The organism is Ideonella sp., from assembly GCF_041914305.1.
Classification (GTDB): Bacteria; Pseudomonadota; Gammaproteobacteria; order Burkholderiales; family Burkholderiaceae_C; genus Ideonella.
This window is the reverse complement of sequence record NZ_JAYSDQ010000013.1, coordinates 1-55,895: the sequence shown is the minus strand read 5'-3', so window position 1 is coordinate 55,895 and position 55,895 is coordinate 1. Positions and strand designations below refer to the sequence as shown.

Below are 55,895 nucleotides of genomic sequence, written 5' to 3'. Positions count from 1 at the left end.
CGGCGTCAGCCACCGCCGGCAGGCGTTCGTGTTGGTCGGCCAGGTGGTCGAAAAAAGTCGTCACGGCGCGCAGCTGGGCGGCTGCGTCGTCCAAGGTGTTCATCACGGCGCGAAAAGCTTCGCCGCCGGGCAGGGCCCGCACGGCCCAGCCGATGTGCTTGCGCGCGCTGCGCACGCCGGTGTCTTCGCCGTACAGCGTGTAGTGGTCGGCCAGGTGTTCGGTCAGCCAGCGCTGCACGTCGCGCGTGGCCGGCGCCTCGCGGTGCGTGCCATGTGCCAGGTAGTGGGCGATGTCGTCGAAGATCCAGGGCCTGCCTTGCGCGGCGCGGCCGATCATCACCGCGTCGGCGCCGGTGGCGCGCAGCACCTCGGCGGCGCGCTCGGGGCTGTCGATGTCGCCGTTGGCGACCACCGGGATCTGCAGCGCGGCCTTGATCGCGGCCACCGTCTCGTGCTCGGCCTGGCCGCCGTAGCCTTGCTCGCGGGTGCGGCCATGCACGGTGACCATCGCCACGCCAGCGCCTTCAGCCGCACGGGCCAGCGACAGCGCGTTGCGCACCTCGGCGCACCAGCCGGTGCGCATCTTCAACGTGACCGGCACGCCGTGCGGCGCGCAGGCGGCGACCACCGCCTCGATGATGGCCAGTGCGCCCGGCTCGTCACGCATCAGCGCCGAGCCGGCCCACTTGTTGCACACCTTCTTGGCCGGGCAGCCCATGTTGATGTCGATGATCTGCGCGCCGCGGTCGATGTTGTAGGCGGCGGCCTCGGCCATCATCGCTGCGTCGGTGCCGGCGATCTGCACGGCGATCGGGCCGGGCTCGCCGGCGTGGTTGGCGCGGCGCGAGGTCTTCAGCGACTGCCACAGGTCCTTGCGCGAGGTCACCATCTCGCTCACCGCGTAGCCCGCACCCAGCCGCTTGCACAGCTGGCGGAACGGCCGGTCCGTCACGCCGGCCATCGGCGCGACGAACAGATTGTTCGCCAGCGTGTAGCGGCCCAGGCGCAGGGGGTGCAGCAGGGGCCGCGACAGCGGTTGAAGAAGGGGTGACGCGGGCATGGCTGCTCAAAAAGGAGGCAGGATTCTACCTGCCCGGCCCACCAGCCCCGGGCCCGGGGGCGTTACTTGTTCGTCTGCTTGCGCCAGAGCTGGATGCCCTTGTCGACGAAGCCACCCATCGTCTTTTCGCGGCTCAGCTTGTACAGCGCGCGGGCGATGCGGCCGCGCATCTCGGGCGTGTTGCAGGCCGAGCGGTGCGACAGCGTCAGGTACAGGTTCTCGCGCGCCACCGGCTCGCCCAGCATCTTCACGTCGGCGATGTTGCGGCGGGCCAGAAAGGCCTGGCCGGGGCTGTCTTCGTAGACCAGGTAGTCGGCGCGGCCGGCCTGCACGATCTGGATCGCCTGCTCCAGGCTGGCCACCTGGTTGATGCGCAGCTTGTCTTTGGCGTAGCGGTCGAACTCTTCGCCGAAGCTGTTGTTGATCACCGTCACGCCTTGCAGGCCGACCAGGTCGGGCCAGCGGCGGAACTTCAGCTTCTCGTTGTCGCCGCGGGTCCAGATCACCGAGCGCGTCTCGTGGAACGCCGGGTGAAAGTAGTCCATGTACTCGGTGCGCGGCTGGGTGAAGAAGGCCCCGGCGATCAGGTCGACATGGCCGAGCCGCACTTCTTCTTGCACGCGGCCCCAGGGGCCGCTGTACTGCACCTCGATCGGTACGCCGATCTCTTTGGCCAGCCACTGCATCAGATCGGCATTGGCGCCGATCAGGCGGTTCTCGTTGTCCGGGTCGCGCCACAGGAAAGGCGGGTACTCCGGGTTGCCCGAGGCCGTCAGCTGGGTGCAGCTTGGTTCCGCGGCCTGCAGCGGGCTGGCGAGCAGCAGCCCGAACCAAAGCCCACACAGTCCGACCGCGGCGGCGATGCGCCGGGTGCCTGTTCTCGGGTGACGGACGAAAGCGGCGATCTGCGGCATGGTGCGTCGTGGCGAGTGGAGGGCGTGCCACAGCATGCGATCACCTGCTGACACCGGGCTGATGGCAGCAGGGCAAGGGCATGCCGAACGATGCACTGTTGCACGGCCGGGGCCTGCCGGTCCCCCGGGGCTTCCATAATGCGCCGGCATGGAAGCAGGCATTGCGTCATGGGTGAACAGCCTGTTGGCCGCGTTGGCGGTGCCGAAGCTGGGCCTGAGCGCGGTCTTCGTCATCGCGGTGGTCTCGGCCACCTTGCTGCCGCTGGGCTCGGAGTTTGCGGTCATCGGGCTGGTCAAGCTCGACGAGGGGTTGTTCTGGCCGGCTGTGCTGGTGGCCACGGCGGGCAACACGCTGGGCGGCGCGATCACCTGGTGGATGGGCCTGGGGGCCGAGAAAGCCTACGAGCACCTGGCCCACCGCCGCCCGCACGAGGCGAGGGCGCTGCAGTGGCTGCAGCGCTTTGGTGCCAAGGCCTGCCTGCTGAGCTGGCTGCCGGTGGTGGGCGACCCGCTGTGCGCTGTGGCCGGCTGGCTGAAGCTGCCGTTCTGGCCCTGCGTGCTCTACATGGCGATCGGCAAGTTCGGCCGCTACCTCACGATGACGGCCGCCTTGCTGTGGTGGTTTCCGGGCCAGATCACGCTGTAGCGCGCGGATGAACGAAGGGGCGCTCGGCGCAACCTGACCTCGGCGGCTGGCGGTGACCCGCCAGCCGGAGCCTGCCTCTAGAACTTGAAGTTGCCGTCGTTCTGGGTCTTGGCCTTGCCCTTGGCGCAAGTGGTGAGTTCGCGGTTGCCGCTGGCGGTGGGCTGGTTGCTTTCCCAGACCGCCGTGCTGCCGTTCCACTTCACGTACTTGTACTGGACCGCCGTCTTGGCCGGCAAGTCGACCGTGCCTTTCCAGGTGGCGTTGGCGCCGCTGCCGACGATCGTCAGCCCGAAGCCCTTGGCCGGCGTCCAGTTGCCGAGCTTGGCCTGGTTGCCCACGACATACAGGCTCTCGCCCCAGCTGGTGTTGGCGTTGGCGATCTTGAAGGTCATCGCGCAGGTGCCACCCCCGCCGCCGCCGACCTTCTGCCCGGTGTAGATGACCACCGCCGGCACGGTGCTGCCGCCGTCGTTGGCGGCCACGGTGATCGCTGCGTTGCCGCTCGCGTCCACCGTCACGGTGCCGCCGGTGCAGCTGGCGCCGTCGGCGGCCAGCGTGCCTTGCACCACGTTGCAGTAGGTGCCGGCCGGCAGCGTGGTGGCAAAGGTCTTGGTCCAGCTGCTCGTGCTGTTGTTCAACGCGACGAAGCCGACATTGCCGCGGTTGAACGAGACCTGGTTGCCGTTGTTGCCAACCGCCCAGTTCTGCTGCGCTTGGCCGCTCATCGCCGAGCGGAACTTGACGATGTTGGAGATGTCGGTCCAGCGGTGCACGAAGTCCCAGGCCACATTGATCTGCGGCACGCCGTTGACATACGGGCTGGCGGTCGGCCGGTCGGCGTCGGCGTTGGTGAAACGGAAGCCCGAATGCAGCTGCGCCTCGCCATACCCTTGCGCCAGCATGAAGATGTTGGCCAGGTCGAAGCGTTTGGTGCCGTCAGTGTCGTTGATGGCGCCGGTGTGGTTGGCGGTGTTCAGCGAGCTGCCGTTGCGCTCGGTGTCCCAGTTGTTGACGAAGACCGTCGCGAACTGCGGCTGCACGAAGCCCCACGAGCCGCCCCAGTTGCCCCAGCTGCCCATGATCGACGGGATGGCCGACAGCGTCAGCCCGTTGTTGCCACGGAAGACGTCGCGCATCGCGTAGGTGAACTGGAACTCGTTCACCGTGCCGACGCTGAAATAGTCCGAGCGGGTCACGCCGCCGTCGGGAATGATCTCTTGCGTGACCCAGATGGTTTCGCCGGCCTTGGTCAGCGGGTGGGTCGACTTGACGGTGTTGAGGATGTTCAGCAGTGCCGACGCCGGCATGTGCTTGGCCGCGTCGATGCGAAAGCCGTCGACGCCCATGCTCAGCAGCGCGCGCAGGTAGTTGACGATCTGGCCCTGCACGTAGCCGCTCTCGGTGGCCAGGTCGGGCAGGCCGCCCATGCGGCAGTTCATCACCCGGTCGCGGGTGTCGGGGCTGTTGTAGTCGCTTTGCTGGATGTCGCAGCGGCTGTGGAAATCAGCCGCGCTGAAGAACGGGTAGCTCAGCGTGTCGGCGTTCCAGCTCGATCCGTCGGTCGCGGTGCCGCTGCCGTCGGCCATCTGGTTGACCACGATGTCGGCGTAGACCCGCACGCCGGCGGCGTGGCAGGTGTCGATCATCGTCTGCAGCTGGGCGGCATTGCCCATGCGGCTGGTCAGCGCCACGTAGTTGACCGGCTGGTAGACACCCCACCAGCCGTTGGCGTTCTTCGACGCGCCCGGCGGTGAGATCTGCACCGCGCCGTAGCCTTGCGGGCCCAGCCACTGGGTGCATTCGGTCGCGATGTCGTTCCAGCTCCACTCGAACATCTGGACCGAGGTGTCGCGGGGGTTCAGGGCGGCGTGGCTGCTGGCGGGTGCCAGAGCGGTCAGCAGCGCGGCGGCCAAAGCGGCAGCAAAAGGGGCGGCCAAGGGGGCGGCCAGGGCCGGGGCGAGTCGTCTCCGTTTGTTGTTCATGCTTGTCTAACTCGATGGTTGAGGGCGGTGTCAGTGACCAAAGCCACTGCGGCGATGTGGGCGAGCAGCCTCCTTTCATGCGGGTGTCGGGCGGGGCCGGCGGCGGGTCTCTCCGCTGCCCGGCCCTGTAAGCGGGCGTTGCGCGGGGGGCATGCCGACGAGGGCAGGGTGCTACCGCCAAAGTCCCCGAATTCGTATGTAGTTTCAATACAGCCTGGTGGCGCCTCCAAGCTGGTTTGGCCCTAGATTCGGGACTAATCCGGATGAATCAAGGTAACTTCATGCAACTATTTTGCGTAGTATTCATGTAGTTTTGATACTTGCATTGGCCGGGTTTTCACGCGCCAGAGCATCGATGGCAACCCCGCGCCATCCCCCATGAGGGGGTGTCTGTTGCGCTTGCGTGACGTCGCGTTCGACCCACAATCGGGCCACGACCTTGTTGTATGAGAGACCGGGGCCGACGACCTCGGCCCTGGTGCACCCGAGATGCCACCAGCCACCCCGCAGTACGACGCGCTGACCGATCGCTTCACGCGCATCCACCGGTTCGCGCATTTGCAGAACATCGCCCACTGGGACCAGCAGGCCAACATGCCGACGCGCGGCAACGAAGCGCGCTCGGCCGCACTGGCCGAGATGGCCGGGCTGTTGCACCGCCTGCGCACCGACCACGCACTCGGCAGTGGTCTCGACGCCGCCACCGGCGAGTCGCTCGACGACGCGCAGAAGGCCAACCTGCGCGAGATGCGCCGCCAATGGGATGCTGCCACCTCGCTGCCCGAAGCCTTGGTCGAGAAACGCTCGCTGGCCATCTCGCGCTGTGAACACGCCTGGCGTAGCCAGCGGCCGGCGAACGACTGGGCCGGCTTTCTGCCCAATCTGAAAGAGGTGCTGGCCATCAGCCGCGAGGTTGCGCAGCGCCTGGCCGATCGCTCGGGGCTGATGCCCTACGAAGCGCTGATGGACCAGTACGAGCCGGGCATGACGACCGCCAAGGTGCGCGAGGTCTTCGGCGACGTGCGCACCTGGCTGCCCGACCTGATCCGCCGGGTGACCGAGAAGCAGGCCCGCGAGACGGTGCTGCTGCCGCACGGGCCGTTTGCGCTGGATGCGCAGCGTGCGTTGTGCGAGCGCGTGATGCAAATGCTGCAGTTCGACTTCAGCGCCGGCCGGCTGGACGTCAGCGCGCACCCGTTCTCGGGCGGCGTGCCCGAGGACGTGCGACTGACCACGCGCTTTCGCGAAGACGACTTCCTGCAAAGCCTGATGGGCACGGTCCACGAGACCGGCCATGGCCGCTACGAGCAAAACCTGCCGCGCGCGCTGCTGGGCCAGCCGGTGGCAGAGGCGCGTTCGATGGCGCTGCACGAGAGCCAGAGCCTGGCCTTCGAGATGCAGCTCGGCGGCCATCCGGGCGTCGCGCGGCTGCTGTCGCCGATGCTGGTCGAGGCCTTTGGTGACCAGGCCGCCTTCATGCCGGGCAACCTGCATCGGCTGCTGACGCGCGTGAAGCCCGGCTTCATCCGTGTCGATGCCGACGAGGTGACCTACCCCGCCCACGTGATGATGCGCTTCGACATCGAGCGCGCGCTGATCGAAGGCGAGGTCGAGGCCGAGGACATCCCTGCGCTGTGGGACGCCGCGATGATGGAGCTGCTGGGCATCGACACCCGCGGCAACTACACCGACGGCCCGATGCAGGACGTGCACTGGGCCGATGGCCTGTTCGGCTACTTCCCCTGCTACTCGCTGGGTGCGATGTACGCGGCCCAATGGTTCGCCACGATGCGCCGCACGATGCCGGACCTGGACGCGCGCATCAACGACGGTGAGCTGGGCGACGTCTTCGGCTGGCTCGACACCAACATCTGGAGCCAGGGCAGCCGCTGGACCACCGACGAGCTGGCGGTGCGCGCCAGCGGCGAAACGCTGAACCCGGCGCACTTCAAGGCGCACCTGGAATCGCGGTATCTGTAGCCCCCACGCCCCTTCCAGGGGCTGCCCCCCGAGGGGGCTCGCGCAGCGGACCGGCCAAGCCGGATCCGCGCACGCCACTTGAGAACGAGCAGCGCTTCGCGCGCTCGAAATGCGGTGTTGCCGCTATGCGGTCTCGGGCGCTAGGCGGCGCAATTCTGTCTCGAGGCGGTCGAGCACCTGGTGTGTGCGTTCGGCCAGGTGGTTGCCTGAGCGGCGCAGGGCCAGCTTGGGCAGCAGCCGGCGTTCGCGGAACAGCGAATCCAGGTCCAGCGGCACGCCGTGTTCGCCAAACACCTGTGCCAGCTCGGCGCAGCGGTTGCGCAGCCAGCGGCGCGTCTGCTGGTAGGCGTGCTCGGCCAGCTCGCGCCGCAGCGTGTAGCTGAAGGTGCCGGCGCGGAACATCTGCGGGTCGTGGCGATCGGGCTCGATCAGCACGATGTCGCACTCGGGGTGGCTGTGGGCATAGCCCTTCAACCCCAGCTCGAGCCGCGAGTGGATCAACGAGCGGAAGGTCTGGCTCAGCACCGCCGGCAGGCCGACCGAGGCCAGGTGCGGGATCTTGCCGTCGTGGGCCTGTGCAGGGTGGTGGGCGTGGCGCGGCGAGGCGTCGAACGGCACCAGCGGGTTCAGGCAGATCAGCAGGTCTTGGCCCTGGTCCAGCAGCACCGAGGCGTGGATCGTCTTCTTCAGCGCGCCGTCGACATAGTGCCGGCCGTGGATGGCCACCGGCGGGTACAGCCCGGGCAGCGCTGCGCTGGCGATCACCGCGCGGGAAATCGGTGTCGTGTCCCAGCCCGGCAGACCGAACGGGGCGGCCTCGCCGGTGTCCAGATCGGTGGCCACGACCACCAGTGGGCGGCGCAGCTGGCGGAAGTCGTTGCTGCGGCCCGGGGCCGAGAAGACACGCTCCAGCTGGGCCTGCATCGCGCGGTTGTCGAACAGGCCGTTGGGCAATGCACCGCCGAGCAGGCCCAACGCATTGACCCACGGCAGCTTGCCGGCGGCCACCTGCCAGGCGGCATCGGCGGCCAGCGACGGCAGGCGGCGCAAGCGGCGGCGGTATTCGCGCCACGCCGGCCGGGTGAACAGGCTGGGGTCGATCAGGTCGTCGGTGCCGCCGTCGCTTTCGATGAAGGCGGCGCACATCTGGCGCGGCGTCATGCCGTTGGCGAGGCCGGCGGCGATGAAGGCGCCGGCGGACACGCCGATGTAGGCGTTCAGGTCGGTGAAGTCGAGGCCCGGCAGGGCCTCTTCGAGCGCGCACAGCGCACCGACCTCATGGATCGCGCCGAGCGGGCCGCCGCCGGCCAGCGCCAGCGCGATCCTGGGGCGGTTCGGCTGGCGGTTGGGGGCCGGAGGGCGGCGGGGGCTCAAAGGCGGGTACTGCTCAGGTGCGGGGCGCGGCCGTCATGGCGATACCCCGCAGGCTCATCAGGCGGCTGCGGCCTCGGCGGGCTTGGCGGCCTTCTTGGCCGCGGCCTTGCGCGGGGCGGCGGCCTTCTTCGCCGGGGCGGCCTTCTTGGCGGCCGGCTTCTTGGCCGCGGCCTTCGGGGCGGCGGCGCCATTGGCCTTGACGGCGGCAGCCTTCTTTGCCGGGGCGACCTTGCCGCCCAGCTTGGCCACGGCGCTGGCCAGCGCGTCGACGCGCTCGGTCAGGGCGGCCACGTCCTTGGCGGTCGGCACGCCCAGCTTGCCCAGCGCCTTGGCGGTGCGGGCTTCGAAGATCGATTCGAGCTTGTCCCACGAGGCACCGGCCTTGTTGGTGACTTCGCCGGCCATCGCGCTCATCTTGCCGGTCACTTCGCCGATGCGCTCTTCAGCGACGGCCTGGGTCTTGCGCTGCAGGCTGACACCTTCCTTGACCAGGGCTTCGAAGACCTTGGTGCCTTCTTCCTGGGCCTTGGAGAACGCGCCCATGCCGGCCAGCCAGATCTGCTGGGCCGACGCCTTCACCGCACCGGCGAGCTGGCTGTCCAGCAGGCCCGCGGGGGAGGCAGACTTTTGCTCAGCCATCTTCTTCAGCTTCTTGACCATGGTGGGGATCCTCTTTCGGTGTGCAGGGTTGGCGACAAAACGTCGGAGTGGGCGAACCACTCACTGAAAGCCAGTGTAGGAGCCGGTTTTCGAGGCGGCATCCTAAAACGCTAGGTGCGTGTGCCTATCTCGGGTAAGCGCGAAAGCTGCCCGTGGCGACGCGGGCCAAAATCCGCGCGAACATACCCGTCCCGAATCCCAATTCACCCAGGAGGCCTCATGCAGTATTTCGTCACCGGCGCCACCGGCTTCATCGGCAAGCGTCTCGTCAAGAAACTGCTCGCGCGCCGTGGCTCGACGGTGTACTTCCTGGTCCGCCCGGGCAGCGAGGGCAAGGTGTCCGGCCTGCTGGAGCACTGGGGCGTGCCCAAGGCCCGCGCAATCCCCGTCAGCGGCGACCTGACCACCAAGAAGCTCGGCGTCGCGGCCGACGTGATCAAGCAGCTGAAAGGCCAGATCGACGCGGTCTACCACCTGGCCGCGGTCTATGACCTGTCGGCAGACGAAGAAGCGCAGGTCCAGGTCAACATCGAAGGCACGCGCAACGTCGTCGAGTTCGCCAAGGCGATCGACGCCGGCCACCTGCACCACGTCAGCTCGATCGCTGCCGCCGGTCTGTACGAAGGCGTGTTCCGCGAGGACATGTTCGAAGAGGCCGAGGGGCTGGACCACCCGTACTTCATGACCAAGCACGAGTCCGAAAAGATCGTGCGCAAGGAAAGCAAGGTGCCGTGGACGGTGTACCGGCCGGCGATGGTCGTCGGTGACTCGACCAACGGCGAGATGGACAAGATCGACGGGCCGTACTACTTCTTCAAGCTGATCCAGCGCATGCGCCAGCTGCTGCCGCCGTGGATGCCGGCGGTCGGGCTCGAAGGCGGGCGGATCAACATCGTGCCGGTCGACTTCGTCGTCGATGCGCTCGACTACATCAGCCACTCGAAGGCCGCGACCAAGGGCAAGTGCTTCCACCTGGTCGACCCGGTGGGCTACCGCGTCGGCGATGTGCTGGACATCTTCTCGAAGGCCGCCCACGCGCCGAAGATGAACCTGTTCATCAACGCCGCGCTGCTCGGCTTCATCCCGAAGAGCGTGAAGAAGGGGCTGATGGCGGTCGCGCCGGTGCGCCGCGTGCGCAACGCGATCATGAAGGACCTCGGGCTGCCCGAAGACATCCTGACCTTCATCAACTACCCGACGCGCTACGACTGCCGCGAGACGCTGGCGGCGCTGAAGGGCTCGGGCATCGAGTGTCCGAAGCTCGACGACTATGCCTGGCGCCTGTGGGATTACTGGGAGCGCCACCTCGACCCCGACCTGCTGATCGACCGCTCGCTGCGCGGCACGGTGGCCGGCAAGGTGGTGCTGGTGACGGGCGGCTCGTCGGGCATCGGCCTGGCCGCGGCGATCAAGTTCGCCGAAGCCGGCGCGATCACCGTGATTTGCGCGCGCGACGAGGTCAAGCTGAAGGAGGCCGAGGCCGAGATCCGCAGCAAGGCCGGCAAGGACGCGCAGGTCCACATCTACTCGGCCGACATCGCCAACGAGCAGAGCTGCAGCGAGATGATCCACTGGCTGACCGAGAACTTCGACGGCGTCGACTTCCTGATCAACAACGCCGGGCGCTCGATCCGCCGCGCGATCGAGAACAGCTACGACCGCTTCCACGACTTCGAGCGCACGATGCAGCTGAACTACTTCGGCTGCCTGCGGGTGACGATGGGTTTGCTGCCGGGCATGGTCAAGAAGCGCAAGGGCCATGTCGTCAACATCAGCTCGATCGGCGTGCTGACCAATGCCCCGCGCTTCTCGGCCTATGTGGCCAGCAAGGCGGCGCTGGATGCGTGGACACGCTGCGCGTCGAGCGAATACTCCGACCTGGGTGTCAGCTTCACGACCATCAACATGCCGCTGGTGCGCACGCCGATGATCGCGCCGACGAAGATCTACAACAACGTGCCGACGCTGAGCCCGGAAGAGGCGGCCGACATGATTGCGCAGGCCTGCGTCTACAAGCCGGTGCGCATCGCCACCCGCCTGGGCACGACCGGCCAGCTGCTGCATGCACTGCTGCCGCGCGTGGCCCAGATCGCGATGAACACCAGCTTCCGCATGTTCCCCGATTCGGACGCGGCCAAGGGCGAGAAGGGCGGCAAGCCGCAGCTGTCAGCCGAGGCGATCGCGCTGCAGCAGATGATGCGCGGCATCCACTTCTGATCGGCCCCGCCCAGGGCGCCGCTACGGCGCGCCCCGGCGGGCCAACTCGGCCGAGGGCAGCACCTGGCGGCCGGGCTGGCCCTCGTCCAGCGCGGCCAGCATCGCCCGGGCCACGGCCGAGGCGGCGATCGGGCGCACCGTCGCGGGCAACAAGCCCTGCACCGGGCGCAGCAGCCGCAGTGCCCAGCGCTCACCCGGTCGCGCGGGCTGCCCGAGCGCGGCCCGGTCGCCGGCCAGCAGCGATGGGCGGGCGATCACCAGGCTGTCGAAGCCGAGGGCCGACACCGCGTCTTCCATCTGGCCTTTGACGCGGTTGTAGAACACGTTCGCGTTGGCATCGGCCCCCAGCGCCGACACCACCGCCAAGCGCTTGGCGCCCGCGTCACGCGCGGCGCGGGCGACCGCCAGCACGGCGTCGAGGTCGACCGCGCGAAACGCGTCGTGCGAGCCAGCCACCGCGATGGTCGTGCCGAGCGCGATCAGCGCGTCGTCGATGCTGGGCAGCCGCAGCGGCGGGCCCAGGCCACTGGTCACCAGCACGTGGCCGTCGGCCCGCGCCAGCGCGCGTTCGAGCTGGTCGTCGGGCGGGCGGCGCAGCAGGGCCCAGACGGGGCCGCGGGGCTGGCCCGCGGCGGCGCGTTGGCCCAGGGCGTCGAGCACCGCGCGGCCGACCAGCCCGGTGGCGCCCGCCAGCAGCAGGCGGCGCGCGGCGGACACCCGGCCTAACCCGTGGACGCCACGGCCACCGCGTTGTCGGTGCCGCTGCGGGCGGTTTGCAATGCCTGGTTGGCGGCCTCGAGCAGCGGCAACAGCTGGTCGCCATGCTGCGGGTAGACGGCGACGCCGACACGGCAGCGCGGCTGCAGCACCTCGACGCCGGTGTTGACCGGGCCGGCCAGCGCCGCGGCGATCTTGCCGGCCACGCGCTGGGCCTCGTCGGCATGGTGCAGATCGACCAGCATCGCGACGAACTGGCCGTTGGGCATGCGCACCGCCGTGTCGGTCTTGCGCAACTCGAAATGCAGCCGGCCGGCGGTGGCGCGGAGCAGGTCGTCGCCGATGCTGGGGCCATGCTCGTTGCACAGCGCGTCGAAACCTTCGAGCTCGATCAGCAGCAAGCCGATCTGGGTGCCGGCGCGGGCCGCGCGCTGCATCGCCATCTCGGCGCGGTCTTGCAGCACGGCACGGGTGGGCAGGCCGGTGAGGCTGTCGTGGTGGCTCAGCGAGATCGGCGCGTCGACCGGGGCTTCGCCTTCGCATTCGACCGCGATCAGGCCGACCACGCCACCGCCGGCATCGCGCAAGGTGCCCAGCGACAGGGTCACCGAGCGGGGCTCGCCGTCCTTGGCGCGCAGCACCCAGGCGTGCTCGTCGGCCATGCCGCGCCGCAGGCGGGCGCTGAAGACGCTGGCATCGGCAGGCACGCGGGCGTCGAGTTCGCGGGCCAGCATCGCGGCGCGGGCTTCGATTTCTTCGCGCCGCAGCACGCTGCCGATCAGCGGCTTGTTGTCCAGCTCGCCGAGCTCGTAGCCCAGGGCCAGCGAGCAGGCGGGGTTGGCCCACAGCACACGACCATCGAGGTCGAGACCGAAGACCATGCGCGGAAACTGATGGATCAGCAGCCGCTGGGCCTCACCCAGCTCGAGCCAGGTGAGGGACTGGGGATCGATGGCGGTGGTGGTGCGGGTCATGGTTCAGTATTCCATTGCGCACCACGCTCGACAAGCCCGCGGCAGCATTGCGGCCACAACGAAAAACCGCCGCGAAGGGCGGCGGTTTCAGTCAGGGGCTGTCAGCTTGCTTCAGGGCTTGCCGCGCAGCAGGCGGGCGCCGGCTGGTTTCGCGGCACCGCCGCTGCCTTGGCTGCTGCCGGCCGGGCGGGCCTGGCCTTGGTGGCTGCCGCTCGGGCGCGGGGTGCCGTGGGCCGGCTTGTGGCCACCGTGCGGGGCGTGCTGGCCGGCTGGGCGCCCGGCGCTGGTCGCCGGCTTGCCGTGCGACGGGCGGCCATCGTGGCGGCCGCCGTCCTGGCGCGCCGGGGCGCCGCCGCGATCGCCATTGCGGCCGCCGCGGTGATTGCCACCACCACCGCCGCCACCACCGCGGCGGGTGCCGCCGATGCCGATCGTCATGCGGCCCAGCACGATCGGCTCGGCGCGCTCGCCGGCCGGTGCTTCGAAGCCGGGAATGGTCTCGCGCGGGATCTCGCGCTTGATCAGCTTCTCGATGTCGCGCAGGAAGATCTCTTCGTCCAGGCACACCAGCGAAACCGCCTCGCCCTGCGCGCCGGCACGGCCGGTGCGGCCGATGCGGTGCACGTAGTCTTCGGGCACGTTCGGCAGCTCGAAGTTGACGACGTGCGGCAACTGGTCGATGTCGATGCCGCGGGCGGCGATGTCGGTCGCCACCAGCACCTGCAGGTCACCGCTCTTGAAGTCGGCCAGCGCCTTGGTGCGTGCACCCTGGCTCTTGTTGCCGTGGATCGCCATCGCGCTGATCTCTTCCTTGTTCAGGAATTCGGCCAGGCGGTTGGCGCCGTGCTTCATGCGCGTGAACACCAGCACCTGGTGCCAGTTGCCTTCGCGGATCAGGTGCGCGAGCAGCTCTTTCTTGTGCTCGCGACCCACCGGGTGCACCTTTTGCGCGATGGTGTCGGCGGTGGCGTTGCGGCGCGCCACTTCGATCAGCGCCGGCTGGTTCAGCAGGCGGTCGGCCAGGGCCTTGATGTCGTCGCTGAAGGTGGCCGAGAACAGCAGGCTCTGCTTTTGCTGCGGCAGCACCGCGAGCACCTTCTTGATGTCGTGGATGAAGCCCATGTCGAGCATGCGGTCGGCTTCGTCGAGCACGAAGATCTGCACATGGCTCAGGTCCAGCGTGCCTTGCTGGTGGTGGTCCAGCAGGCGGCCGGGCGTGGCCACGAGGATGTCGACGCCTTTGCGCAGGCGGTCGATCTGCGGCTGCATGCCGACGCCGCCGAACATCACCATGCTGGTCAGCGGCAGGAATTTGCCGTACAGGCGCACGCTTTCTTCGACCTGGGCCGCGAGTTCGCGGGTCGGGGTCAGGATCAGCGCGCGGATCGCGACGCGGCCCTTGGCGTCACGCTTGGGGCCTTGGGCGGCCAGGCGGTGCAACAGCGGCAGCGTGAAGCCCGCGGTCTTGCCGGTGCCGGTCTGGGCGCCGGCCATCAGGTCGCCGCCGTTCAAGACGGCGGGAATGGCTTGCGCCTGAATGGGGGTGGGTTGGGTGTAGCCTTGTTCGCGCACGGCACGAACAATCGATTCGGCCAGGCCGAGAGATTCAAAGGTCATTGAGCTCTTGGGAGCAATGCCGGCCCGCCGCCCGCGAACCGCCAGGAATGGGGCTCGGGACACCAGCCAGGGGCCCGGCCGGGAAGAGGTGCGGTTGGCCTGCAAGAGGTGCACCGCTGTCAGAACTGACAAGCCACCGTCGAGGCTGGACCTCGAGGGGATGCGGCCATTGTAACCGGCGCGGCCAGGGTAATCCCCAAATCAGGCCGGCACTTGCCTGGCTAATGCACGAAGTCAGCCCTCGCTGCGGCCTGGCGACGCCACCATGAAAAAGGGCCGGGTTGCCCCGGCCCTTCGAACAGCGGTTGCCGAGCCGTGCTCGGCCGATGCTCAGTAGGTGCTCACGTTCAGGCGACCGCCGGTCACCGTCTTGCCGGCGCACGAGGCGGTGGCCGTCGTGGTGCCGAGAATGGCCGCCTTCATCTGCGCGGCCGTCAGCCCGGGGTGGCGCTTGGCATACAGCGCGATCGCACCGGTCACGTGCGGGGTGGCCATCGAGGTGCCGCTGTACGACGCATACGAGTTGGTCGGCACGGTCGAGGTGATCGACTGGCCCGGTGCGCACAGGTCGACCGAGGTGGCGCCGTAGTTCGAGAAGCTTGCCAGCGTGCCGGTGCTGGTGATCGCGGCCACGGCGATCAGCGCGTCGCTGGTGTAGCTGGCCGGGTAGAAGGGCGAGGAGTCGTTGTTCGACGCGTTGTTGCCTGCGGCCGCCACGAACAGGATGTTCTGAGCGCCAGCGCGGTCGATCGCGTCTTTCAGGCCTTGCGAGAAGCCGCCGCCGCCCCACGAGTTGTTGGTGGCGACCAGGTTCAGGTTGTGGCGGGTCTTCAGGTCGGTGATGTAGTCGACCGCCTTGATCGCGTTGGCGGTGGTGCCGCCGCCCGCGCCCAGGAACTTGGTGTGGACCATCTTGACCACCCAGCACATGCCCGCGACGCCCTGGCCATTGCCGCCCTTGCCGCCGATGGTGCCGGACACGTGGGTGCCGTGGTCGTCGCCGGTGCCGTCGTAGACCGTCTTGTTGTTGCCGTCGAAGTCCCAGCCGTGCGTGTCGTCGATGTAGCCGTTGCCGTCGTCATCGATGCCGTTGCCGTCGATCTCGGCCGGGTTCTTCCAGTGGTTGGCCTTCAGGTCCGGGTGGGTGTATTGCACGCCTTCGTCGATCACGCCGACCAGCACGCCCTTGCACTTGTTGTGGCCGGCGTTCCAGGCTTCACCGGCTTGGCTGCCGTACTGGTTGGTCTGTAGCGGCGAGGTGTCGCCGTACATGCCCCACAGCGTGCCATTGGTGTAGTAGGTGTCGTCCGAGACGGCGGTGGTGTGGTAGATCCAGTTCGGCTCAGCGAAGTCGACCGCGTCTTGTGCGTGCAGCGCGCGCACCGCAGCGGCGAGGTTGGCGCCTTGCGGCAGGCTGATGCGGTGCAGGTCGCCACGCACTTGTTCGAGGATCTTGCCGCCGATGCGGCTGACGGCGGCCTGGCGCAGCGCCTGTGCCACGCCTGGCTTGAACTGCACCAGCATTTCAGCCGGCACGAACTGGCGGTGCGACTGCTGCAACTCGGCCACGACCTTGTCCGGCTGGCCGCCAGCCAGCGCAACGCCCGACAGGGCGGCCAGCGCGCTGGCAATCAGAGTGCGGGTGAAATAAGGATGAGAACGGGGCATGGTGAAAGCTCCTCAAACCGATCAAAGGTGGGGGCCGGAACGAACGCTGGTGTGCGGCCGGTGGGCCATGTGTTGAGGGCCGGGGCGGCGGCGGGCCCAGAAGGGACCACCATGCTGGGTGACGCCGCGCGGGCTGTCGACCCTTCAGCCTAGGGAGGGGTTTACGCCCCTGGGGCGACCCACAGAAATGACGTTAGCAGCAGACGCAAAAAAGCCCGTCCTTGGACGGGCCTTGCTGCACAAAACGGTGCTTGACAGTGGGGTCAGAAACCGCTCACGTCGAGCCGGCCGCCGGTCACCGTCTTGCCCGCCAGCGATGCCGTCGGCACCGTGGCGGCCAGGATGGCCGCCTTGATCTGCGCCGCCGTCAGGCCGGGGTGCAGCGACGCGTACATCGCCACCGCGCCGGTCACGTGCGGCGTGGCCATCGAGGTGCCGTCATACGACGCGTAGCTGGGGGTCAGCACGCCGTTGACCATCTTCGGCACGGTCGACCAGATGCCCGAGCCCGGTGCACCCAGATCGACCGATTCCAGGCCATAGTTCGAGAAGCCCGACTTGGCGCCGGTCTTGGTGATCGAGGCCACCGCGATGATGTTGTCGCTGGTGTAGGCCGACGGGTAGTTGGGCTTCTTGTCGGTGTTCTGGCCGATGCCCAGCAGGTTGCCGTTGCCGGCCGCGGCGATGAACAGGATGTTGGCCGCGCCCGAGCGGTCGATCGCGTCTTTCAGGGCTTGCGAGAAGCCGCCGCCGCCCCACGAGTTGTTCGTGGCGACCAGGTTCAGGCCCTGGCGGGTCTTCAGGTCGGTGATGTAGTCGATGGCCAGGATGGCGTTGGCGGTCGTGCCGCCGTTGGCGCCCAGGAACTTGGCGTTGACCATCTTGACCTTGCCGCACATGCCGGCGGTGCCGATGCCGTTGTTGCGCACCGCGCCGATCGTGCCGGACACGTGGGTGCCGTGGTCGTCGCCGACGCCGTCGAAGGTGGAGGCGTCATTGTTCTCGAAGTCCCAGCCGGTCACGTCGTCGATGAAGCCGTTGCCGTCGTCGTCGATGCCGTTGCCGGCGATCTCGAGCGGGTTGTGCCAGATGTTGGCTTCGGTGTCCGGGTGGTTGGTCATCACCCCTTCGTCGATGATCGCGACCATCACGTTGGAGCACTTCTTGTTGGCGGCCCAGGCTTCGGCGGCTTGCGTGCCGTAGGGGTTCTGCTGGCCGGGCGAGGCGTCGCCGTAGACGCCCCAGAGGCTGCCGTCCTGGTAGTACGAGTCGTTCGGCCCGACCTGGTGGGTGTAGACCCAGTTCGGCTCGACGAAGCGGACGGCGCCCTGGGCGCGCAGGTGGCGGATGGCGTCGGGCACGGCCACGCCTTGCGGCAGCTGCACGCGGTGCAATTCGCCATCGGCAGCGGCGCGCAGGCGCTGCACCGAGTGGGCGCCCAGCGCCGCCAGCGCCGCCTCGCGGGCGGCCGGCGCATGGCCGGCGCGGAACTGCACCAGGACTTCGGAGGCCACGTAACGCAGCTCGCTGCGCTGCAGGTCGGCGTCGACCTTGGCCGGGTTGGCCAGGGCGCCACCCATGGCCGCGGTGGCGGCCAGAGCGATCAGCGTGCGGGCAGAAAAATTCTTCATGCTTCGGGTGTACTCCATCGTTGATCGGTGTCACGCGGTGCGGCCAACGGCACGCCCCGTGCGATTGATTTTGACCAAGGGGTTGTCCAGCCTGCAGTGGGCCGACACCGGGGCTCGGCGCAGAATTGAGCGTTGTTGAACAAGATCACCCTGTCAGGGGGCTTCAGCTGGCATCGTGTTGTCCGATAAATCGCTGATTGGCGGGCGAGTGTGCCGGCCGACCCGGCCTGTGCGGCCGGTCCCCTGACCCAGAAGACGAAAGGACGGCGTGGAGTTCGAATCGTCCATGCTCGGCCGGTTGCGGCTTTTGTGGCAGCACGAACAATGGCTTTACAGCTCGGCCGAAGCGGCCGCGGGCGAGGTGCGTGCGCGCCACATCGAGGCGGTGCTGCGCATCGCGCCGCTGGTGATGGTGGCCAACCTGTTGAACGCCGCGCTGGTGGTGGCCTTCCTGGCCGCCACCGTGCCGGTCATCCAGCTGGCCATCTGGGCTTGCTTGCTGGCCGGCGGCTGTGCCCATGCGATGCGCAGCTGGTGGCGCTGGCGCGGCCGCGTCGTGCGGCAGATGCCGCCCAGCGCGGTGGTGCGGGCGACAGCCCAGGCAGCCTTCATCAGCGGCCTGTGGGCCGTGGTGCCGCTGCTGTGGCTGCCGATGGCGCCGCCGGCGCACCAGCTGATGCTGGCGGTGCTGACCAGTGGCGTGCTGTGTGCCGGGGCATTCGTGCTGGCAACACTGCTGCCCGCGAGCCTGGTGCACGTGGCCGTGCTCAGCCTTGCCGCGATCGTGGCGCTGCTGCGCAGCGGCCAGTCGGTGCTGCTGGGCCTGGCGGCGATGGTGGTGCTCTACACCGTGGTCATCGTGGCCGGCGTGGTCACGGTCAGCCGGCTGTTCAGCGCCCGCCTGGCGTCGCAGCGCGAGGCCGAGCGGCAAAGCCAGGTCGTCGGCCTGTTGCTGCGTGATTTCGAGGAGCATTCGGTCGACGTGCTGTGGGAGGTCGACCGCCGCGGTCGCTTCACCCACGTGTCGGACCGCCTGGTGGGGCTGCTCGGCCGCAGCCGCGAAAAGCTGCAGAAGAGCACTTTGGTCGACGTGTTGCAGTCGCGCACCAAGATGCCCAAGCGGCGCGCCGGGGTATTGATCGACGAATCCAACGGCCTGCCGGCGCTGCGCCGCGCGCTGCTGCTGGACAAGCCGTTTCGCGACGTGGTGCTAAAGGTCAAGCAGCGCGAGGGGTCGGCCTGGTGGTCGATCACCGCCAAGCCGCTGCTGGACGAAGCCGGCCACAGCACCGGCTGGCGCGGCGTGATCAGCGACGTGACCAAGCAGCGCGTGACGCACCAGCGCCTGGCCTACCTGGCGCACTTCGATTCGCTCACCGGCCTGGCCAACCGGGTGCAGCTGCGCGAGCGGCTGGACGAGGCGCTGACGCAGGCGGGCGAGCCACGCCGCCGCAGCGCGCTGCTGTGCCTGGACCTGGACAACTTCAAGACCATCAACGATTCGTTCGGCCACTCGGCCGGCGACGCCGTACTGCGCCAGGTGGCGCGGCGGCTGCAGGGCATGGTGCGCAGCAGCGACCTGCTGGCCCGGCTCGGCGGTGACGAATTCGCGGTGGTGCTGGACGACGTGCGCAGCAACGGCGAGGTGCTGCAGCTGTCGCAGCGCCTGGTCGACGTGCTGAACCGGCCGGCGGTGATCCAGGGCCGGCTGGTGTCGATGGGCGCCAGTATCGGCGTCGCGCTGATCCCCGAGCACGGCCAGACGGTCGACGAGATCCTGGGCAATGCCGACCTGGCGCTGTACGCCGCCAAAGAGCGCGGCCGCGGCCGCTTCGAGCTGTTCGTGCCGTCGCTGGGCCTGCGCAACCGGCGTGCCAGCCAGGTCGAGGCGGCGCTGCGCGAGGCCATCGAGCGCGGCGAGATGAGCCTCGAATGGCAGCCGCAGGTGGCCGTGGGCGACTGGAAGGTGATGAGCGCCGAGGCCTTGCTGCGCTGGCAACACCCCGATCTGGGCCTCGTCGAGCCTTCGGAGTTCATCCCGGTGGCCGAGCGCTGCGGGCTGATCGGCGACATCGGGGCCTGGGTGCTGTCGCGCGCCTGCACCGAGGCGCAGGCGGCGCTGCCGGGCCTGGCGATCTCGGTCAACGTGTCGCCGGTGCAGCTGATGCAAGAGGGCTTCATCGAAGAGGTGCAGCGGGCGTTGCGCCAAAGCGGCCTGCCGCCGTCGCGGCTGGAGGTGGAGATCACCGAATCGGTCTTCATGGACGACCCGGCCGCCGCGCTGTCGCACCTGCATGCGTTGAAGACCATGGGCGTGCGCATCGCGCTGGACGATTTCGGCACCGGCTACTCGGCCTTCCAGTACCTGCGCCGGTTCCCGTTCGACACGCTGAAGATCGACCGCGCGTTCGTGCGCGAGCTGATGACCCACCACGACGCCCGGGCGATCGTGCGCACGATCGTGCAACTGGCCACCACGCTGGGCATGCAGACGATCGCCGAAGGGGTGGAAGAGCCGGTGCAGCTGGAGGTGTTGAACCAGGCCGGCTGCCGCCTGATCCAGGGCTACCTGGTGGCGCGGCCGATGCCGCTGCTGCGCCTGCTGCCGTTCCTGGAAGGCTGGGGCAGCACCAGCCGGCCCGAGCCGGGCGAGTTGCCTGAAACCATGCAGGTGCCATTGGACCGCCGGAGCGCCGAAGCGCTGGCCGGGCGATAATCCGCGTTTTCCCGGCGACGGCCCCGCATCCCCCTGCGGCGCGCTGCCCGGGCCGCACCGGCTGGTTTCGCACCGCGCCGGTGCCCTTGCTTTCCCCGACCACCCGCAGGACTTTCAGCAATGGCGCAATACGTCTTCACCATGAACCGCGTCGGCAAGATCGTGCCGCCGAAGCGGCAGATCCTGAAGGACATCTCGCTGTCCTTCTTCCCCGGCGCGAAGATCGGCATGCTGGGCCTGAACGGCTCGGGCAAGTCGACGCTGCTGAAGATCATGGCCGGCGTCGACAAGGAAATCGAAGGCGAAGCCACGGCCATGCCCGGCATCAAGATCGGCTACCTGCCGCAGGAGCCGCAGATGAAGCCCGAGCAGACCGTGCGCGAGTCGGTCGAAGAGGGCATCGGTGGCGTGCTGGCAGCCAAGAAGCGGCTCGACGAGGTGTATGCCGAATACGCCGAACCCGACGCCGATTTCGACAAACTGGCCGCCGAGCAGGCCGAGCTGGAGGCGATCATCGCCGCGGCCGGCAGCGAGAACACCGAGCACCAGCTCGACATCGCGGCCGATGCGCTGCGCCTGCCGCCGTGGGACGCGGTGATCGGCCAGCTTTCGGGCGGTGAAAAGCGCCGCGTCGCGCTGTGCCGCCTGCTGCTGAGCAAGCCCGACATGCTGCTGCTCGACGAGCCGACCAACCACCTGGACGCCGAATCGGTCGAGTGGCTGGAGCAGTTCCTCAAGCGTTTCCCGGGCACCGTGGTGGCCATCACCCACGATCGCTACTTCCTCGACAACGCGGCCGAGTGGATCCTCGAACTCGACCGCGGCTACGGTTATCCGTACAAGGGCAACTACTCCGACTGGCTGGACGCGAAGGAAAAGCGCCTGGAGCAGGAGCAGAAGACCGAAGACGCCCGCACCAAGGCGATGAAGCAGGAACTGGAGTGGGTGCGCAAGAACGCCAAGGGCCGCCAGGCCAAGAGCAAGGCGCGCCTGGCCCGCTTCGAGGAACTGAGCGACGTCGAATACCAGAAGCGCAACGAGACGAACGAAATCTTCATCCCGGTCGCCGAGCGCCTGGGCAACGAGGTGATCGAGTTCGTCAACGTCACCAAGAGCTTTGGCGACCGCGTGCTGATCGACAACCTGAGCTTCAAGGTGCCGGCCGGCGCGATCGTCGGCATCATCGGCCCCAACGGCGCCGGCAAGTCGACGCTGTTCCGCATGATCCAGGGCACCGAGAAGCCGGATTCGGGCGAGGTCAAGGTCGGCAAGACGGCCAAGCTGGCCTTCGTCGACCAGAGCCGCGAGAGCCTGTCCAATGACAAGACGGTGTGGCAGGACGTCTCCGGCGGCCTGGACAACATCATCGTCGGCAAGTTCGTGATGCCCAGCCGCGCCTACATCGGCCGCTTCAACTTCAAGGGCAACGACCAGCAGAAGCTCGTCGGCTCACTGTCCGGCGGTGAGCGCGGCCGCCTGCACCTGGCCAAGACCCTGGCCCAGGGCGGCAACGTGCTGATGCTTGACGAACCGTCGAACGACCTGGACGTCGAAACCCTGCGCGCGCTGGAAGATGCGCTGCTCGAGTTCGCCGGCTCGGCGATGGTGATCTCGCACGACCGCTGGTTCCTCGACCGCATCTGCACCCACATCCTGGCCGTCGAAGACGAGTCGCAGTGGTACTTCTACGAAGGCAACTACCAGGAGTACGAGGCCGACAAGAAGCGCCGCCTCGGTGAAGAAGGTGCCCGGCCTCACCGGATGCGCTTCAAGGCACTCAAGTAAGCCCCCACGGCCCCCTCGGGGCCTGCCCCCCGAGGGGGCTCGCGCAGCGGACCGGCGAAGCCGGATCCGCGCACGCCACTTGGATGAACGGCCGCCTTTCAGGGCGGCCGTTCGTTCTTGGGACGCTTCGTTTACATCGGCGGTAGAACGACGGTGTCGATCACGTGGATCACGCCGTTGTCGGCCACGATGTCGGTCTTCACAACCTTGGCGTTGTTGACCATCACGGCCGGGCCGGTGGCCACGGTGAGGTCCTTGCCTTGTACCGTCTTCACCGGGCCGGCCTTCACGTCGGCCGCCATCACCTTGCCGGCGACCACGTGGTAGGTCAGCACGGCGGTGAGCTTGGCCTTGTCGGCCAGCAGCGCGTCGAGTTGCGCCTTGGGGATCTTGGCGAAGGCCTCGTCGGTCGGGGCGAACACGGTGAACGGGCCGGGCCCCTTGAGCGTGTCGACCAGGCCGGCCGCCTGCAATGCCGTGGCCAGCGTCTTGAACTGGCCGGCCGACACAGCGGTGTCGACGATGTCTTTGGCCTGGGCGCCCACGGCAGCGGCGAGCAGGGCGGCGGTCACGAAGAGTTTTTTCATGGTGATTCCTTGGGAGAAGTGAGGCGTCAGAGCGCCGGGAGGAGAACCTTGTCGACGACGTGGATCACACCGTTGCTGGCGAGCACGTCGGTGGCGGTGATCTGCGAGGCGCGGGCTTGGGTGTCGGTGATTTGCAGCGAGCCGTCGACGGTGAAGGTGCCGCCCTGGACGGTGGTGATCGCCGCGCCCACCGGCACGTCGGCCTTGAGCACCAATGCCGGCACGACGTGGTAGGTCAGCACGCTGGACAGCAGCGCGGTGTCGGCGAACAGCTCGTCCTTGGTCAGCCCGAGCTCGGTCAGCAGATCGGCGAAGGCGGCGTCGGTGGGCGCGAAAACCGTGAAGGGGCCGGTGCCGTTCAACGTCGCGTCCAGGTCGGTGACCTGCAATGCCTCGACCAGCAAGGTGAACTCAGGCGGGTCGGCGGCGGCCAGCGCGGCAGCAGTGCCGACGACCGTCTTGTCCGGCGGCAGCAGCACCTTGTCGACCACATGGATCACGCCGTTGGAAGCGTCGATGTCGGTCTCGGTGATGCTGCTGACGCGATTGCGACCGTCGGTGATGGCCAGGGGCGTGCCGTCGATCTTGAAGTAGCCGCCTTGCAGCGTCGTGATGGGCTGCCCCACCGGGATGCCCGCGGCTTTCACCTGCGTGCCCAGCACGTGGTAGGTCAGCACCGAAGTCAGCAGCGCCTTGTCGGCGAACAGCGCGTCCTTGGTGACGCCCAACTCGGTGAACAAGGCGTTGAAGGCGTCGTTGGTCGGCGCGAAGACGGTCAGCGTGCCGTCGGCGCTCAGGGTGCTGGTCAGGTCGGCGGCCACCACCGCCTCGACCAGGATGCTCAGGTCGGGGTTGTCCTGCGCGATCTCGACGATGTTCTTCGGGTCGTCCGAATCGCCGCCCCAGCAACCCGCTAGAAGCGTGCTGGCGACGACGGCCGCGGTCAGTCCGGCGCGTTGAATCCATTGAAGCATGAGGTCGTCCTTCCAAAGGTTGGGCAGGTGAAGCTGCGGCCGCTGCCGCGAGATGAACTCATAGGTGCGAAATGTGAACTAATGAGTTCACGTAGTCAACCGAGTGGTTATTGTGTGAACTGGTTGGGTCAAAACAAGCACCGAGATGGTCAACCCGCGGACGCCTGGTTACACTCGACACCCATGGCACGGGTTTCATTCCGCGAGCAGGTGCTCCGCGCACGAGAGGACGCGATCGTTTCCTCGGTCAACCGCCTGCTGGCGCAGCGCGGGTACGACGGCATGACCATCGATGCGGTGGCGGCCGATGTCGGCATCGCCAAGGCCGTGCTCTACAAGCACTTCAGCTCGAAAGAGTCGTTGGCGGCCGCTGCCATGGTGAAGGTGCTCGAGCGCGCCCAGGCCCGGCTGGGCGAACTGGCCGCGCAGCCGGCCAGCGCGCTGGAGCGGCTGAAGGCCGTGGTGCGCTGGACGATGCAGGAGCAATTGGCCGGCGAGATGCCGGCGCTGCCCGCGCAGAACTCGACGCTGCGCTCGGCCCTGATGGCCGACCAGGGCTACCTGGGCAAGTTGATGGAAGTCAGCGACCGCCTGGGCGAGTGGATCACCCAGGCGCAGGCCGATGGCGACCTGGACGCCGCGCTGCCACCCGAGGTGGTGCTGTACACGCTGTACGCGCGGGCCTGCGACCCGGTGCTGGCCGTGCTCAAGGCATCCGGCGGCTACAGCGACGAGCGCATCATCGAGTTGCTGCTGGCCACCACCTTCGGCGGCCTGCAGGCGCGGGCGGCGGTGGCCGCCGCCCCGGCCATCAGCCGAAAAGGCCCAACACGATCGCCAGGATCTCCAGCGCGATCGACAAAGGCTGGGTCAGGTCGCTGACCTGGTCTTGCTCGACGTTGCGCATCGGCGGCTTGCGGTCGAGCCCGTTGTTGACGAAGGTCTCGGCGCTGGCGATGCCTTTTTCCTGGATGCCGGTGCCCGAGAAGTCGACGATCGTCAGGCAGTGCGACTCGTTGAAATCGCGGAAGAACGGCACGTGGTACGAGATGTTGGGCTCGGCGTCGAGTGAGGGCAGCCAGGCCGCGATGTCCTGTCGCCACAGCGCGTTGAGCATCTGCTTTTGCTTCTTCGGATCGGTCTCGTTGGCGATCTCGGGGAAGAAGTCCAGGTAGCTGAAGCCCGAGAAGATGCCGTCCTGCTGGAACACCAGGTAACCGAAGCGGTCCTTCGGGTAGTGGCGCGCCAGAGCGCCGTTCAGGCTGCCCATGTTGTTGACGTCCAGCCCCGGCAGCTTGGCCTGCAGTGTCGGGATCATGCCGCCGGGCAGGTCCAGCCCCCAGCTCGCGCGGATCAGCTCATGCAGCGGCTGCGAGGGCGACTGCTCCTTGGTGTTGCCGCGCGGGGCGTTCATCAGCGGGCCAGAGTCGGCCATCAGCGTGGCGCGGCCCTTGGGGGCCAGCCTGTCGCGCAGGACGGCGTAGTTCGAGGTCGAGCCGACACCGCCGGCCGAGAAGCCGGTCAGCAGCAGGTTGCCGGGGCGGCCCAGGTGTTCACGCATCCAGTCGGCGGCGGCCTTCACGTTGGCTTGGCCGCGGTGGTATTGCACCCGCGGCTGATCGGGCCGCTTGTCGTCGTAGACATGGACCAGGTTGCCGGTGTGCACGTCACCCGTGCAGTAGGGCATGTAGACCAGCGTCCAGTCCTGCGTGCGCACGCCTTCGAACGGGTCGACGCGGGCCGAGAACGGCGTCACCAGGCCGCCGGCAGCCGAGTTCGGCAGGCTCATGTAGTCGGCCGGGATGCCGTCGGGGTTGGTGGCGCTGTAGTCGCCGATGCCCTCGCAGGCATCTTGGTCCCAGCAGGCGCCGCCACCTTCGAAGGTGATCGCCAGGTGGTTGTTCAACGGCGTTCGGTTGACGAAGAAGCGGTAGGGCGTGCCGTTGCCGCAGGCGGCGCCGCTGGACAGCGGCAACTCGACGGTTTCCCAGACGAACCAGGCGGCTTGCGCCACCGGCGCCAGCAGCACCAGGGCCAGGGCCGCCAACATGCGGCGCAACAACGAAGACGCGGGTCTGTCGATCATGGCGTTTTTCCCTGTGAGGTGGTGGGAGGGGCGTATATGCGCTGGCGCAACGCTTCGAGCTGCGCCACCAGCACATCGGGGGCCGCGCCGGCCGGGGCGTCGCGGCGCCAGCGTGCCACCAAGGCCTGCTGGGCCTGCTGCAGCTGGGCGTCGCGCGGGTCGGTCTGCGGTGGGTGGGCGGCCCGCTGGGCATCGCGCCAGGCGGCCAGGGCCGCGGTGCGCTGCGCCGCGTCGGGCTCCAGCACCTCCAGCAGCGCGGCCTTCAGGCGCTGCGCCTCGGGGCCGCTGACCTCGCCGCGGGCGATGCGGGCGTCCAGGCCCTCGTCGATGCGGCGAGCCAGGGCTGTCAGTGCCGGTGTGGCCGCACCCGTGCCCGCATGCGCCTGGCGCTCGGCGCGAAACTGCTGCACCGAGCGCTGGTAGGCCAGCAGCTCGATGATGCGCGCCGCCTCGGCGTCGGCCTGCGGGTGGCCGGCCAGCGATTGCTGCAGCCGGGCCCACTGCTGCGCATCGAGCAAGGGGGCAGGCGCGTGGGCCGCGTCGGGTGCCACGGGCGGGGCCGGCTTGGTGGGCGGCGGCGCCGTGGGCGACGGGCCGGCCACGACGACCACGCCAGGCGCCGGCCGCACCGGCTTGAGCATCGCCAAACCGGCCCCGATGGCCGCCAGGCACAGCACGCCGCCGGCCAGCAGCGGCAGCAGTCGCCGGCGAAGGGCGGGGCGGGGCGTGAAGGGCATGACAGCCTGGTCAGGTGGTCTGCAGTCGCCTCAGGCGCCGACGGGTCGCCAGCGCAAGGTGCGGATTTCAGTACCATTCGCCCCTCTGCGGCAAGTGCCGCCTGACGACAACAGGGGAATTCGAGATGGCGATGGATGTGGTGGACTACGAGATCAAGGGCTCGGAGATGCAGTTCGTCGAGGTCGAGCTCGACCCGGGCGAAGCGGCCGTCGGCGAAGCCGGCAGCCTGTTCTTCATGGACGGCTCGATTGCGATGGACACCGTCTTCGGCGACGGCGGCAAACAAGGCGGCGGCCTGCTCGGCAAGCTGATGGGCGCCGGCAAGCGCCTGATCACCGGCGAATCGCTGTTCATCACCGTCTACACCAACCAGGGCTCGGGCAAGCAGCGCGTGGCGTTCGGCGCACCGTACCCGGGCAAGATCCTGCCGATGGACCTGCGCCAGCTCGGCGGCATGCTGATCTGCCAGAAAGACGCGTTCCTGTGCGCTGCGCGCGGCGTGTCGATCGGCCTGCACTTCCAGCAAAAGCTGTCGGTCGGCTTCTTCGGCGGCGAAGGCTTCATCATGCAGAAGCTCGAGGGCGACGGCCTGGCCTTCGTGCATGCCGGCGGCACGGTGGTCAAGCGCGAGCTGATGCCGGGCCAGACGCTGATGGTCGACACCGGTTGCGTCGTGGCCTACACGCCCAACGTGAACTTCGAGATCCAGTACGTCGGCAAGATCAAGACCGCGCTGTTCGGCGGCGAGGGCCTGTTCTTCGCCAAGCTGAGCGGCCCCGGCACGGTGTGGCTGCAAAGCCTGCCGTTCTCGCGCCTGGCCAGCCGCGTGTTCGCCGCGGCGCCGCAGCGGGGCGGCTCGCGTGAAGAAGGCTCGGTGCTGGGCGGCTTCGCCACCGGCGGGTTGCTCGGCGGCCTGCTCGGCGGCGACGACGACTGAGCGCCGCCCACCGAGCCCGTATGCGCTGGCGCTGGCTGATCGCCGGCCTGCTGTGCTGCGGCACCGCAGGCGCCGCGCCGGCGGACAACCTGGAGCTCGACGCGCTGACCTCGCCCGAGCTGCGCGATCGCCTCGCGGCCGGCACGACCACGGTGCTGCTGCCGATCGGCGGCACCGAGCAAAGCGGCCCGCACCTGGCGCTGGGCAAGCACAACCAGCGCGTGCGGGCGCTGTCGCTGCAGATCGCGCAGCGCCTGGGGCAGACCTTGGTGGCGCCGGTGTTGGCCTATGTGCCCGAAGGCTCGATCGAGCCGCCAGCGGCCCACATGCGCTACGCCGGCACCGTGTCGATCCCCGAGCCGGCGTTCGAGGCCGTGCTGGTCGCCGCGGCGCAAAGCCTGTGCCACCACGGCTTTCGCGACGTGGTGCTGCTGGGCGACCACGGCGGCTACCAGCGCAACCTCGAGCAGGTGGCCGCGCGCCTGGAGCGTGAACGGCCCCGCTCGGCCCGGCCGGCCTGCCGCACGCACGCGCTGGTCGAGTACTATCGAACGACCCAGACGGCCTATGTCGACGCCCTGCGCGCGCGGGGCTTCAGCAGCGACGAGATCGGCATTCACGCCGGGCTGGCCGACACGGCCTTGACGATGGCGCTCGACCCGGCGCTGGTGCGGCCCGAGCGGCTCGCCCGTGGCGCTGGCGCATCAAACGATGGCGTGCAAGGTGATCCACGTCGCGCCACGGCTGATTTGGGACAACTCGGCGTCAAGCTCATCGTGGACACTAGCGTGGCGGCGATCCAGAAGCGTCTGGCTTCTGCGGATCCGTCGCGCGCCCCCACCCACGTTCAACCGCCACCGCGCTAGCAACGTTTTCTCTCTCTCTCGATCCCCGTTTGGAATTTGTCATGACGAAGAAGCGCAGGTCCGGTCGCGCGCTCGGTGTTTGTTTGGCGTTGCTGGCGGGCATCGGTGCCCTGGTGGTGCACCAGGTGCACGGTGAACTGGTCATGACCCCCGAGGCCTCGATGGCCGAGGCCGCCAGTGCGCCGCGGGCCGCGGCCCAGATGGCGGCCGGGGTGCCGGGCCGCATCACCACCGTGCCGGGCATGCCGCCTGTCGTCGACCCGCGCAACCTCTACAGCGAAACGGCGGCCGGCAAGCTGAGCCCGGCGCTGGCCGGTGACCTCGAGCGCATCTACGTGCCGAACCTGCGCTCGAACGACGTCTACGTGGTCGACCCGCGCGAGATGAAGGTCGTCGATCGCTTCAAGGTCGGCCGCAGCCCGCAGCACATCGTGCCCTCGTGGGACCTGCGCACGCTGTGGGTGACCAACAATGCCGAGGGCCGCACCGACGGCAGCCTGACACCGATCGACCCGAAGACCGGCAAGCCCGGCGCGCCGGTGCCGGTCGACGACCCGTACAACATGTACGCCACGCCCGACGGCAAGTCGGCGATCGTCGTGGCCGAGGCCCGCAAGCGGCTCGACTTCCGCGATCCGCAGACGATGGCGATGCAGTACTCGATCGACGTGCCGGGCTGCCCTGGCATCAACCACGCCGATTTCTCGATCGACGGCCGCTACGCCTACTTCACCTGCGAGTTCAGCGGCTCGCTGGCCAAGATCGACCTGGTCGATCGCCAGGTGCTGGGTTACCTGAAGCTGCAGATGCCGGCCACCCGCTTCAAAGAGGCGAAGAAGCCGCGCACCGAGCCGGGCAAGATCTGGGAGCCGGGCGAGAGCGAGATCTGCACGGTGACCAAGGGCATGCCGCAGGACATCCGCAGCTCACCCGACGGCTCGAAGCTCTACATCGCCGACATGCATGCCGACGGCGTGCACGTGGTCGACGGCGCGTCGTTCAAGCAGATCGGCTTCATCCCGACCAGCATCGGCGCGCACGGCCTGTACCCCAGCCGCGACGGCAAGCGCCTGTATGTGGCCAACCGCGGCTCGCACAAGATCCACGGCCCGCGCCTGGGCGACGGCGGCGTGACGGTGATCGACTTCGCGACCGACCAGGTGGTGGCGCGCTGGGCGGTGCCCGGTGGCGGCAGCCCCGACATGGGCAACGTCAGCGCCGACGGCAAATGGCTGTGGCTGGCGGCCCGCTACGACGACGTGATCTACCGCTTCGACACCACCACCGGCGATGTCGCGCAGGTCAAGGTCGGCGCCGAGCCGCACGGCCTGACCGTCTGGCCGCAACCCGGCCGCTACTCACTCGGCCATACCGGCAACCTGCGCTGACGGGCGAAGCCGCCAGCCGGCGGCGCTGAAGCAGCAGGTATGCTCGTCGCATGAGTCTGCTGCTTGATTCTTTCTGGCGGGCCCTGGCCTACCTGCTGATGCCGCGGGTCATCGGCCTGTCGCTGTTGCCGCTGCTGATCGCCGGCGGCGCGTCGTTTGCGCTCGGCTGGTTCTTCTGGGAGTCGACGCTGGCCAGCGTGCGCGCCACGCTGGAAAGCTGGTCGCTGGTCGAGCCGCTGCTGAAGTGGATCGACGCCGGCCTCGGCCCGAACTTCCGCGTGGCGCTGGCGGCGTTGATCGTCGTCGCGCTGGCGGTGCCGGTGGTGGTGGTGGCCTCGCTGATGCTGGTCGCGCTGCTGATGACGCCGGCGATCGTCAGCCTGGTGGCCGAGCGGCGCTTCGCGCAGCTGGAGCGCAAGCGCGGCGCCGCCTTCTGGCAGGGCGCGCTGTGGGGCCTGGGGTGCACGGCACTGGCCCTGGTGGCCAGCTTCGTCACGATGCCGTTGTGGCTGATCCCCGGTGTCGTGCTGATCGTGCCGCCGCTGATCTGGGGCTGGCTGACGACCCGGGTGATGGCCTTTGACGTGCTGGCCGAGCATGCCAGCCGTGAAGAGCGGCGCAGCCTGATGGGCCTGCATGGCTGGCAGCTGCTGCTGATCGGCATCGTCACCGGTTTCCTGGGCGCCGCGCCGTCGATGATCTGGGCCATCAGCGCGATGACGCTGGTCTTCGCGCCCTTGCTGATGGCGGCGTCGGTCTGGCTGTACACACTGGTCTTCGCCTTCTCGGCGCTGTGGTTCACCCACTACCTGCTGGCCGCGCTGCAGATGCAACGCGCCAGCGCCGCCGCGGCGATGGTGGTCGAGGTGGAGCCGCCCACCGCCTCGCCCGACATGCGCAACGCACCCCACCTGCCCGACGCTGCCCCATGACATTCGGCCTGATCATCATCGGAGACGAGATCCTCTCTGGCCGCCGCCATGACAAGCACATGGCCAAGGTCATCGAGCTGCTGGCCGCCCGCGGCCATGCGCTGGCCTGGGCCCGCTACATCGGCGACGAGCGGCCGCAGATCACCGCGGCGCTGAAAGACGCGCTGGCCAGCGGCGACATCGTCTTCAGCTGCGGCGGCATCGGCGCCACGCCCGACGACCACACGCGCCAATGCGCCGCCGCCGCCAGCGGGCGGCCGCTGGCGTTGCACCCCGAGGCCAAGCGCCTGATCGAAGAGCGCATGCGCGACGTGGCGATCGAGCAGGGCGTGCCGTTCGAGCCCGACCGCGCCGACAACGTGCACCGCCTGAACATGGGCGTGTTCCCCGAGGGCGCCGAACTGATCCCGAACCCGTACAACAAGATCCCCGGTTTCAGCCTGGGCGACGTGCATTTCGTGCCCGGCTTCCCGGTGATGGCGCACCCGATGATCGAGTGGCTGCTGGACCACCGCTACGGCCACCTGAAGCCGGTGGCCCATGCCGAGCGCGCGCTGTACGTCAAGGGCAGCATGGAGGCCACGCTGACGCCGCTGATGGAGCACATCGAGGCCACGTTCGCCGGCGTGCGTGTCTTCAGCCTGCCCAGCGTCGACCACCCGCAACGCGGCCGCCACATCGAGCTGGGGGTCAAGGGGGAGCCGGCGTCGGTCGACGCCGCCTTCGTCGCCTTGCAGGCTGGGCTGAGGGCGTTGCCCAGCGTCGAATTCGGCACCGAATAGGTGCGATGGCATCGACCCATGTTGGTGCAGGTGGTGGCTCCATGATGGTGCATCACGAGGTCTTGCGCACACCTCGCCTGCGTCTGCGCTGGTTCGAGCCGGCGTCCGAGACCGATCAGCGCTTCATCATCGAACTGGTCAACGATCCCGACTGGGTGGCCAACATCGGCCAGCGTGACGTGAGCACTTGCGAGCAGGCCGAGGCCTTTCTGCGCCATGGCCCGGTGGGCATGTGCGAGAAGCTGGGCTTCGGCTTGTGCATGGTCGAGCGGCTTTCCGACGGCGCGCCGGTGGGCATGTGCGGGCTGATCAAGCGCGACAGCCTGGCCGACATCGACCTCGGCTACGCCTTTCTGCCCCAGGCCCGCGGCCACGGCTTTGCGCGCGAGGCGGCCGGGGCCGTGCTGGATTGGGGGCGGCGCACGCTGGGGTTGAAGCGAGTGGTCGCTATCGTCACGCCGACCAACGGGCCTTCGCTCAAGCTCCTGGCTTCATTGGGCTTTGCCGACGAAGGCACGGTGCAGCTGCCGCCAGGCAACGAGACGCTGCGTTTGCTGGGCTGGTCAGCTGCGGCTGGCTGACGCCCGCTCGGCCCGCACCCGCCTGCCCACGGCGGGGCGTGGGCGATCCCCATTTGTGGGCATGGATTCTGCTACATTGCCCGCGCCGTGGTCGCCACGGGGCGCTCACCGGCTGGTCTGGCGGGTGGCCCGCGGGCGGCATCGACCGCTCAATTCCCCGTTGACACAATTCATCCGCCAGGAGCCTTTTTGATGGCCAAGACCGTCGCCGATGTGATGCAAATGGTGAAGGACAACGAAGTCAAGTTCGTTGACTTCCGCTTCACCGATACCCGTGGCAAGGAACAGCACGTCAGCGTGCCCGTGTCGCACTTTGACGAAGACAAGTTTTCCTCGGGCCACGCGTTCGACGGTTCCTCGATCGCCGGCTGGAAGGGCATCGAGGCTTCCGACATGCTGCTGATGCCGGACCCGAACACCGCCAACATCGACCCGTTCTTCGAAGAACCCACGCTGCTGCTGACCTGCGACGTGATCGAGCCGGGCGACGGCAAGCCCTACGAGCGCGACCCGCGTTCGCTGGCCAAGCGCGCCGAGGCCTACATGAAGAGCGCCGGCCTGGGCGATGCCGCCTTCTTCGGCCCGGAACCCGAATTCTTCGTGTTCGACAGCGTGCGCTGGGGCAACGACATGGCCGGCAGCTTCTTCAAGATCGAATCCGAAGAAGGCGCCTGGAACTCCAGCAAGGAGTACGAGCACGGCAACACCGGCTACCGCCCCACCGTGAAGGGTGGCTACTTCCCGGTGCCGCCGGTCGATTCGGGCCAGGACATGCGCTCCGAGATGTGCCTGCTGCTCGAGCAGATGGGCATCCCGGTCGAGGTGCACCACCACGAAGTGGCCAATGCCGGCCAGATGGAAATCGGCACCAAGTTCTCGACCCTGGTCCAGCGCGCCGACTGGCTGCAACTGCAGAAGTACATCATCGTCAACGTCGCCCACGCCTACGGCAAGACGGCGACCTTCATGCCCAAGCCCCTGGTCGGCGACAACGGCTCGGGCATGCACGTGCACCAGTCGGTCTGGAAGGACGGCAAGAACCTGTTCGCCGGTGACGGCTACGCCGGCCTGAGCGACTTCGCGCTGTACTACATCGGCGGCATCATCAAGCACGCCCGTGCGCTGAACGCGATCACCAACCCCGGCACCAACTCGTACAAGCGCCTGGTGCCTGGCTTCGAAGCCCCGGTGAAGCTGGCCTACTCGGCCAAGAACCGGTCGGCCTCGATCCGCATTCCGTACGTCGCCAACCCGAAGGGCCGCCGCATCGAAGCGCGCTTCCCCGATCCTTCGGCCAACCCGTACCTGGCCTTCTCGGCGCTGCTGATGGCCGGCCTGGACGGCGTGGAAAACAAGATCCACCCGGGCGAAGCCGCCACCAAGGACCTGTACCACCTGCCGCCGGAAGAAGACGCGAAGATCCCGACCGTCTGCCACAGCCTGGACCAGGCACTGGAATACCTGGACAAGGACCGCGCGTTCCTGACCAAGGGCGGTGTCTTCACCGACGCCTACCTGGACGCCTACATCGACCTGAAGATGCAAGAGGTGCAGCGCTTCCGCATGGCCACGCACCCGGTCGAATTCGACATGTACTACGCGCTGTGATCGGCGCGCGCTGACCGGCGTCACGCCGATTCGGCAAAAGGGCGGCTTCGGCCGCCCTTTGTCTTTCCTGCAACGGTCGGCGGCGAGCGGGTCTGGGGCGTTTCAAGGGTTTAGCGTCACAATCACCCGATGATGACCCAGGCCATCTTTCGCCGTCTGTTCGTGCTGCCCGCCTTGGCGTGGGCCGCCGCTGGCGCCTTGGCGCAGTCGCCCTCCGTTTATTACATCTGCCCCGGCAACGTGTTCACCAACACGCTGAGCGCGAAAGAGGCCGAGGCCAAAGGCTGCAAGGCCCGCGAGGCGCAGCAGCCCACCACCATCGCCGGCCCGAAGCCGCGGCCGGTGGCCGGCAACGCGTCGGGGCCGAAGAACGACCGTGTCGAATCGGCCGAACAGCGCTCGCGCGACAGCGACGCCCGCCGCATCCTCGAAGCCGAGCTGAGGCGCGCCGAAGAGCAGCTCGAAGCCCTGAAGCGCGACTACAACAACGGCGAGCCGGAGCGCCGCGGCGACGAGTCGCGCAACGCGCAGCGCTACATCGACCGCGTGGCGGAGATGAAAGCCGCCATCACGCGCCAAGAGGCGGACATCGCCGCCATCAAGCGCGAACTGGCCAAGTTGCCGGCGTGAAGCTCCTCGGCGCAGCCGCGGCCGCGCGGCGGGCCGATGCCAAACAACCCAAGGGCCTGGACGCCTTCGACCTGCTGGCCACGATGGTGGCGGTGGTCGAGCCCGCGGGCGACTGCCTGTTTGCCAATGCGCAGCTGGAGTCGGTGATCGGCGTCTCGCGCCGCACGCTGACCCAGCGCCCGCTGCACGAATGGCTGCGCGAGCCTGCCGCGCTGCTCGAAGCGATCGACGCGGTGGCGCGCAACGAGTTCAGCACCCGGCGCTTCGAGGGTGCGCTGCGCCGCGCCGGTGTCGGCCATGCCGAGCCGCTGCCGGTGCACATCATCGTCAGCCAGACCGAGCGCATCGGCGGCCGCATCCTGGTCGAGATGATCGAGATCGAGCAGCAGACGCGGCAAGACCGCGAAGAGCGCGTGATGGGCCAGGCCGAGGTCACCAAAGAGCTGGTGCGCAACCTCGCCCACGAGATCAAGAACCCGCTCGGCGGCATTCGCGGCGCGGCGCAGCTGCTGGCGCTGGACCTGCCGACGCCCGAGCTGATCGAGTACACCCAGGTCATCATCCACGAGGCCGACCGGCTGCAGACGCTGGTCGACCGGCTGCTGGCGCCGCACCGCAAGCCCCATGTGGTGGGCGACGTGAACATCCACGAGGTCTGCGAACGGGTGCGCTCGCTGGTGCTGGTCGAGCATCCGCGTGGCCTGAGGGTCGTGCGTGACTACGACGCGTCGATCCCCGAGTTCCGCGGCGACCGCGAGCAGCTGATCCAGGCCGTGCTCAACATCGTGCAGAACGCAGCGCAGGCCCTGGCCGAGCGGATCGAGCAGGGCGACGCCGCGATCACCTTGCGCACCCGCATCGCGCGGCAGGTGACGATTGGCAAGCAGCGCTATCGACTGGCATTGGAATTGCATATCCAGGACAACGGGCCGGGCGTCCCCGAGCACCTGAGAGAGCGCATCTTCTATCCGCTGGTGACGGGGCGGGACGGCGGCTCGGGGCTTGGGCTCACCCTGGCGCAAACGTTTGTGCAGCAACACCAGGGCACGATCGAATGCGACAGCGAGCCGGGGCGCACGGTCTTCAAGATCGTGATTCCGTTACCTTGATATCGACCCCCAGGTCGCCGTGAGCGGCGCCCGCCCCCAGCAGGGGACGAGTCAGCTTGGGGCGGCCCATTGCTGACCACTGCTAAGAACTCGATGAAACCCATCTGGATTGTTGACGACGACCAATCCATCCGCTTCGTGCTGGAAAAGGCGTTGGCCCGTGAGCAGTTGCCGGTCCGCAGCTTTGCCAACCCGCGCGATGTGCTGACCGCGCTGGCCGACGACGAGCCGCAGGTGCTGGTCAGCGACATCCGCATGCCCGGCGGCTCGGGGCTGGACCTGCTGGCCAAGGTGAAAGAGCGTCTGCCCGGCCTGCCGGTGATCATCATGACGGCCTACTCGGACCTGGACAGTGCCGTCTCGGCTTTCCAGGGCGGTGCCTTCGAATACCTGCCCAAGCCCTTCGACCTGACCAAGGCGGTCGAGCTGATCCGCCGCGCGGTCGACGAGAGCCTGCGCGAAGAGATCAATGACGAGCGGCACCAGGAGGTGCCCGAGATCCTGGGCCAGGCGCCGGCGATGCAGGACGTGTTCCGCGCCATCGGCCGCCTGTCGCAGAGCAACGTCACCGTGCTGATCACCGGCGAATCGGGCACCGGCAAAGAGCTGGTCGCCCACGCGCTGCACCGCCACAGCCCGCGCGGCGACGCCGGCACCAAAGGCCCGTTCATCGCGATCAACACGGCCGCGATCCCAAAAGACCTGCTCGAGAGCGAACTCTTCGGCCACGAGCGCGGTGCCTTCACCGGCGCGCAGACCATGCGCCGCGGCCGCTTCGAGCAGGCCGACGGCGGCACGCTGTTTCTCGACGAAATCGGCGACATGCCGTTCGACCTGCAGACGCGGCTGCTGCGCGTGCTGAGCGACGGCCAGTTCTACCGCGTCGGCGGCCACCAGCCGCTGAAGGCCAATGTGCGCGTGATCGCCGCGACGCACCAGAACCTCGAAGAGCGGGTGCGCCAGGGCGTGTTCCGCGAAGACCTGTTCCACCGCCTGAACGTGATCCGGCTGCGTTTGCCGCCGCTGCGCGAGCGGTCCGACGACGTGCCCGCGCTGGCCCGGTTCTTCCTGCAGAAGAGCGCGAAGGAGCTGGGCGTCGAGCCCAAGCGCATCAGCGACGATGCCCTCACGATGCTGAAGAGCTTCGAGTTTCCCGGCAACGTGCGCCAGCTGGAGAACCTGTGCCATTGGCTCACGGTGATGGCGCCGGCGCAGCTGATCGAAGCCAAGGATTTGCCGGCCGAGTTGATTGCCCGCGGACCGGGCGGCGAGGCTGCCGCAGAGCGCGTGGTGCCACCCGCGCCGGCTGCGCAGGTGCCCGAGGCGGCGCGCGCCGCCGAGCCGGTGGACCCGGCCAGCCAGCCGGTGGTGAACGCCGGCACACCGACCGAAGCGCGTTGGCTCGGCGACCTGGAGGTCGAGGCCCGCCGCCGCCTCGAAGCCGGCCAGCACGATGTGTGGGACAGCCTGACGCGTGAGTTCGAGGCCCGCATGATCCGCACTGCGCTGGGCATCACCCGCGGCCGCCGCATCGAGGCGGCGCAGAAGCTGGGCATCGGCCGCAACACCATCACCCGCAAGATCCAGGAACTCGGCCTCGACGATTGACGCCAAGCCCGTGCCGCGCACGGGTTGAATGGCGGTGATGAGCCGGCGACGTCGCCGGCCATGACACACTGCGAACGATGTCGACGACATCGCTCTACGCCATCTGCGTGCTCATCTGGGGCACGACCTGGTTCGCCATCACCGCCCAGATCGATGCGGTGGCCCCCGAGGTCGGCGTGGCGCTGCGCTTCGGCCTCGCCGCGGCCTTGCTGCTGGGCTACAGCCGCTGGCGCCGGCTCGAGTTGCGTTTCACGCCGCGCCTGCATGCGATGTTCGCGCTGCAAGGCTTGACGGGCCTGTGCGCCAGCTACATCTGCATCTACCACGCCGAGCGCTTCGTCGTCAGCGGTGTCGTGGCGGTGGGTTATGCCACGTCGCCGCTGATCGGCATGCTGTCGGCGCGGGTCTTTCTCGGCACGCCGATGTCGCGCCGCGTGGCCGCCGGCGGCTCGCTCGGGCTGGCCGGCGTGGCCCTGATCTTCGGCCACGAGTTCGGCCGCCTTGGCGCGTCGGCCGAGGTGGTGCTGGGCGCGGTGTTGACCGGGGCGGCGGTGCTGCTGTCGTCGGTGTCGACGATCGCGTCGGCGCGCTACCAGCGCGAGGGCATCAGCGGCTGGGCGCCGCTGGGCTGGGCGATGGCCTACGGCGCGCTCGGCTCAGTGGTGGCTGCCGTGGCCACCGGGCGCTCGTGGCAGATCGCGTGGAGCGGGCCGTTCGTCGCGTCGCTGGCCTACCTGACGCTGGCCGGCTCGGTGGTCACCTTCGGCGCGTTCTACACGCTGGTGCACCGCATCGGCCCGGCGCGGGCCGGCTACATCGGCGTGCTGACGCCGGTGGTGGCGCTGGTGGTGTCGTCGTGGCTCGAAGGCTTCAGCTGGACCGGCCAGACGCTGGCCGGCGTGGCGCTGGCGATCGCCGGCAACGTGCTGGCGATGTGGACGCCGCGACCGGCGTCGGCCACGGCCAGGCTTCAGGCCAGCGAGAGCTCCACCACCACCGGCGCGTGATCGCTGGGCCGCTCGTTCTTGCGCGGCAGCTTGTCGATCGTGCAGGCGGCCACGCGGGGCTTGAGCGCCTCGCTGACCAGGATGTGGTCGATGCGCAGACCCTGGTTCTTGCGGAAGCGCAGCTCGCGGTAGTCCCACCAGCTCCAGCTCTTGGGCGGTTGCTCGAAGAGGCGGAACGCATCGTGCAGCCCCAGGCCAAGAAGGCCTTTGAAGTGGGCGCGTTCTTCGTCGGTGCAGTGGATCTGGCCGGCCCAGGCGACCGGGTCGTAGACGTCGGCGTCTTCGGGGGCGATGTTGAAGTCGCCCATCAGCACCAGCTGCGGGTGCTCGATCAGCTCGGCGCGCAGCCACTCGCGCAGCGCATCCAGCCAGGCCATCTTGTAGGCGAACTTCTCGCTGCCGGGCGCCTGGCCGTTGGGAAAGTAGCCGCCGACCACGCGCACGCCGGCCAAGGTGCCGGCGATCACACGGGCCTGGTCGTCACCATGGTTCGGGATGTTCTTGACCACCTTGTCGGCCAGCGTGCCGCGCGTCAGCAGCGCGACGCCGTTGTAGGTCTTCTGGCCGTGGAAGACCACGTGGTAACCGGCGGCCTCGATCTCGGCTTTCGGAAACTTGTCGTCGGTGAGCTTGGTCTCCTGCAACACCAGTGCGTCGACCGGGTTGGCCGTCAGCCAGTCCAGCAGTTGGGGCAGGCGCACGGCCAGCGAGTTGACGTTCCAGGTGGCAAGTTTCAAGACGACCTCACGGTGGTAGGTCGCCGATGCTACAAGACCGGCCGACCGACCGACCGACGCGCTCGCTCAGTTCAGCACCAGCTCGGCGATGTCATCCCAGGTCCCCGCCGGCCAACTGCCGCGCACTTCCTTGACCAGGGCGCCATCACGGTTCAGTAGCAACGTGGTGGGTTGGCGGACAGGGGTGTCGCCGAGGTTGTCGCGGTGGGCGGGGTCGCGCCGCCAGACCAGCTTCATCTGCGGCTGCGGCGGCAACACCGCATCGAGCGCTTGCTCGTAGGCCTTGAAGTCGGCCAGGCGAGCGTCTTGATTGACGGCGACGATCACAAACGGTTGACCGCTCCAGCCTGCCAGGTTGCGGCGCAACTCGGGAAGCCGGTCCAGGCAAACCGGGCAGTCGGTGGACCACAGGTAGACCAGCACGACCTGGCCGCGCCATTGCGCAAGGTCCAGCGCTTCACCTCGTGAGGTGTGTCCGCTGAGCGCGGGCCGCGCCGCAGGCGGGTCGGACTGGGTCGGGGCGGCGCCAGCGGACGAGCCGATCAGCAGCGCGCAGAGAAGATAAAGTGAGAGTGTCTTGATGGGCATGAGCGTTTCCAGGAGCCGGGCTGTGCAGCCGCCTGACTTCGTCGCTTGCCCCAATAGGCCCTTACAGCCCGGACCGATCGGGCCGCCGATGCAAACTGGTGAAGTTCGATCGGCGGCAGGATGTCACGTTTTCAGACGTGGAACCACGCGGCCACGCCGACCGCGACGCCCAGCCCGCCCAGGCCGAGCGTGGCCCATTCGAGCCAGCGGCGCTTGGTCAGCAGCGCGATCGCGGCCATCGCGATCGAGATCTGCAGCGCGGTGGTGGCCTGGGCCCAGCGGTGGTGCTGGTGCATCTGCGCTTCGCTGGCCTCGTCGCGCTCGTGCGATTCGGCGTCGAGCGCTTCGGCCTTCTTCTTGATCTCGTTCTTCTCGGTTTCGTAGCGGTCGATCTTGGCCTGGTAGGCGGCGCGCTTGTCCTCGGGCGCCAGGTCGCGGGCGAACTCGGCCAGCGACTGCTTGGTGCTCTTGGATTGGAAGTAGCTCCACTGGTTGGCCGCTTCGGTCTTCTTGATCGCGGCTTCGTTCTTCAGCAGCCCGGCGTTGGCTTGCGTGGCACCGCCCTGGTACGAGAACAGCGCGCCGACGGTGGCCAGGATCGCGGTGATCACCGCCAGCTGGCCGGCCATGCCCTCGGGGTCGTGCTGGGCCGCATGCTCCAGCTCGTGGTCGTGCGGGCCGTGGACGTGAAAGCCGTGTCCGGACATGTGGGGTTCAGCTCCTGGGCGCCAGGCGCCGGTAGGTGACGAAGGAAAAGTGGAAGTCGTTGGGCGGTGCGGCCAGGTGGCGCTCACGCTCGACCTCGCCGAACGCATCGCGGCCGAAATCGGGGAAGTGCGCGTCGCCATCGAAGTCGCGCTCGATCTCGGTCAGCATCAGCTCGTCGGCCAGCGGCAGCGCCTCGCGGTAGATCTGCTCGCCGCCGATCACGAACACGCGCGCGGGCTTGTCGCGCTGAGCCGCGGCCAGCGCAGCGGCGAGGTCGCCCACCACGGTGGCCCCGGCCGCGTCGAAGCCGCGTTGCCGTGTCAAGACGATGTTATGCCGGCCGGGCAGCGGGCGAAAGCGCGCGGGCAGAGAGTCCCAGGTCTTGCGGCCCATGATCACCGGCGCGCCCATCGTGGCGGCGCGAAAGTGCTTCATGTCCTCGGGCAGGTGCCACAGCAGCGCGTTGTCGCGCCCGATCACGCCGTTGCGGGCCACGCCCGCGATCAGGGCAATCATCATCAGACGGCGACCGGCGCCTTGATCGGCGCGTGGTGTTGGTAGTCCAGCACCTCGAAGTCGTCGTACTCGTAGTCGAAGATCGACGCCGGGCGGCGGCGGATCTTCAGCACCGGATACGGGAACGGCGCACGCGCCAGTTGCGTCTGCACCTGCTCGGTGTGGTTGTCGTAGATGTGGCAGTCGCCGCCGGTCCAGATGAAATCGCCGACGTCGAGATCACACTGCTGCGCCAGCATGTGCGTCAGCAGCGCATAGCTGGCGATGTTGAACGGCACGCCGAGAAAGATGTCGGCACTGCGCTGGTAGAGCTGGCAGCTCAGCTTGCCTCGCGCCGAGGGCGAGTCACCCGGGGCGACATAGAACTGGAAGAAGGCGTGACACGGCATCAGCGCCATCTTCGGCAGGTCGGCCACGTTCCACGCGCTGACGATGATGCGGCGCGAATCGGGGTTGGTCTGGAGGGTCTTCACGACCTCGGTGATCTGGTCGATGTGGCCGCCATCGGGTGTCGGCCAGTTGCGCCACTGCACGCCGTAGACCGGGCCCAGGTCACCGTCGTCTTCGGCCCATTCGTCCCAGATCGTGCAGCCGCGTTCCTGCAGCCACTTGACGTTCGAGTCGCCGCGCAAGAACCACAGCAGCTCGAGGATGATCGACTTCAAGTGCACCTTCTTGGTCGTGACCAGCGGGAAGCCTTCGCTCAGGTCGAAGCGCATCTGGTGGCCGAACACGCTGCGCGTGCCGGTGCCGGTGCGGTCGCCCTTGGCCACGCCCGTCTCGAAGACGTGGCGCATGAAGTCTTCATACTGGGAACGAACGGGGCGCGGTGTCATGGCTCGATTTTACGAGCCGGGTGCGGCCCCGTTCGCGCCGCGGGTCAAGACGCTTTTTGCGGCTCGCGCAGGAAGATCTCGACCCGGCGGTTGCGTGCGCGACCTTCGTTGGTGCTGTTGTCGGCAATCGGTTGGCGTGCGCCTTCGCCCGAGATCTCGATCCGCTGGCCGGCCACGCCGCGCGCCTGCAGGTACTCGCGCACGCTGCGCGCGCGGTCGACCGACAACGGGTCGTTGACCGCATCGCTGCCGGTCGAGTCGGTGTGGCCGACCACGCGCACGTTCATCGTCTGATCCAGGCCCTGCGCGAACTGGTCGAGCACCGGTCGCAGCTCGGGCTTGATGTCGGCGCTGCCAGAGTCGAACGAGATGTCGCTCGGCACGTTGACCTTCAGCTGGTTGTCGGCCGTGCGGGCCACCGTCACGCCGGTGCCTTGGGTCGCTTTCTCCATCGCCTTGCGCTTGTCTTCCATGCGCTTGGACCACAGGTTGCCGGCGACCGCGCCCAGCGCGCCGCCGACGACCGCGCCGGTGCCGGCCTTGCCGCCGGTGCCCGCGCTGATCAGCGCGCCGGCCGCGGCGCCGATGCCCGCACCGGCGGCGGTGCCTTTCTCGCGCTCACCCATGTTGCTGCAGCCACTGGCCAGCAAGGCGGTGGCGACGATCCAGGACAGGTGAGGGGTGAATTTGTTCATGGCTTTTCTCCAATCAAGACCAACGAGGGGCAAAGCCTATGCCGTGCACGGCGGCCCGTCGATTCAAGATGCAACGGTCGATGCCGTCAACCCGTTGTCTCGTTGTCTTCTTCGAGGCCGAACTGCATCGCGGCCAGGCGGGCGTACAGGCCGTCGCGCTCGATCAGCTCGGCGTGGGTGCCCTGGTCGACGATGCGGCCGGCCTCCATCACGACGATGCGGTCGGCCTTCTGCACCGTGGCCAGCCGGTGTGCGATGACCAGCGTGGTGCGGTGCGCCATCGCTGCTTCGAGCGCGGCCTGCACCATGCGTTCGCTCTCGGCGTCGAGCGCGCTGGTGGCCTCGTCCAACAGCAGCAGCGGCGGGTTCTTCAGGATCGCGCGGGCGATGCTGATGCGCTGGCGCTGGCCGCCGGACAAGCGCACGCCGCGCTCGCCGAGAAAGCTCTGGTAGCCGCCGGGCAGGGCGCTGATGAACTCGTGTGCGAAGGCGGCTTTCGCGGCGGCGATCACCTCGTCGTCGCTGGCCTCGGGCCGGCCGTAGCGGATGTTTTCCATCGCGCTGGCCGAGAAGATCACGCTGTCCTGCGGCACGATGCCGATGCGGTGGCGCAGGTCGCCGAGCGCGGCCTCGCGCACGTCGACACCATCGACCATCACCCGGCCCGCCTCGGCGTCGTAGAAGCGCAGCAGCAACTGGAAGACGGTGGTCTTGCCGGCGCCGCTGGGGCCGACCAGCGCCACCGTTTCGCCCGGCCGCACGTCCAGATCGAGGTCGATCAGCGCGGCCTGGTTGGGCCGCGAGGGGTAGTGGAAGCGCAGGCCCTGCAACTGCACGCGCGAACCGCGCTCGGTAGGGGGCAGCGCGCGCGGCCGGGGCGGCTCGGCCACCGGCGAATGGGCGGCCAGCAGCTCCATCAGCCGTTCGCTGGCGCCGGCGGCTCGCAGCAGGTCGCCGTAGACCTCGGACAGCACCGCCACCGAGCTGACCAGCACGATCACGTACAGCACCGTCTGGCCCAGATGGCCGGCGCTGATGTCGCCGCGGATGACGGCCTGGGTGCCTTGGTACAGGCCCCACAGCAGCGCACCGAAGGTGGCGGTGATGATGAACGCGACCAGGATCGAGCGCACCAGCGTGCGCTTCTTGGCCGTGTCGAACGCGGCTTCGGTGGACTGGGTGAAGCGGTCGGCTTCGCGCCGTTCCTGGGTGTAGCTCTGCACCACCGGCACGGCGTTCAGCACCTCGGCAGCGATCGCGCTCGAGTCGGCCACCCGGTCCTGGCTGGCACGGCTGAGCTTGCGCACGCGGCGGCCGAAGAACAGCGCCGGCAGCACCACCAGCACCAGGATGCCCAGCACCTGGCCCATCACCAGCGGGTTGGTGGCGACCAGCATGATCATCGCGCCGATGCCCATCACCGTGTTGCGCAGGCCCATGCTCAGGCTGGAGCCGACGACCGTCTGCACCAGCGTCGTGTCGGTGGTCAGCCGGCTCAGCACCTCGCCGGTGGCGGTGGTCTCGAAGAACTCGGGGCTTTGCCGCACCACGTGGGCGTAGACCGCGTTGCGCAGGTCGGCCGTGACGCGCTCGCCGAGCCAGGTGACCATGTAGAAGCGCGCCGCCGAAAACAGGCCGAGGGCCGCGCCCACGGCGAACAGCGCGCCGAAGTGCTCGCGCAGCGCCATCAGGCGCTGGCCGGGCTCGGCGGCCACCAGGCCCTCGTCGATCAAGGTCTTCAGCGCCACCGGCAACACCAGCGTGGCCACGGCGGCCAGCACCATGAAGGTCAGGGCCAGCACGATGCGGCCGCGGTAGGGGCGCAGGAAAGGCCCCAGCCCCGACAACGAGCGGGGTGACGAGGCCTTGGGGCGTTCGATGGGTGCGGTCGACATGGCGCGCAGTGTAGGCAATGGACGTGACGGGGCCGGCGACGTGGCCGGCATGGACGCGGCGCCATGGAAAACCCTCACTAATACAAGGCTATTCAATGACTGCCGCCACAATCATTGCACAGGCAATTAAAGTGACGGCATGAATCAAGACGACACACCTTCTACCGGCTTCTACGTGCCGGGCCAGTACCGGCCGGACCAGAGCGTGGGCTACCTGATGAAGCGTGTGCTGTCGTCGGTGCTGGCACAGGCCGATGATCGCCTGGCCTCGCTGGACCTCACGCACGCCCAGTGGCTGCCGCTGTTCAAGCTGGCCGCCAAGGAATGCCACACGGTGGCCGGCCTGGCGCGCGAGCTGGAGCTGGACCCGGGCGCGATGACGCGCTCGCTCGACCGGCTCGAAGCCAAGGGCTTGGTGCGCCGTGAGCGATCGACCGAAGACCGCCGCGTCGTCAACCTGGTGATGACCGACGAAGGCCGCCAGGTGGCCCGCCAGGTGCCGCCGGTGATGGCCGAGGTGCTGAACAACCATCTGCAGGGCTTCAGCGAAGCCGAATGGAAGCAGCTGATCGCGCTGCTGACCCGCATGGTGGCCAACGGCGACGCGATGCGCCAACCCCCAGCGGAATGAAGGAGCCGCGATGAAAAGAATCACTCTGCCCCATCTGTCGATGCCGCGCCTGGCGTGGCCCCATGCCAGCCCGATCGGCCGCACCGGCCTGACGGCCCTGGTCGCGCTGGCCTCGGTGGTCGTGCTGCTGGCCGGCTGCGCCACGCCCGGCGAGCCGACCCCGCGCCTGGCCGAGACCGCACCGGCCGCGCTCGGCCTGAACGACAGTGCCAGCACCGCTGCCCCGGCACGCTGGTGGACGACGCTCGGCGACCCGCAACTCAGCGGCCTGGTCGACCAGGCGCTGCGTGACCAACCGAGCCTGGCCGTGGCGCAAGCCCGCGTGGCCCGTGCCCGCGCCGCGGCCCGCATCACCGAGGCGGCGGACGGCCCGCAGGCCAACCTGAGCGTCGAGGCCTCGCGCCAGCGCTACACCGAGAACGGCCTGGTGCCGCCGCCGATCGCCGGCTCGATGCAGAACACCGGCACCGTGCAAGCCGGCCTGAGCTGGGGCCCCGACTGGTACGGCCAGCAGGCCGCGGCGCTGGCTTCGTCGCTGGGCCAGGCCCGTGCGGCGCAGGCCGATGCGGCGGTGGCCGCCAATGCGCTGGCCACCCAGGTGGCGCGGGCCTATGTCGGCCTGGCCCGGCTGCTGGCGCAGCGCGAAGTCGCGCAGCGCACGCTGGCCCAGCGCGACGAGTTGCGCTCGCTGACCCAGCAGCGCGTCGGCGCCGGCCTGGACACCCAGGTCGAGCTGGTGCAGGCCGACGCCGCGCTGCCCGACACGCGGGCCCAGATCGAATCGCTCGACGAGCAGATCACGCTGGCCCGCCATCAGCTGGCCGCCCTGAGCGGCCAGGCACCTAATGCGCTGGATGGCCTGACGCCGACGATCGACCGCCTGACCGCGCAGGCCTTGCCGCCCACGCTGGGCGCCGACCTGCTGGGCCGCCGGCCCGACGTGGTGGCCGCGCGCTGGCGCGTCGAAGCCGCCGGGCAGGACGTGAAGGTCGCCCGCACCCAGTTCTACCCGAACGTCAACCTCACGGCCTTCATCGGCTTCAACGCGATCGGCCTGGACCAGGTGCTGGAGTTCGGCAGCCGCCAGTTCGGTGTCACGCCGGCGCTGCACCTGCCGCTGTTCGACGGTGGCCGGTTGCGCGCGCAGCTGAGCGGCCGCGAAGCCGATTTGAACGCCGCGGTGGCGCAATACAACGCCACCGTGCTCGACGCGGTGCGCGAAGCGAGCGACGCGATCAGCTCGCTGCAATCGCTGGCGCGCCAGCGCAAGGAGCAGGCCGACGCACTGGCCGGCGCGCAAAAGGCCCACGACCTGGCGCTGCAGCGTTACCGCGCCGGCCTGGGCAGCTACCTGATCGTGCTGAACACCGAGAGCCAATGGCTGGCGCAGCGCCGCCAGGCGGTCGACCTGCAGGCCCGCGAGATCGACACCGGCGTAGCGCTGCTGAAGGCGCTGGGCGGCGGGTGGGCCGACCCCACATAGCCCCCACGCTCCCTGCCGGGCGCCGCCCCCCTGAGGGGGCTCTTGCAGCGGACCGGTCGAGCCGGATCCGCGCCAGGGCCTTGAAAAAGACATTCCGAATCGAGAAAGAACACCATGAGTGACGCAGCTTCCGCCCCCGCCGCCAACCCCGCCGGTCGCCGCCGCGGCCTGACCCTCATCGCCGCCGCCGTTGCAGTGGCCGCCGCCGGTTGGGGCGGCTGGCACTGGGTGCATGGCCGCCACCACCAGACCACCGACAACGCCTACGTGGCCGGCAACGTGGTCCAGATCACGCCGCAGGTCAGCGGCACCGTGGTCGCGATCCTGGCCGACGACAACGACGCGGTGAAGGCCGGCCAGCCGCTGGTCAAGCTCGACACCGCCGATGCCAAGGTCGCCCTCGACCAGGCCGAAGCGCAGCTGGCGCAGACCGTGCGCGAAGTGCGCGCGCTGTATGCCGGCAACGCCACGCTGAAGGCGCAGGTGGCCCTGCGCGAGGCCGACCTTGCCCGTGTGCAGGCCGACCTGGCCCGCGCCCAGGACGACGTGAACCGCCGCGCCCCGCTGGTGGCCAGCGGCGCCGTCGGCAAGGAAGAGTTCCAGCACGCGACCGCACAGCTGGCCGCGGCCAAGAGCGCCCTGGCCGCCGCGCAATCGGCCGCGCTGGCCGCGAAAGAACAGCTGACCACCGGCCAGGTGATGACCGACGGCACGAGCGTCGAACAGCACCCGAACGTGCAGCGCGCCGCGGCCCGTGTGCGCGAGGCCGCGCTGGCCCTCAAGCGCGACGAGTTGCCGGCGCCGATCGAGGGCCATGTCGCCAAGCGGGCGGTGCAACTGGGCCAGCGCGTGCAGGCCGGTGCGCCGCTGATGACGGTGGTCGCGCTCGACAAGCTGTGGGTCGATGCGAACTTCAAGGAAGGCCAGTTGGCAGACCTGCGCATCGGCCAGCCGGCCGAGCTGACGGCCGATGTCTACGGCACCAAGGTCACCTACCACGGCAAGGTGGCGGGCCTGGGCGCCGGCACCGGCGCGGCCTTCTCGCTGCTGCCGGCGCAAAACGCCACCGGCAACTGGATCAAGATCGTGCAGCGTGTGCCGGTGCGCATCCAGCTCGACCCGCAAGAGCTGGTCGAACACCCGCTGCGCGTGGGCCTGTCGATGGAAGTCAATGTCGACACCGGTGACCGTGGTGGCAAGACGCTGGCCGATGCGCCGCGTGCGCAGGCCGTGGCTGCCACCGCCGTCTACGAGGCGGTTGACCGCGAGATCGACGAGCGCATCCGCAGCATCGTGCGCGGTGGTTTGTCGGCGGCCCGTACAGCGCACCTCCCATCATGAGCACAGCCGCCGCTTCCAACACGGCGGCGTCGGGCAGCGAAGCGGCGGCCAAACCGGCGACCGCGGTGCCGCCCAGCCCCCCGCCGCCGCTGACCGGCACCGCACTGGTGCTGGGCACGGTGTCGCTGTCGCTGGCGACCTTCATGAACGTGCTCGATTCGTCGATCGCCAACGTGTCGTTGCCGGCGATCGCCGGTGACCTGGGCGTCAGCCCGGGCCAGGGCACCTGGGTCATCACCAGCTTCGGTGTCGCCAACGCGATCTCGGTGCCGTTGACCGGCTGGTTGACACAGCGCTTCGGCGCGGTGCGGCTGTTCACGTTGAGCGTGCTGCTGTTCGTGCTGGCGTCGTGGCTGTGCGGCTTCGCGTCGTCGCTCGAGATGCTGGTCGCGTTCCGCGTCTTCCAGGGCCTGGTGGCCGGGCCGATGATCCCGCTGTCGCAGACCTTGCTGTTGGCCAGCTACCCGCGCGCCAAGGCCGGCACCGCGCTCGCGCTGTGGGGTGTCACGACGCTGGTCGCGCCGGTGGTCGGGCCGCTGCTGGGCGGCTGGATCACCGACAACGTCTCGTGGCCGTGGATCTTCTACATCAACGTGCCGATCGGCCTGGCCGCCGCGGCCGTCACCTGGGGCATCTACCGGCACCGAGAGACGCAGCGTCGCAAGCTGCCGATCGACATCGTGGGCCTGGGCCTGCTGGTGGTGTGGGTCGCGTCGCTGCAGCTGATGCTCGACAAGGGCAAGGAGCTGGACTGGTTCGCGTCGCCGCAGATCGTGCTGCTGGCCATCGTCGCGGTGGTGGCCTTCGCGGTGTTCGTGGTCTGGGAGCTGACCGATGCGCACCCGGTGGTCGACCTGCGCCTGTTCAAGCGCCGCAACTTCGCCTTCGGCGCATTGGCACTGTCGGTGGCCTACGGCCTGTTCTTCGGCAACGTGGTGCTGATGCCGCTGTGGCTGCAGCAGTGGATGGGCTACACGGCCACCAATGCCGGCATGGCGCTGGCACCGGTGGGCGTGTTCGCAATCCTGTTCTCGCCGCTGGTGGGGCGCAAGGTCAGCGTGTGGGACCCGCGCCGCATGGCCACCGGGGCGTTCATCGTCTTTGCGCTGGTGTTGTGGATGCGCTCGCAGTTCACCGTGCAGACCGACCTGATGCACGTGCTGGTGCCCACGCTGATCCAAGGCGCGGCGATGGCGTTCTTCTTCATCCCGCTGACGACGCTGACGCTGGCCGGGCTGACGCCCGATCGCATGCCGGCGGCCGCGGGCCTGAGCAACTTCGTGCGCATCACCGCCGGCGCGATGGGCACCTCGATCGCCACCACCTTGTGGGACGACCGCGCCGCGCTGCACCACGCGCACCTGACCGAGCCGTTGACGAACGGGCAAGGCGCTTTCGCCAACGTGCTGGCGTCGTTGCAGGCGGCGGGCATGAGCGCCCAGCAGGCCTTGGCGCAGGTCAACCGCTTGATCGACCAGCAGGCCTACACACGCGCTGCCGACGACATCTTCTTCGGCTCGTCGATGCTGTTCCTGGCGCTGATCGGCTTGATCTGGTTCACCAAGCGGCCGCCGAAGATCGGCGGTGGGGCGGCTGACGCCGGCGGTGCGCATTGATTGAGGCCCCCACGCCCGCTCCGGCGGGCTGCCCCCCGAGGGGGCTCGCGCAGCGGACCGGCCAAGCCGGATCCGCGCACGCCACTTGAGGGCGGCGGCGCGTTGCGCGCCTGGTGGAGTGGGCGCTGGCCTAACGATGCCGGTGATGCTCGCGCCAGCTGTCCGAGCCGGCCTCAGGTCGGCTCATCTTTTTCTGGCGTGGGAGATTCAATGGCCGGCAACCGCCCGCGCCGCGCCAGCGCCTCGCGCAGCAAGAACTCGACCTGCGCGTTGGCGCTGCGCAGCTCTTGCGCCGCGAGCCGCTCGATTTCGGCCCACAGCGCCGGGTCGATGCGCAGCGGGTAGCTTTTCTTGCCGGGGCTGGCCATGCGGCGACGGAGGCTCGGGTCAGTTGTAGAGCGTGCCGGCGTTCAGGATCGGCTGGGCGTCCTTGTCCGAGCACAGCACGACCAGCAGGTTGCTGACCATCGCCGCCTTGCGCTCGTCGTCCAGGTCGACGATCTCGCGCTCCGACAAGCCCTTCAGCGCCGCCTCGACCATGCTGACCGCGCCTTCGACGATCTTCTTGCGTGCGCTGATGATGGCCTCGGCTTGCTGCCGGCGCAGCATCACCTGGGCGATCTCGGGCGCGTAGGCCAGGTGGGTCAGCTTGGCGTCGAGCACTTCGACGCCGGCGTCGGTGAAGCGCAGTTGCAGCTCGGCCTTCAGGGCGGCGGCCACCTCGTCGATGCTGCCGCGCAGCGTGATCTCGGCCGCCTCGGCGTCTTCGCCGTGGTCGTAGGCGTATTGCGAGGCCACGTGCCGCAGGGCGGCCTCGGACTGCACCTTGACGAACAGTTCGTAGTCGTCGACCTCGAACACCGCCTGGGCCGTGTCGCGCACCCGCCAGACCACCGCGGCGGCGATCTCGACCGGGTTGCCGCGCTTGTCGTTGACCTTCTGCATCGGCATGTTCAGGTTGCGCGCCCGCAGCGAGATCTTGCGGCCCACATACAGCGGGTTGGCCCAGCGCAGGCCCTCGCTGCGGTCGGTGCCCTTGTACTGGCCGAACAGCAGCAGGATCGCGGCGGTGTTGGGCTGCAGCATGTACAGCCCGGCGAGCACCAGCACACCGGCGACCAGCAGCGCCAGCGTCACCAACAACCCCGGCAGGCCCGCCACCCCGCGCACCAGCGACGCGACACCCGCTGCGATCAGCAGCACGCCGACGATCACCATCAGGTAACCGTTGGCCGACGAATAGGGTCGCTCAGCCCGGACCACAGAACTCATGACGGTCTCCGATGAAATCAAAGTGATATCACTTTACGAAGCCGGTGGCCCCTCGTCAAGCGCCGCCGGTGGGGCAGCTCTTGGCGCGCTGTCTGAACGAATGGGGGTGTCGGGCCGGGCGGCGAAACGGCACGATGGCGGTCCGGCCGAACGGGGCGCGCCGCGGGTGTCGCGCGATGGCGCGCCGGCTCCGATTCCGTCACGCCGGGCCTTGTAAACAAGGCTCAACTCGGCCCCAAAAAGGCCGATTTGTGTTCGAATTCTTCCACTGAATCACAGGAACCCGATGGTGGCTTCTAGCGAGGCGCGCGAGACCCGCGACGCCCATCCGACATGGATGCAGAACCTGACCCAGTTGGCCAGCCGCGCCAGCCTGGGGTCGGCCTGGGCCTTCCAGATCGGGGTGGCGATCATCGTGGCGCTGGGCGTGGCGACGATGCTGGTCTGGATGGACGGCAGCTCGTGGCCGGTGGCGCTGGGGGCCGGGGCGATTGCGTTGCTGCCCGCCCTGGTGGCCGGCGGCGCGGCGCTGCACCTGGCCCGCGCGCTGGCCCAATCGTCGGTGCAGCGCGAGCTGCTGATGGTCGACGACGAGTTGACCGGTGTCAGCAACCGCCGCCAGTTCCTGCGCCTGACCGAGCGCGAATGGGCGCGTTGCCGCCGTTATGGCGACGACGGCGCGCTGCTGCTGATCGATGCCGACCACCTGCGCCGCATCAACGACAGCATGGGCCAGCGCTGCGGCGACGCGATCCTGCTCGAGGTCACGCGCCGCGTGAACGCCACGCTGCGCCAGTCCGATCTGCTGGCCCGCTTCGGCGGCGCCGAGCTCGCCGTCTTCCTGCCCCACACCGACCCGCTGGGCGCACTCGATGCCGCCGAGCGCATCCGCCAGCAGGTCGCTTCGGCGCCGTTCCGCTGGGAAAACGCGCATGTCGTGGCCACCGTCAGCGTCGGCGTCGCCCACGTGCACATGGGCCAGGCCTCGCTCGACGGGCTGGTGCAAGACGCCGAATCGGCGCTGCAGGCTGCCAAGGAAGCCGGCCGCAACTGCGTGCGCGCCACGCCGATCCAGCCGCGCCGCAGCGGCGAGACGCGCTCCGTCACATCCTGAAGATCCGTCAGGCCGGCACGCGGTAGTTGCCGCTGCCCATCAGGTCCACCCCGCAGGCCAGGTCGCGCACCCAGGCGATGAATTCGGGCACAGCCTTGTCCATCAGCGGCGCGCCGTGCTGCGGCACGATCATGTCGATCGGCAGGTCGCTGACCATGTCGGCCCACAGCCGCAGCACCTTGTTCGACACCATGTAGCGGCGGTGGAACTTCTCCATCGCCGGCAGCAGTGTCGAGAGCCGGTTCACCGGCTGCGCCGCGGCCTGGCCGCCGATCAGCGACACGCCCAGATCGCCAGAGAAGAGGATGCGGCTGACCGGGTCGTAGAACTGGAAGTTGCCTTCGGCATGCAGGAAGTGCGCAGGCAGCGCGACCAGGTCGCTGCGGCCCACGCGGATGCGCATGCCGGGGTCTGGGATCGGCACGATGCGGCCGATCGTCTTGCCGGGCTTGCAGAAGTGCGGAATGAAGCGTTCCCACACCGCCGACACATAGACCTTGGCCTGGGTGGAGGTCATCCACCGGTCGAGCGAGGCGATGATGTCGGGGTCGGCGTGCGAGGCGATCAATGCCGACAGCCGGTGCGGCGGGAAGTGCCGCGTCATCGCCAGGTACAGCTCGCCGTAGGCCAGGTTGCCGCCGGGGTCGATGATGGCGCCGGTGTCGCCGTCGACGATCAGGAACTGGTTGGACTGGACGGCTTCATCGGCGTGGCCGTCGGCACCCGGCGGGTGGCCGATGTCGGTGAACATCAGGCAGCGGTGACCATCGCGGTCGTACAGGGTCAAAGGCATGGCCGGCACTGTAGGTGCCGGGGATCGGCGCTTTCTTGACGCGGGTCAAGCGTGCCCGCCGGCTACCACCCGGCGCGCGTGATCGAACGCACCGGCCTCGTCTTCGCAGAGCAGGATGTCACGCGACATGCCGCGCAGCCAGGTGAGCTGGCGCTTGGCCAGCTGGCGGGTGGCGGCCGAACCGCGCTCCAGCAGCTGGGCGCGCAGCGCGTCGCCAGCAAGGCCCGCGTCCATGGCCTCCCAGGCCTGGCGGTAGCCGACACAGCGCATGCTGGGCAGGTTGGTGTGCAGGTCGCCGCGCGCGCGCAAGGCCCGAACCTCGTCGAGAAAGCCGTGGGCCAGCATCTGCTCGAAGCGCTGGCCGATGCGGGCGTGCAGCCAGGCGCGGTCGCTTGGCTCGAGTGCGAGCAGGCGGTGGCGCGGCGGCGCGCTCACGGCGTCGCTGCCGCGGGTGTGAAAGGCCGACAGCGGCTGGCCGGTGACGCGGAACACTTCGAGCGCGCGCTGGATGCGCTGCGCATCGTTGGGCGCCAGGCGGGCCGCGGTGACAGGGTCCACGCGGGCCAGCTCGGCGTGCAGCGCGGGCCAGCCTTGCGCGGCGGCCTCGGCGTCCAGCGCGGCGCGCACCGCCGCATCGGCCGGCGGCAATTCGTCGATGCCGTCGATCAGCGCCTTGAAATACAGCATCGTGCCGCCGACCAGCAGCGGCAGCTTGCCGCGCCCGCGGATGTCGGCGATCAGCCGCTGCGCATCGGCCGCGAACTGCGCCGCCGAGTAGGACGCCGCGGGGTCGAGGATGTCGATCAGGTGGTGCGGCACGGCCGCCAGTTCTGCCGCGGTTGGCTTGGCGGTGCCGATGTCCATGCCGCGGTAGACCAGGGCCGAGTCGACGCTGACGATCTCCAGCGGCAGCTCGGCGGCGAGCTTCAGCGCCAGCCCGGTCTTGCCGGACGCGGTGGGGCCGGCCAGGCCGATCCAGTCGATGGAGCCCGTCATCAGGTGGTCGCCAGTTCGAAGCGCTCGCCGTCCCGCTGCACCAGCGTCCAGGCGATGGTGGTGGTGGCCAGCGCGAAGAAGGCGAGGCCCAGGCCCAGCGGGCGCAGGCTGCCGTCCAGCGCCTGGCCCAGCCACAGGCCGACGGCAAATGCCACCAGCGCGAGCATGAAGCCGGCGAGCGCCGACGCGACCCCCGCCATGCGCGGGAACGGCCCGACCGCACCGGCCTGGCCGCAGGGCTGGTGGATGCCGTGGCCGAAGTTGTAGAGCCAATGCGCCAGCAGCACGCCGGCCAGGCTGTGGCTGCCCGACAGCGCCAGCCCCGCCATGCCCAGCCCACCGGCCAGCGTGAACACGGCTCCGAGCCGCACGGCGCCGGCCAGGCCGCGGCGCGCCAGCAGGCGGCGGCAGAAGAAGGTGGCCGTCATGTACGACAGCGAGGCCGAGGCCATCGCCAGCCCATAGCCCCAAGGCGACAGCCCCAGCACGCCGATGTAGACGAACGACGAGCCCGCCAGCAGCAGGAACAGCCCGCCATAGGTTGCGCTGACCAGCGCGGCCCAGGCGCGAAAGGCCGGGTGCCGCAGGACCTGCGCCGAGCTGCGCGCGAGCGGGCCCGGGTGCAGGGCGCGCGGGTCGCGTTGCGGGCAGGTCTCGGGCACGCGCCAGGCGACGAACAGCAGCGTCAGCAGCGCGATCGCCGCCACCGCACCCAAGGGCGCGCGCCAGCCCGACACGGCCGTCAGCCAGCCACCCAGCAGCGGCGAAGCCAAGGCCAGCACGCCGAGGCCGGTCAACGCCCAGGTCATCACATGGGCGCCTTGGCGTGGCTCGTACAGGTCGCGCACCATCGCGCGCGCGCAAACCACCGAGGCCGCCAAGCCCAGGCCCTGCAGCGCGCGAAAGCAGATCAGCGCATCGATGTGCGGCGCGCTCGTCGCGCCCAGGCTGGCCGCGGCGTGCAGCGCCAGGCCACCCAACAGCACCGGCTTGCGGCCGAATCGGTCCGACAGCGGCCCCATCACCAGCTGGCCGATGCCAAACGCCAGCAGCACCAGCGACATCGTCAGCTGGGCCGCGGCCATCGGCGCTGCCAGCTCGGCCGCCAGCAGCGGCAGCGCCGGCAGGTACAGATCGGTCGTGACCGGCTGCAGCCCGAGCAGCAGTGCGATCGCCAGGGCGGCGAGGGCAGGGGTCAGGTGCCGGTCACGCGGGCTCACTCGTCTTCGAGCTCGGCCTTCGCCATCTCGACATCGAGCCGCTCCATCGCGTCCTTCGGGTCGCAGGCGGCCGCGTCGGCGTACAGCTTCTCGGCCTCGGCCATCTTCTTGTCGCCTTCGAGCATCACCAGCCCGTTGGCGTACTCGACCATCGCGATCGCGCTGGTCGGGTTCAGCTTCAGCGCTTCCTTGTAGAGCTTCAGGCCGGTCGAGGCGTCGGCGCCCTGCGTCTTGCCCAGCAGCTTGCCGACCTTGTCGATCACCTCGGCGTGGAAGGCGCCCAGCGCGATGTGTGCGTCGGCATGCTTGGGTTGCAGCTTGATCGTCGTTTCCAGCGCACCCTTGACCTTGCTGCCCAGGCCTTGCGCCAGCGCCTTGGCCACGCTGATGCCCTGGCTGTAGCGGCCCAGCGCGTAGGCCATGAAGTACCAGGCGTTGGCGTTCTTCGGGTCTTCCTTGGCCTGGGCCTCGGCGCGTTCGGCCACTTCGAGGAACAGCGCGAGCTTGTTCTTCTCGCTCTTTTCCAGGTAGTTGGCGTAGATGGCCTGGGCCTTGTTGGCCACCGTGATGCCGGCACCGCCCGCCTTCAGGCCGGCCTCGGTCGCCTTCTGGAACTGCCCGGCATGGAACAGCGCCCAGGCGGCCTGCACCGCCTCGTCCTTCGGCCAGGGCTCGGCGTCACCGGTGTGCAGCCGGGCCCATTGCTTCTTCAGCGCGGCCGCGTCGTAGGTGTAGTCGTCGGCGTCGTACGGGAAGGCGGTCCACTTGGCCATGGTTTGTCTCCTTGAAGGGGTGGCTTGTCGTGTCTCAGACGGCGCGGTAGGGGCCGGCCAGTTCGTTCAGGTGCTCGCGCGCGGCCGGTTCGAGGTAGGGGCCGAGCAGGCCCAGCACGTGCCAGGCACCGCGGGCCAGCGTGGCGGCGGCGCTCTCGGGCTCGAGCGCCTTGCGCGGCTCGCGCACGTACTCGTAGCTGAGCCAGTAGGTCAGCACGACCACCATCGAGGTGGCGACCACCGCGGCGTCGGCGCGCGCCAACCGCATGGCACTGCCGCGCGTCAGGCCGGCGAGCACCGCTTCGACCGCGCGGGTCTTGTTCTTCAGCACGAACTGGAAGTGCGTTTCGAGCCGGCGGTTCTTGCTGAGCAGGTCGTTCAGGTCGCGGTAGAGAAAGCGCGAACCCCAGATCAGCTCGAACAGCATGTGGAAGAACAACCACGCGTCTTCGACATTGCGCACGCCGTCGGCGGCGTTGAGCAGCTCGTTCAGCGCGGTCTCGTAGCGGCCGAACAAGGCGTTGATCAGCTCGTCCTTGGCCGGGTAGTGGTAGTAGAGGTTGCCGGGGCTGATGCCCAGCTCGGCCGAGATCAGCGTGGTCGACACGTTGGGCTCGCCGAAACGGTTGAACAGGTCGAGCGTGACCTCGAGGATGCGCTCGGCGGTGCGGCGGGGCTTCTTGGTCGGCATGGGGGCTGCCAATCTAGCATCCCCACACAGGCAGGGCCTTGGGGGCGCTCCCTACAATGAAATTCATGCCAGCTGTTTCCTTCCAAGGTGTCGCCAAGACCTACACCGGCGCGCGCGGCACCCTGCGCGCCCTCGACGGGGTCAGTTTCGACATCGAGCGCGGCGAGTTCTTCGGCCTGCTCGGCCCCAACGGCGCCGGCAAGACCACGCTGATCA

51 protein-coding genes (1 of these 51 running past the window's edge) are annotated in these 55,895 nt (G+C 68.8%); 23 read left to right on the top strand and 28 right to left on the bottom strand.

Annotation, left to right across the window (positions count from 1 at the left end; all coding sequences use genetic code 11):
- Both dusB and ACE3SG_RS17460 read right to left on the bottom strand, forming a co-directional pair.
- Positions 1-1,060 carry the 5' portion of a tRNA dihydrouridine synthase DusB gene (gene dusB / locus ACE3SG_RS17465; RefSeq protein ID WP_374567128.1) on the bottom strand. It extends 35 nt beyond the left edge of the window, so the window shows 1,060 of its 1,095 coding nt (coding positions 1-1,060); its start codon is at positions 1,058-1,060; the stop codon falls past the left edge of the window.
- A 62-nt stretch (positions 1,061-1,122) separates the two neighbouring features.
- Positions 1,123-1,974 carry a substrate-binding periplasmic protein gene (locus ACE3SG_RS17460; protein WP_374567126.1) on the bottom strand — a complete coding sequence of 284 codons (852 nt, stop codon included), beginning with the start codon at positions 1,972-1,974 and terminating at the stop codon, positions 1,123-1,125.
- A 148-nt stretch (positions 1,975-2,122) separates the two neighbouring features.
- Here ACE3SG_RS17460 and ACE3SG_RS17455 point away from each other — a divergent pair, with 148 nt between their 5' ends.
- Entirely contained in the window at positions 2,123-2,620 is a 498-nt protein-coding gene (locus ACE3SG_RS17455; RefSeq protein ID WP_374567124.1) for a YqaA family protein, read from the top strand.
- Between the two features lie 77 nt (positions 2,621-2,697).
- On the opposite strand, the gene ACE3SG_RS17450 is transcribed toward ACE3SG_RS17455, so the two are convergent.
- The gene (locus tag ACE3SG_RS17450; protein WP_374567122.1) at positions 2,698-4,602 is read right to left on the bottom strand and encodes a carbohydrate-binding module family 20 domain-containing protein; all 1,905 of its coding nucleotides are present in this window, start codon (positions 4,600-4,602) and stop codon (positions 2,698-2,700) included.
- A 489-nt stretch (positions 4,603-5,091) separates the two neighbouring features.
- Here ACE3SG_RS17450 and ACE3SG_RS17445 point away from each other — a divergent pair, with 489 nt between their 5' ends.
- Positions 5,092-6,582: a carboxypeptidase M32 gene (locus tag ACE3SG_RS17445; protein WP_374567120.1), complete on the top strand. Its 1,491-nt coding sequence runs from the start codon at positions 5,092-5,094 to the stop codon at positions 6,580-6,582.
- A gap of 123 nt (positions 6,583-6,705) precedes the next feature.
- On the opposite strand, the gene ACE3SG_RS17440 is transcribed toward ACE3SG_RS17445, so the two are convergent.
- A complete protein-coding gene (locus ACE3SG_RS17440; protein ID WP_374567118.1) occupies positions 6,706-7,956 on the bottom strand; it encodes a patatin-like phospholipase family protein in 1,251 nt (416 codons plus the stop codon).
- A 57-nt stretch (positions 7,957-8,013) separates the two neighbouring features.
- Positions 8,014-8,616, bottom strand: a complete 603-nt coding sequence (locus ACE3SG_RS17435) for a phasin family protein (protein WP_374567116.1) — start codon at positions 8,614-8,616, stop codon at positions 8,014-8,016.
- Between the two features lie 219 nt (positions 8,617-8,835).
- Here ACE3SG_RS17435 and ACE3SG_RS17430 point away from each other — a divergent pair, with 219 nt between their 5' ends.
- Positions 8,836-10,833 (top strand): SDR family oxidoreductase, encoded by a 1,998-nt coding sequence (locus ACE3SG_RS17430; RefSeq protein WP_374567115.1) that lies wholly within the window; start codon positions 8,836-8,838, stop codon positions 10,831-10,833.
- A 21-nt stretch (positions 10,834-10,854) separates the two neighbouring features.
- On the opposite strand, the gene ACE3SG_RS17425 is transcribed toward ACE3SG_RS17430, so the two are convergent.
- The 5 genes from ACE3SG_RS17425 to ACE3SG_RS17405 form a co-directional block, all read right to left on the bottom strand.
- A complete protein-coding gene (locus ACE3SG_RS17425) occupies positions 10,855-11,550 on the bottom strand; it encodes a hypothetical protein (RefSeq protein WP_374567113.1) in 696 nt (231 codons plus the stop codon).
- Between the two features lie 5 nt (positions 11,551-11,555).
- Entirely contained in the window at positions 11,556-12,524 is a 969-nt protein-coding gene (locus tag ACE3SG_RS17420) for a diguanylate cyclase domain-containing protein (RefSeq protein WP_374567111.1), read from the bottom strand.
- Positions 12,525-12,635: 111 nt separating this feature from the next.
- A complete protein-coding gene (locus tag ACE3SG_RS17415) occupies positions 12,636-14,141 on the bottom strand; it encodes a DEAD/DEAH box helicase (RefSeq protein WP_374567109.1) in 1,506 nt (501 codons plus the stop codon).
- 330 nt (positions 14,142-14,471) lie between these two features.
- A complete protein-coding gene (locus tag ACE3SG_RS17410; protein WP_374567107.1) occupies positions 14,472-15,809 on the bottom strand; it encodes a S8 family peptidase in 1,338 nt (445 codons plus the stop codon).
- A gap of 263 nt (positions 15,810-16,072) precedes the next feature.
- On the bottom strand, positions 16,073-17,440 hold the full coding sequence (locus ACE3SG_RS17405; RefSeq protein WP_374567105.1) for a S8 family peptidase: 1,368 nt from the start codon (positions 17,438-17,440) through the stop codon (positions 16,073-16,075).
- A gap of 268 nt (positions 17,441-17,708) precedes the next feature.
- On the opposite strand from ACE3SG_RS17405, the gene ACE3SG_RS17400 reads away from it, so the two are divergent.
- A complete protein-coding gene (locus ACE3SG_RS17400; RefSeq protein ID WP_374567103.1) occupies positions 17,709-20,156 on the top strand; it encodes a putative bifunctional diguanylate cyclase/phosphodiesterase in 2,448 nt (815 codons plus the stop codon).
- A 120-nt stretch (positions 20,157-20,276) separates the two neighbouring features.
- A complete protein-coding gene (gene ettA / locus ACE3SG_RS17395) occupies positions 20,277-21,941 on the top strand; it encodes an energy-dependent translational throttle protein EttA (protein WP_374567102.1) in 1,665 nt (554 codons plus the stop codon).
- 131 nt (positions 21,942-22,072) lie between these two features.
- On the opposite strand, the gene ACE3SG_RS17390 is transcribed toward ettA, so the two are convergent.
- Together ACE3SG_RS17390 and ACE3SG_RS17385 are read right to left on the bottom strand one after the other, a co-directional pair.
- A complete protein-coding gene (locus ACE3SG_RS17390; RefSeq protein WP_374567100.1) occupies positions 22,073-22,528 on the bottom strand; it encodes a fasciclin domain-containing protein in 456 nt (151 codons plus the stop codon).
- A gap of 26 nt (positions 22,529-22,554) precedes the next feature.
- Positions 22,555-23,502 carry a fasciclin domain-containing protein gene (locus tag ACE3SG_RS17385; RefSeq protein WP_374567098.1) on the bottom strand — a complete coding sequence of 316 codons (948 nt, stop codon included), beginning with the start codon at positions 23,500-23,502 and terminating at the stop codon, positions 22,555-22,557.
- Positions 23,503-23,685: 183 nt separating this feature from the next.
- Here ACE3SG_RS17385 and ACE3SG_RS17380 point away from each other — a divergent pair, with 183 nt between their 5' ends.
- Positions 23,686-24,384 carry a TetR/AcrR family transcriptional regulator gene (locus tag ACE3SG_RS17380; RefSeq protein WP_374567096.1) on the top strand — a complete coding sequence of 233 codons (699 nt, stop codon included), beginning with the start codon at positions 23,686-23,688 and terminating at the stop codon, positions 24,382-24,384.
- Here ACE3SG_RS17380 and ACE3SG_RS17375 read toward each other — a convergent pair.
- Together ACE3SG_RS17375 and ACE3SG_RS17370 are read right to left on the bottom strand one after the other, a co-directional pair.
- Positions 24,314-25,588 (bottom strand): pectin acetylesterase-family hydrolase, encoded by a 1,275-nt coding sequence (locus ACE3SG_RS17375; RefSeq protein WP_374567094.1) that lies wholly within the window; start codon positions 25,586-25,588, stop codon positions 24,314-24,316. The two genes, ACE3SG_RS17380 and ACE3SG_RS17375, sit on opposite strands and share 71 nt — an antisense overlap.
- On the bottom strand, positions 25,585-26,325 hold the full coding sequence (locus tag ACE3SG_RS17370; RefSeq protein ID WP_374567092.1) for a hypothetical protein: 741 nt from the start codon (positions 26,323-26,325) through the stop codon (positions 25,585-25,587). The genes ACE3SG_RS17375 and ACE3SG_RS17370 overlap by 4 nt, the downstream gene beginning before the upstream one ends.
- A gap of 125 nt (positions 26,326-26,450) precedes the next feature.
- Between ACE3SG_RS17370 and ACE3SG_RS17365 the strand changes: the two genes are divergently transcribed.
- From ACE3SG_RS17365 to ACE3SG_RS17315, 11 genes are all read left to right on the top strand, one after another.
- The gene (locus ACE3SG_RS17365) at positions 26,451-27,263 is read left to right on the top strand and encodes a TIGR00266 family protein (protein WP_374567090.1); all 813 of its coding nucleotides are present in this window, start codon (positions 26,451-26,453) and stop codon (positions 27,261-27,263) included.
- A gap of 20 nt (positions 27,264-27,283) precedes the next feature.
- Positions 27,284-28,129: a creatininase family protein gene (locus tag ACE3SG_RS17360; RefSeq protein ID WP_374567089.1), complete on the top strand. Its 846-nt coding sequence runs from the start codon at positions 27,284-27,286 to the stop codon at positions 28,127-28,129.
- A gap of 200 nt (positions 28,130-28,329) precedes the next feature.
- Positions 28,330-29,517, top strand: a complete 1,188-nt coding sequence (locus tag ACE3SG_RS17355; RefSeq protein WP_374567346.1) for a YncE family protein — start codon at positions 28,330-28,332, stop codon at positions 29,515-29,517.
- 50 nt (positions 29,518-29,567) lie between these two features.
- The gene (locus ACE3SG_RS17350; RefSeq protein ID WP_374567087.1) at positions 29,568-30,449 is read left to right on the top strand and encodes an EI24 domain-containing protein; all 882 of its coding nucleotides are present in this window, start codon (positions 29,568-29,570) and stop codon (positions 30,447-30,449) included.
- On the top strand, positions 30,446-31,231 hold the full coding sequence (locus tag ACE3SG_RS17345) for a competence/damage-inducible protein A (RefSeq protein ID WP_374567085.1): 786 nt from the start codon (positions 30,446-30,448) through the stop codon (positions 31,229-31,231). The genes ACE3SG_RS17350 and ACE3SG_RS17345 overlap by 4 nt, the downstream gene beginning before the upstream one ends.
- Before the next feature lie 41 nt (positions 31,232-31,272).
- Positions 31,273-31,812, top strand: a complete 540-nt coding sequence (locus tag ACE3SG_RS17340) for a GNAT family N-acetyltransferase (RefSeq protein WP_374567084.1) — start codon at positions 31,273-31,275, stop codon at positions 31,810-31,812.
- A gap of 192 nt (positions 31,813-32,004) precedes the next feature.
- A complete protein-coding gene (glnA, locus tag ACE3SG_RS17335; protein WP_374567082.1) occupies positions 32,005-33,420 on the top strand; it encodes a type I glutamate--ammonia ligase in 1,416 nt (471 codons plus the stop codon).
- A gap of 129 nt (positions 33,421-33,549) precedes the next feature.
- A complete protein-coding gene (locus tag ACE3SG_RS17330) occupies positions 33,550-34,050 on the top strand; it encodes a hypothetical protein (protein WP_374567080.1) in 501 nt (166 codons plus the stop codon).
- A gap of 83 nt (positions 34,051-34,133) precedes the next feature.
- Positions 34,134-35,159, top strand: a complete 1,026-nt coding sequence (glnL, locus tag ACE3SG_RS17325) for a nitrogen regulation protein NR(II) (protein ID WP_374567344.1) — start codon at positions 34,134-34,136, stop codon at positions 35,157-35,159.
- Positions 35,160-35,252: 93 nt separating this feature from the next.
- Positions 35,253-36,767, top strand: coding sequence for a nitrogen regulation protein NR(I) (gene ntrC, locus ACE3SG_RS17320; RefSeq protein ID WP_374567078.1), 1,515 nt, complete (start codon positions 35,253-35,255; stop codon positions 36,765-36,767).
- 77 nt (positions 36,768-36,844) lie between these two features.
- Positions 36,845-37,774, top strand: a complete 930-nt coding sequence (locus ACE3SG_RS17315) for a DMT family transporter (RefSeq protein WP_374567076.1) — start codon at positions 36,845-36,847, stop codon at positions 37,772-37,774.
- On the opposite strand, the gene xth is transcribed toward ACE3SG_RS17315, so the two are convergent.
- The 7 genes from xth to ACE3SG_RS17280 all read right to left on the bottom strand — a co-directional run bounded on the left by xth (position 37,738) and on the right by ACE3SG_RS17280 (position 43,749).
- Positions 37,738-38,511, bottom strand: coding sequence for an exodeoxyribonuclease III (gene xth / locus ACE3SG_RS17310; RefSeq protein WP_374567074.1), 774 nt, complete (start codon positions 38,509-38,511; stop codon positions 37,738-37,740). The genes ACE3SG_RS17315 and xth overlap by 37 nt on opposite strands.
- A 66-nt stretch (positions 38,512-38,577) precedes the next feature.
- Positions 38,578-39,099, bottom strand: coding sequence for a TlpA disulfide reductase family protein (locus ACE3SG_RS17305; protein WP_374567071.1), 522 nt, complete (start codon positions 39,097-39,099; stop codon positions 38,578-38,580).
- Between the two features lie 131 nt (positions 39,100-39,230).
- Complete coding sequence (locus ACE3SG_RS17300) at positions 39,231-39,806, bottom strand: DUF4337 domain-containing protein (RefSeq protein WP_374567069.1); 576 nt, start codon at positions 39,804-39,806, stop codon at positions 39,231-39,233.
- A 7-nt stretch (positions 39,807-39,813) separates the two neighbouring features.
- Positions 39,814-40,326, bottom strand: a complete 513-nt coding sequence (locus ACE3SG_RS17295) for a dihydrofolate reductase (RefSeq protein ID WP_374567067.1) — start codon at positions 40,324-40,326, stop codon at positions 39,814-39,816.
- Entirely contained in the window at positions 40,326-41,159 is an 834-nt protein-coding gene (locus ACE3SG_RS17290; protein WP_374567065.1) for a thymidylate synthase, read from the bottom strand. Before ACE3SG_RS17290 ends, ACE3SG_RS17295 begins: the two co-directional genes overlap by 1 nt.
- 44 nt (positions 41,160-41,203) lie before the next feature.
- Positions 41,204-41,854, bottom strand: coding sequence for an OmpA family protein (locus ACE3SG_RS17285; protein WP_374567063.1), 651 nt, complete (start codon positions 41,852-41,854; stop codon positions 41,204-41,206).
- An 86-nt stretch (positions 41,855-41,940) separates the two neighbouring features.
- On the bottom strand, positions 41,941-43,749 hold the full coding sequence (locus ACE3SG_RS17280) for an ABC transporter transmembrane domain-containing protein (protein WP_374567061.1): 1,809 nt from the start codon (positions 43,747-43,749) through the stop codon (positions 41,941-41,943).
- 139 nt (positions 43,750-43,888) lie between these two features.
- Between ACE3SG_RS17280 and ACE3SG_RS17275 the strand changes: the two genes are divergently transcribed.
- From ACE3SG_RS17275 to ACE3SG_RS17260, 4 genes are all read left to right on the top strand, one after another.
- Positions 43,889-44,380, top strand: a complete 492-nt coding sequence (locus ACE3SG_RS17275; protein WP_374567060.1) for a MarR family winged helix-turn-helix transcriptional regulator — start codon at positions 43,889-43,891, stop codon at positions 44,378-44,380.
- 10 nt (positions 44,381-44,390) lie between these two features.
- Positions 44,391-45,863: an efflux transporter outer membrane subunit gene (locus ACE3SG_RS17270; protein WP_374567058.1), complete on the top strand. Its 1,473-nt coding sequence runs from the start codon at positions 44,391-44,393 to the stop codon at positions 45,861-45,863.
- A 114-nt stretch (positions 45,864-45,977) separates the two neighbouring features.
- Positions 45,978-47,204 carry an efflux RND transporter periplasmic adaptor subunit gene (locus ACE3SG_RS17265; protein WP_374567056.1) on the top strand — a complete coding sequence of 409 codons (1,227 nt, stop codon included), beginning with the start codon at positions 45,978-45,980 and terminating at the stop codon, positions 47,202-47,204.
- Complete coding sequence (locus ACE3SG_RS17260) at positions 47,201-48,820, top strand: DHA2 family efflux MFS transporter permease subunit (protein ID WP_374567053.1); 1,620 nt, start codon at positions 47,201-47,203, stop codon at positions 48,818-48,820. Before ACE3SG_RS17265 ends, ACE3SG_RS17260 begins: the two co-directional genes overlap by 4 nt.
- 173 nt (positions 48,821-48,993) lie before the next feature.
- Here ACE3SG_RS17260 and ACE3SG_RS17255 read toward each other — a convergent pair whose 3' ends face one another.
- Together ACE3SG_RS17255 and ACE3SG_RS17250 are read right to left on the bottom strand one after the other, a co-directional pair.
- Complete coding sequence (locus tag ACE3SG_RS17255; protein ID WP_374567051.1) at positions 48,994-49,188, bottom strand: hypothetical protein; 195 nt, start codon at positions 49,186-49,188, stop codon at positions 48,994-48,996.
- A gap of 19 nt (positions 49,189-49,207) precedes the next feature.
- Positions 49,208-50,092, bottom strand: coding sequence for an SPFH domain-containing protein (locus tag ACE3SG_RS17250; RefSeq protein ID WP_374567049.1), 885 nt, complete (start codon positions 50,090-50,092; stop codon positions 49,208-49,210).
- A 286-nt stretch (positions 50,093-50,378) separates the two neighbouring features.
- On the opposite strand from ACE3SG_RS17250, the gene ACE3SG_RS17245 reads away from it, so the two are divergent.
- Positions 50,379-51,206, top strand: coding sequence for a GGDEF domain-containing protein (locus tag ACE3SG_RS17245; protein ID WP_374567048.1), 828 nt, complete (start codon positions 50,379-50,381; stop codon positions 51,204-51,206).
- Positions 51,207-51,213: 7 nt separating this feature from the next.
- Here ACE3SG_RS17245 and ACE3SG_RS17240 read toward each other — a convergent pair whose 3' ends face one another.
- The 5 genes from ACE3SG_RS17240 to ACE3SG_RS17220 are packed head-to-tail and all read right to left on the bottom strand — an operon-like array spanning position 51,214 to position 55,679.
- The gene (locus ACE3SG_RS17240) at positions 51,214-51,999 is read right to left on the bottom strand and encodes an MBL fold metallo-hydrolase (protein ID WP_374567046.1); all 786 of its coding nucleotides are present in this window, start codon (positions 51,997-51,999) and stop codon (positions 51,214-51,216) included.
- 45 nt (positions 52,000-52,044) lie between these two features.
- A complete protein-coding gene (gene miaA / locus ACE3SG_RS17235) occupies positions 52,045-52,995 on the bottom strand; it encodes a tRNA (adenosine(37)-N6)-dimethylallyltransferase MiaA (protein WP_374567044.1) in 951 nt (316 codons plus the stop codon).
- On the bottom strand, positions 52,995-54,215 hold the full coding sequence (locus ACE3SG_RS17230; protein WP_374567042.1) for a multidrug effflux MFS transporter: 1,221 nt from the start codon (positions 54,213-54,215) through the stop codon (positions 52,995-52,997). Before ACE3SG_RS17230 ends, miaA begins: the two co-directional genes overlap by 1 nt.
- Positions 54,212-54,988, bottom strand: coding sequence for a hypothetical protein (locus ACE3SG_RS17225; protein ID WP_374567041.1), 777 nt, complete (start codon positions 54,986-54,988; stop codon positions 54,212-54,214). Before ACE3SG_RS17225 ends, ACE3SG_RS17230 begins: the two co-directional genes overlap by 4 nt.
- 34 nt (positions 54,989-55,022) lie before the next feature.
- Positions 55,023-55,679, bottom strand: a complete 657-nt coding sequence (locus ACE3SG_RS17220; protein WP_374567039.1) for a TetR/AcrR family transcriptional regulator — start codon at positions 55,677-55,679, stop codon at positions 55,023-55,025.
- A gap of 65 nt (positions 55,680-55,744) precedes the next feature.
- On the opposite strand from ACE3SG_RS17220, the gene ACE3SG_RS17215 reads away from it, so the two are divergent.
- Positions 55,745-55,895: ATP-binding cassette domain-containing protein (locus tag ACE3SG_RS17215; protein ID WP_374567342.1), on the top strand; the 151-nt coding region annotated here is incomplete at its 3' end.

Bases quoted from the DNA above. Each gene is read 5' to 3' on its own strand.
- ACE3SG_RS17460 (WP_374567126.1), bottom strand. From the start codon at position 1,974: ATGCCGCAGATCGCCGCTTTCGTCCGTCACCCGAGAACAGGCACCCGG.
- ACE3SG_RS17455 (WP_374567124.1), top strand. From the start codon at position 2,123: ATGGAAGCAGGCATTGCGTCATGGGTGAACAGCCTGTTGGCCGCGTTG.
- ACE3SG_RS17450 (WP_374567122.1), bottom strand. From the start codon at position 4,602: ATGAACAACAAACGGAGACGACTCGCCCCGGCCCTGGCCGCCCCCTTG.
- ACE3SG_RS17445 (WP_374567120.1), top strand. From the start codon at position 5,092: ATGCCACCAGCCACCCCGCAGTACGACGCGCTGACCGATCGCTTCACG.
- ACE3SG_RS17435 (WP_374567116.1), bottom strand. From the start codon at position 8,616: ATGGTCAAGAAGCTGAAGAAGATGGCTGAGCAAAAGTCTGCCTCCCCC.
- ACE3SG_RS17430 (WP_374567115.1), top strand. From the start codon at position 8,836: ATGCAGTATTTCGTCACCGGCGCCACCGGCTTCATCGGCAAGCGTCTC.
- ACE3SG_RS17420 (WP_374567111.1), bottom strand. From the start codon at position 12,524: ATGACCCGCACCACCACCGCCATCGATCCCCAGTCCCTCACCTGGCTC.
- ACE3SG_RS17415 (WP_374567109.1), bottom strand. From the start codon at position 14,141: ATGACCTTTGAATCTCTCGGCCTGGCCGAATCGATTGTTCGTGCCGTG.
- ACE3SG_RS17410 (WP_374567107.1), bottom strand. From the start codon at position 15,809: ATGCCCCGTTCTCATCCTTATTTCACCCGCACTCTGATTGCCAGCGCG.
- ACE3SG_RS17405 (WP_374567105.1), bottom strand. From the start codon at position 17,440: ATGAAGAATTTTTCTGCCCGCACGCTGATCGCTCTGGCCGCCACCGCG.
- ettA (WP_374567102.1), top strand. From the start codon at position 20,277: ATGGCGCAATACGTCTTCACCATGAACCGCGTCGGCAAGATCGTGCCG.
- ACE3SG_RS17390 (WP_374567100.1), bottom strand. From the start codon at position 22,528: ATGAAAAAACTCTTCGTGACCGCCGCCCTGCTCGCCGCTGCCGTGGGC.
- ACE3SG_RS17385 (WP_374567098.1), bottom strand. From the start codon at position 23,502: ATGCTTCAATGGATTCAACGCGCCGGACTGACCGCGGCCGTCGTCGCC.
- ACE3SG_RS17380 (WP_374567096.1), top strand. From the start codon at position 23,686: ATGGCACGGGTTTCATTCCGCGAGCAGGTGCTCCGCGCACGAGAGGAC.
- ACE3SG_RS17375 (WP_374567094.1), bottom strand. From the start codon at position 25,588: ATGATCGACAGACCCGCGTCTTCGTTGTTGCGCCGCATGTTGGCGGCC.
- ACE3SG_RS17370 (WP_374567092.1), bottom strand. From the start codon at position 26,325: ATGCCCTTCACGCCCCGCCCCGCCCTTCGCCGGCGACTGCTGCCGCTG.
- ACE3SG_RS17365 (WP_374567090.1), top strand. From the start codon at position 26,451: ATGGCGATGGATGTGGTGGACTACGAGATCAAGGGCTCGGAGATGCAG.
- ACE3SG_RS17360 (WP_374567089.1), top strand. From the start codon at position 27,284: ATGCGCTGGCGCTGGCTGATCGCCGGCCTGCTGTGCTGCGGCACCGCA.
- ACE3SG_RS17355 (WP_374567346.1), top strand. From the start codon at position 28,330: ATGGCGGCCGGGGTGCCGGGCCGCATCACCACCGTGCCGGGCATGCCG.
- ACE3SG_RS17350 (WP_374567087.1), top strand. From the start codon at position 29,568: ATGAGTCTGCTGCTTGATTCTTTCTGGCGGGCCCTGGCCTACCTGCTG.
- ACE3SG_RS17345 (WP_374567085.1), top strand. From the start codon at position 30,446: ATGACATTCGGCCTGATCATCATCGGAGACGAGATCCTCTCTGGCCGC.
- ACE3SG_RS17340 (WP_374567084.1), top strand. From the start codon at position 31,273: ATGATGGTGCATCACGAGGTCTTGCGCACACCTCGCCTGCGTCTGCGC.
- glnA (WP_374567082.1), top strand. From the start codon at position 32,005: ATGGCCAAGACCGTCGCCGATGTGATGCAAATGGTGAAGGACAACGAA.
- ACE3SG_RS17330 (WP_374567080.1), top strand. From the start codon at position 33,550: ATGATGACCCAGGCCATCTTTCGCCGTCTGTTCGTGCTGCCCGCCTTG.
- glnL (WP_374567344.1), top strand. From the start codon at position 34,134: ATGGTGGCGGTGGTCGAGCCCGCGGGCGACTGCCTGTTTGCCAATGCG.
- ntrC (WP_374567078.1), top strand. From the start codon at position 35,253: ATGAAACCCATCTGGATTGTTGACGACGACCAATCCATCCGCTTCGTG.
- ACE3SG_RS17315 (WP_374567076.1), top strand. From the start codon at position 36,845: ATGTCGACGACATCGCTCTACGCCATCTGCGTGCTCATCTGGGGCACG.
- ACE3SG_RS17305 (WP_374567071.1), bottom strand. From the start codon at position 39,099: ATGCCCATCAAGACACTCTCACTTTATCTTCTCTGCGCGCTGCTGATC.
- ACE3SG_RS17300 (WP_374567069.1), bottom strand. From the start codon at position 39,806: ATGTCCGGACACGGCTTTCACGTCCACGGCCCGCACGACCACGAGCTG.
- ACE3SG_RS17295 (WP_374567067.1), bottom strand. From the start codon at position 40,326: ATGATGATTGCCCTGATCGCGGGCGTGGCCCGCAACGGCGTGATCGGG.
- ACE3SG_RS17290 (WP_374567065.1), bottom strand. From the start codon at position 41,159: ATGACACCGCGCCCCGTTCGTTCCCAGTATGAAGACTTCATGCGCCAC.
- ACE3SG_RS17285 (WP_374567063.1), bottom strand. From the start codon at position 41,854: ATGAACAAATTCACCCCTCACCTGTCCTGGATCGTCGCCACCGCCTTG.
- ACE3SG_RS17280 (WP_374567061.1), bottom strand. From the start codon at position 43,749: ATGTCGACCGCACCCATCGAACGCCCCAAGGCCTCGTCACCCCGCTCG.
- ACE3SG_RS17275 (WP_374567060.1), top strand. From the start codon at position 43,889: ATGAATCAAGACGACACACCTTCTACCGGCTTCTACGTGCCGGGCCAG.
- ACE3SG_RS17270 (WP_374567058.1), top strand. From the start codon at position 44,391: ATGAAAAGAATCACTCTGCCCCATCTGTCGATGCCGCGCCTGGCGTGG.
- ACE3SG_RS17265 (WP_374567056.1), top strand. From the start codon at position 45,978: ATGAGTGACGCAGCTTCCGCCCCCGCCGCCAACCCCGCCGGTCGCCGC.
- ACE3SG_RS17260 (WP_374567053.1), top strand. From the start codon at position 47,201: ATGAGCACAGCCGCCGCTTCCAACACGGCGGCGTCGGGCAGCGAAGCG.
- ACE3SG_RS17255 (WP_374567051.1), bottom strand. From the start codon at position 49,188: ATGGCCAGCCCCGGCAAGAAAAGCTACCCGCTGCGCATCGACCCGGCG.
- ACE3SG_RS17250 (WP_374567049.1), bottom strand. From the start codon at position 50,092: ATGAGTTCTGTGGTCCGGGCTGAGCGACCCTATTCGTCGGCCAACGGT.
- ACE3SG_RS17245 (WP_374567048.1), top strand. From the start codon at position 50,379: ATGGTGGCTTCTAGCGAGGCGCGCGAGACCCGCGACGCCCATCCGACA.
- ACE3SG_RS17240 (WP_374567046.1), bottom strand. From the start codon at position 51,999: ATGCCTTTGACCCTGTACGACCGCGATGGTCACCGCTGCCTGATGTTC.
- miaA (WP_374567044.1), bottom strand. From the start codon at position 52,995: ATGACGGGCTCCATCGACTGGATCGGCCTGGCCGGCCCCACCGCGTCC.
- ACE3SG_RS17225 (WP_374567041.1), bottom strand. From the start codon at position 54,988: ATGGCCAAGTGGACCGCCTTCCCGTACGACGCCGACGACTACACCTAC.
- ACE3SG_RS17220 (WP_374567039.1), bottom strand. From the start codon at position 55,679: ATGCCGACCAAGAAGCCCCGCCGCACCGCCGAGCGCATCCTCGAGGTC.